Source organism: Pseudomonas sp. LH1G9 (genome assembly GCF_002949975.1).
Taxonomy (GTDB): domain Bacteria; phylum Pseudomonadota; class Gammaproteobacteria; order Pseudomonadales; family Pseudomonadaceae; genus Aquipseudomonas; species Aquipseudomonas veronii.
This window is the reverse complement of sequence record NZ_CP026880.1, coordinates 3,930,186-3,984,126: the sequence shown is the minus strand read 5'-3', so window position 1 is coordinate 3,984,126 and position 53,941 is coordinate 3,930,186. Positions and strand designations below refer to the sequence as shown.

General features: G+C 60.1%; 62 protein-coding genes and 1 pseudogene (2 of these 63 only partly in view). 37 read left to right on the top strand and 26 right to left on the bottom strand.

From position 1 onward, the window contains the following. Nucleotides 1-893, bottom strand: the 5' portion of a protein-coding gene (gene glpK / locus C5F70_RS18535) for a glycerol kinase GlpK (RefSeq protein WP_017844614.1). It extends 613 nt beyond the left edge of the window; 893 of the gene's 1,506 nt are visible here — the first part of the coding sequence; the start codon lies at nt 891-893; the stop codon falls past the left edge of the window. 79 nt (nt 894-972) lie between these two features. Beyond that, on the bottom strand, nt 973-1,827 hold the full coding sequence (locus C5F70_RS18530; protein WP_026139753.1) for an MIP/aquaporin family protein: 855 nt from the start codon (nt 1,825-1,827) through the stop codon (nt 973-975). Nucleotides 1,828-2,154: 327 nt separating this feature from the next. Here C5F70_RS18530 and ybaK point away from each other — a divergent pair, with 327 nt between their 5' ends. Next, on the top strand, nt 2,155-2,625 hold the full coding sequence (gene ybaK / locus C5F70_RS18525) for a Cys-tRNA(Pro) deacylase (RefSeq protein WP_017844616.1): 471 nt from the start codon (nt 2,155-2,157) through the stop codon (nt 2,623-2,625). Nucleotides 2,626-2,649: 24 nt separating this feature from the next. Here ybaK and C5F70_RS18520 read toward each other — a convergent pair whose 3' ends face one another. Together C5F70_RS18520 and argF are read right to left on the bottom strand one after the other, a co-directional pair. Further along, entirely contained in the window at nt 2,650-3,759 is a 1,110-nt protein-coding gene (locus C5F70_RS18520; protein WP_017844617.1) for an ABC transporter ATP-binding protein, read from the bottom strand. Continuing rightward, on the bottom strand, nt 3,756-4,676 hold the full coding sequence (gene argF / locus C5F70_RS18515; protein WP_104903838.1) for an ornithine carbamoyltransferase: 921 nt from the start codon (nt 4,674-4,676) through the stop codon (nt 3,756-3,758). The genes C5F70_RS18520 and argF overlap by 4 nt, the downstream gene beginning before the upstream one ends. Before the next feature lie 433 nt (nt 4,677-5,109). On the opposite strand from argF, the gene C5F70_RS18510 reads away from it, so the two are divergent. Both C5F70_RS18510 and grxD read left to right on the top strand, forming a co-directional pair. After that, the gene (locus C5F70_RS18510; RefSeq protein WP_102617512.1) at nt 5,110-7,218 is read left to right on the top strand and encodes a molybdopterin oxidoreductase family protein; all 2,109 of its coding nucleotides are present in this window, start codon (nt 5,110-5,112) and stop codon (nt 7,216-7,218) included. Nucleotides 7,219-7,304: 86 nt separating this feature from the next. After that, nucleotides 7,305-7,643: a Grx4 family monothiol glutaredoxin gene (grxD, locus tag C5F70_RS18505; RefSeq protein WP_046384543.1), complete on the top strand. Its 339-nt coding sequence runs from the start codon at nt 7,305-7,307 to the stop codon at nt 7,641-7,643. Nucleotides 7,644-7,814: 171 nt separating this feature from the next. Here the strand turns inward: grxD and bfr are convergent, their stop codons facing one another. Both bfr and C5F70_RS18495 read right to left on the bottom strand, forming a co-directional pair. Continuing rightward, nucleotides 7,815-8,285, bottom strand: coding sequence for a bacterioferritin (gene bfr, locus C5F70_RS18500; RefSeq protein WP_017844621.1), 471 nt, complete (start codon nt 8,283-8,285; stop codon nt 7,815-7,817). A 201-nt stretch (nt 8,286-8,486) separates the two neighbouring features. Beyond that, nucleotides 8,487-8,705, bottom strand: coding sequence for a bacterioferritin-associated ferredoxin (locus tag C5F70_RS18495; RefSeq protein WP_026139755.1), 219 nt, complete (start codon nt 8,703-8,705; stop codon nt 8,487-8,489). Nucleotides 8,706-8,950: 245 nt separating this feature from the next. On the opposite strand from C5F70_RS18495, the gene C5F70_RS18490 reads away from it, so the two are divergent. Both C5F70_RS18490 and C5F70_RS18485 read left to right on the top strand, forming a co-directional pair. Then, nucleotides 8,951-9,553 (top strand): peroxiredoxin, encoded by a 603-nt coding sequence (locus C5F70_RS18490; RefSeq protein ID WP_017844622.1) that lies wholly within the window; start codon nt 8,951-8,953, stop codon nt 9,551-9,553. Nucleotides 9,554-9,669: 116 nt separating this feature from the next. Then, complete coding sequence (locus C5F70_RS18485; RefSeq protein WP_104903837.1) at nt 9,670-10,695, top strand: IS110 family transposase; 1,026 nt, start codon at nt 9,670-9,672, stop codon at nt 10,693-10,695. Between the two features lie 278 nt (nt 10,696-10,973). On the opposite strand, the gene rnt is transcribed toward C5F70_RS18485, so the two are convergent. Both rnt and pyrC read right to left on the bottom strand, forming a co-directional pair. Beyond that, nucleotides 10,974-11,645 (bottom strand): ribonuclease T, encoded by a 672-nt coding sequence (rnt, locus tag C5F70_RS18480; protein WP_017844623.1) that lies wholly within the window; start codon nt 11,643-11,645, stop codon nt 10,974-10,976. Continuing rightward, on the bottom strand, nt 11,642-12,688 hold the full coding sequence (pyrC, locus tag C5F70_RS18475) for a dihydroorotase (protein ID WP_104903836.1): 1,047 nt from the start codon (nt 12,686-12,688) through the stop codon (nt 11,642-11,644). The genes rnt and pyrC overlap by 4 nt, the downstream gene beginning before the upstream one ends. Before the next feature lie 156 nt (nt 12,689-12,844). Here pyrC and C5F70_RS18470 point away from each other — a divergent pair, with 156 nt between their 5' ends. The 3 genes from C5F70_RS18470 to C5F70_RS18460 all read left to right on the top strand — a co-directional run bounded on the left by C5F70_RS18470 (nt 12,845) and on the right by C5F70_RS18460 (nt 16,345). Further along, the gene (locus C5F70_RS18470; protein WP_017844625.1) at nt 12,845-13,753 is read left to right on the top strand and encodes an OmpA family protein; all 909 of its coding nucleotides are present in this window, start codon (nt 12,845-12,847) and stop codon (nt 13,751-13,753) included. A gap of 129 nt (nt 13,754-13,882) precedes the next feature. Then, nucleotides 13,883-15,100 carry an argininosuccinate synthase gene (locus C5F70_RS18465; RefSeq protein WP_017844626.1) on the top strand — a complete coding sequence of 406 codons (1,218 nt, stop codon included), beginning with the start codon at nt 13,883-13,885 and terminating at the stop codon, nt 15,098-15,100. A 612-nt stretch (nt 15,101-15,712) separates the two neighbouring features. After that, nucleotides 15,713-16,345: a response regulator transcription factor gene (locus tag C5F70_RS18460; RefSeq protein ID WP_017844627.1), complete on the top strand. Its 633-nt coding sequence runs from the start codon at nt 15,713-15,715 to the stop codon at nt 16,343-16,345. A gap of 87 nt (nt 16,346-16,432) precedes the next feature. Here the strand turns inward: C5F70_RS18460 and C5F70_RS18455 are convergent, their stop codons facing one another. The 8 genes and pseudogenes from C5F70_RS18455 to metG form a co-directional block, all read right to left on the bottom strand. Beyond that, on the bottom strand, nt 16,433-16,612 hold the full coding sequence (locus C5F70_RS18455) for a PA3496 family putative envelope integrity protein (RefSeq protein ID WP_017844628.1): 180 nt from the start codon (nt 16,610-16,612) through the stop codon (nt 16,433-16,435). A 107-nt stretch (nt 16,613-16,719) separates the two neighbouring features. Beyond that, nucleotides 16,720-17,358, bottom strand: a complete 639-nt coding sequence (gene nth, locus C5F70_RS18450) for an endonuclease III (protein WP_017844629.1) — start codon at nt 17,356-17,358, stop codon at nt 16,720-16,722. Nucleotides 17,359-17,383: 25 nt separating this feature from the next. Continuing rightward, nucleotides 17,384-17,878: an Rnf-Nqr domain containing protein gene (locus C5F70_RS18445; RefSeq protein ID WP_046384540.1), complete on the bottom strand. Its 495-nt coding sequence runs from the start codon at nt 17,876-17,878 to the stop codon at nt 17,384-17,386. Further along, nucleotides 17,871-18,455, bottom strand: coding sequence for an RnfABCDGE type electron transport complex subunit G (locus tag C5F70_RS18440; protein ID WP_104903835.1), 585 nt, complete (start codon nt 18,453-18,455; stop codon nt 17,871-17,873). The genes C5F70_RS18445 and C5F70_RS18440 overlap by 8 nt, the downstream gene beginning before the upstream one ends. Further along, a complete protein-coding gene (locus C5F70_RS18435) occupies nt 18,452-19,411 on the bottom strand; it encodes an RnfABCDGE type electron transport complex subunit D (RefSeq protein ID WP_017844632.1) in 960 nt (319 codons plus the stop codon). Before C5F70_RS18435 ends, C5F70_RS18440 begins: the two co-directional genes overlap by 4 nt. 556 nt (nt 19,412-19,967) lie before the next feature. Next, nucleotides 19,968-20,339, bottom strand: a pseudogene (rsxB, locus tag C5F70_RS31585) (electron transport complex subunit RsxB); the annotation flags it as partial. A gap of 17 nt (nt 20,340-20,356) precedes the next feature. After that, nucleotides 20,357-20,929: an Rnf-Nqr domain containing protein gene (locus C5F70_RS18425; RefSeq protein ID WP_017844634.1), complete on the bottom strand. Its 573-nt coding sequence runs from the start codon at nt 20,927-20,929 to the stop codon at nt 20,357-20,359. A 103-nt stretch (nt 20,930-21,032) separates the two neighbouring features. Further along, nucleotides 21,033-23,084 carry a methionine--tRNA ligase gene (gene metG, locus C5F70_RS18420; protein ID WP_104903832.1) on the bottom strand — a complete coding sequence of 684 codons (2,052 nt, stop codon included), beginning with the start codon at nt 23,082-23,084 and terminating at the stop codon, nt 21,033-21,035. A gap of 171 nt (nt 23,085-23,255) precedes the next feature. Between metG and apbC the strand changes: the two genes are divergently transcribed. After that, nucleotides 23,256-24,350: an iron-sulfur cluster carrier protein ApbC gene (apbC, locus tag C5F70_RS18415; protein WP_046384535.1), complete on the top strand. Its 1,095-nt coding sequence runs from the start codon at nt 23,256-23,258 to the stop codon at nt 24,348-24,350. Between the two features lie 498 nt (nt 24,351-24,848). Here apbC and fdxA read toward each other — a convergent pair whose 3' ends face one another. Beyond that, on the bottom strand, nt 24,849-25,172 hold the full coding sequence (gene fdxA / locus C5F70_RS18410) for a ferredoxin FdxA (RefSeq protein WP_003222178.1): 324 nt from the start codon (nt 25,170-25,172) through the stop codon (nt 24,849-24,851). A gap of 142 nt (nt 25,173-25,314) precedes the next feature. Next, entirely contained in the window at nt 25,315-27,906 is a 2,592-nt protein-coding gene (mutS, locus tag C5F70_RS18405; protein ID WP_026139756.1) for a DNA mismatch repair protein MutS, read from the bottom strand. Nucleotides 27,907-28,103: 197 nt separating this feature from the next. Here mutS and C5F70_RS18400 point away from each other — a divergent pair, with 197 nt between their 5' ends. The 23 genes from C5F70_RS18400 to recX all read left to right on the top strand — a co-directional run bounded on the left by C5F70_RS18400 (nt 28,104) and on the right by recX (nt 43,367). After that, a complete protein-coding gene (locus C5F70_RS18400) occupies nt 28,104-28,838 on the top strand; it encodes an XRE family transcriptional regulator (protein WP_026139757.1) in 735 nt (244 codons plus the stop codon). A 709-nt stretch (nt 28,839-29,547) separates the two neighbouring features. Next, a complete protein-coding gene (locus C5F70_RS18395) occupies nt 29,548-29,892 on the top strand; it encodes a phage holin family protein (protein ID WP_017844641.1) in 345 nt (114 codons plus the stop codon). Between the two features lie 20 nt (nt 29,893-29,912). After that, entirely contained in the window at nt 29,913-30,428 is a 516-nt protein-coding gene (locus tag C5F70_RS18390) for a hypothetical protein (RefSeq protein ID WP_104903831.1), read from the top strand. A gap of 3 nt (nt 30,429-30,431) precedes the next feature. Then, the gene (locus C5F70_RS18385; protein ID WP_102617348.1) at nt 30,432-31,043 is read left to right on the top strand and encodes a phage baseplate assembly protein V; all 612 of its coding nucleotides are present in this window, start codon (nt 30,432-30,434) and stop codon (nt 31,041-31,043) included. A 9-nt stretch (nt 31,044-31,052) separates the two neighbouring features. Beyond that, nucleotides 31,053-31,385, top strand: coding sequence for a phage baseplate protein (locus C5F70_RS18380; RefSeq protein ID WP_017844644.1), 333 nt, complete (start codon nt 31,053-31,055; stop codon nt 31,383-31,385). Continuing rightward, nucleotides 31,382-32,377: a baseplate J/gp47 family protein gene (locus C5F70_RS18375; protein ID WP_017844645.1), complete on the top strand. Its 996-nt coding sequence runs from the start codon at nt 31,382-31,384 to the stop codon at nt 32,375-32,377. The genes C5F70_RS18380 and C5F70_RS18375 overlap by 4 nt, the downstream gene beginning before the upstream one ends. After that, the gene (locus tag C5F70_RS18370; RefSeq protein WP_104903830.1) at nt 32,374-33,012 is read left to right on the top strand and encodes a phage tail protein I; all 639 of its coding nucleotides are present in this window, start codon (nt 32,374-32,376) and stop codon (nt 33,010-33,012) included. The genes C5F70_RS18375 and C5F70_RS18370 overlap by 4 nt, the downstream gene beginning before the upstream one ends. Further along, nucleotides 33,009-33,542, top strand: a complete 534-nt coding sequence (locus C5F70_RS18365; protein WP_104903829.1) for a hypothetical protein — start codon at nt 33,009-33,011, stop codon at nt 33,540-33,542. The genes C5F70_RS18370 and C5F70_RS18365 overlap by 4 nt, the downstream gene beginning before the upstream one ends. 88 nt (nt 33,543-33,630) lie before the next feature. Beyond that, nucleotides 33,631-34,377, top strand: coding sequence for a hypothetical protein (locus C5F70_RS18360; protein ID WP_256588431.1), 747 nt, complete (start codon nt 33,631-33,633; stop codon nt 34,375-34,377). 9 nt (nt 34,378-34,386) lie between these two features. Beyond that, nucleotides 34,387-34,623 (top strand): tail fiber assembly protein, encoded by a 237-nt coding sequence (locus tag C5F70_RS18355; RefSeq protein ID WP_104903827.1) that lies wholly within the window; start codon nt 34,387-34,389, stop codon nt 34,621-34,623. Nucleotides 34,624-34,709: 86 nt separating this feature from the next. After that, on the top strand, nt 34,710-34,883 hold the full coding sequence (locus tag C5F70_RS30850) for a hypothetical protein (protein WP_177410562.1): 174 nt from the start codon (nt 34,710-34,712) through the stop codon (nt 34,881-34,883). A 2-nt stretch (nt 34,884-34,885) separates the two neighbouring features. After that, nucleotides 34,886-36,052, top strand: a complete 1,167-nt coding sequence (locus C5F70_RS18350; RefSeq protein ID WP_017844650.1) for a tail protein — start codon at nt 34,886-34,888, stop codon at nt 36,050-36,052. Beyond that, nucleotides 36,052-36,558, top strand: coding sequence for a phage major tail tube protein (locus C5F70_RS18345; RefSeq protein ID WP_104903826.1), 507 nt, complete (start codon nt 36,052-36,054; stop codon nt 36,556-36,558). Before C5F70_RS18350 ends, C5F70_RS18345 begins: the two co-directional genes overlap by 1 nt. A gap of 50 nt (nt 36,559-36,608) precedes the next feature. Beyond that, nucleotides 36,609-37,181 carry a phage tail assembly protein gene (locus C5F70_RS18340; protein ID WP_104903825.1) on the top strand — a complete coding sequence of 191 codons (573 nt, stop codon included), beginning with the start codon at nt 36,609-36,611 and terminating at the stop codon, nt 37,179-37,181. A 128-nt stretch (nt 37,182-37,309) separates the two neighbouring features. Then, nucleotides 37,310-38,488, top strand: a complete 1,179-nt coding sequence (locus C5F70_RS18335) for a hypothetical protein (RefSeq protein ID WP_104903824.1) — start codon at nt 37,310-37,312, stop codon at nt 38,486-38,488. Then, complete coding sequence (locus tag C5F70_RS18330; protein ID WP_046484905.1) at nt 38,488-38,871, top strand: phage tail protein; 384 nt, start codon at nt 38,488-38,490, stop codon at nt 38,869-38,871. The genes C5F70_RS18335 and C5F70_RS18330 overlap by 1 nt, the downstream gene beginning before the upstream one ends. Continuing rightward, a complete protein-coding gene (locus C5F70_RS18325; RefSeq protein WP_017844656.1) occupies nt 38,864-39,076 on the top strand; it encodes a tail protein X in 213 nt (70 codons plus the stop codon). Before C5F70_RS18330 ends, C5F70_RS18325 begins: the two co-directional genes overlap by 8 nt. A 12-nt stretch (nt 39,077-39,088) precedes the next feature. After that, on the top strand, nt 39,089-40,099 hold the full coding sequence (locus C5F70_RS18320; protein WP_079442964.1) for a contractile injection system protein, VgrG/Pvc8 family: 1,011 nt from the start codon (nt 39,089-39,091) through the stop codon (nt 40,097-40,099). Between the two features lie 22 nt (nt 40,100-40,121). Then, a complete protein-coding gene (locus C5F70_RS18315; protein ID WP_017844658.1) occupies nt 40,122-40,679 on the top strand; it encodes a glycoside hydrolase family 19 protein in 558 nt (185 codons plus the stop codon). Continuing rightward, complete coding sequence (locus tag C5F70_RS18310; RefSeq protein ID WP_017844659.1) at nt 40,667-41,167, top strand: lysis system i-spanin subunit Rz; 501 nt, start codon at nt 40,667-40,669, stop codon at nt 41,165-41,167. The genes C5F70_RS18315 and C5F70_RS18310 overlap by 13 nt, the downstream gene beginning before the upstream one ends. A gap of 81 nt (nt 41,168-41,248) precedes the next feature. Then, nucleotides 41,249-41,749 (top strand): CinA family protein, encoded by a 501-nt coding sequence (locus C5F70_RS18305; RefSeq protein WP_017844660.1) that lies wholly within the window; start codon nt 41,249-41,251, stop codon nt 41,747-41,749. 83 nt (nt 41,750-41,832) lie between these two features. Next, nucleotides 41,833-42,891 (top strand): recombinase RecA, encoded by a 1,059-nt coding sequence (gene recA, locus C5F70_RS18300; RefSeq protein WP_017844661.1) that lies wholly within the window; start codon nt 41,833-41,835, stop codon nt 42,889-42,891. 8 nt (nt 42,892-42,899) lie between these two features. After that, nucleotides 42,900-43,367: a recombination regulator RecX gene (gene recX, locus C5F70_RS18295; RefSeq protein WP_017844662.1), complete on the top strand. Its 468-nt coding sequence runs from the start codon at nt 42,900-42,902 to the stop codon at nt 43,365-43,367. 59 nt (nt 43,368-43,426) lie between these two features. Here the strand turns inward: recX and C5F70_RS18290 are convergent, their stop codons facing one another. Then, nucleotides 43,427-44,539: a TIGR00730 family Rossman fold protein gene (locus C5F70_RS18290; RefSeq protein WP_104903823.1), complete on the bottom strand. Its 1,113-nt coding sequence runs from the start codon at nt 44,537-44,539 to the stop codon at nt 43,427-43,429. Nucleotides 44,540-44,918: 379 nt separating this feature from the next. Then, a complete protein-coding gene (locus C5F70_RS18285) occupies nt 44,919-45,359 on the bottom strand; it encodes a PA3611 family quorum-sensing-regulated virulence factor (protein ID WP_017844664.1) in 441 nt (146 codons plus the stop codon). 198 nt (nt 45,360-45,557) lie between these two features. Between C5F70_RS18285 and C5F70_RS18280 the strand changes: the two genes are divergently transcribed. The 3 genes from C5F70_RS18280 to C5F70_RS18270 all read left to right on the top strand — a co-directional run bounded on the left by C5F70_RS18280 (nt 45,558) and on the right by C5F70_RS18270 (nt 47,618). Next, entirely contained in the window at nt 45,558-46,277 is a 720-nt protein-coding gene (locus C5F70_RS18280) for a tRNA-uridine aminocarboxypropyltransferase (protein WP_026139758.1), read from the top strand. Between the two features lie 252 nt (nt 46,278-46,529). Beyond that, nucleotides 46,530-47,180 carry a response regulator transcription factor ErdR gene (erdR, locus tag C5F70_RS18275; RefSeq protein WP_017844666.1) on the top strand — a complete coding sequence of 217 codons (651 nt, stop codon included), beginning with the start codon at nt 46,530-46,532 and terminating at the stop codon, nt 47,178-47,180. 75 nt (nt 47,181-47,255) lie between these two features. Beyond that, entirely contained in the window at nt 47,256-47,618 is a 363-nt protein-coding gene (locus tag C5F70_RS18270) for a diacylglycerol kinase (RefSeq protein ID WP_017844667.1), read from the top strand. A 3-nt stretch (nt 47,619-47,621) separates the two neighbouring features. Here the strand turns inward: C5F70_RS18270 and C5F70_RS18265 are convergent, their stop codons facing one another. Further along, entirely contained in the window at nt 47,622-48,548 is a 927-nt protein-coding gene (locus tag C5F70_RS18265) for a LysR family transcriptional regulator (RefSeq protein ID WP_017844668.1), read from the bottom strand. Nucleotides 48,549-48,673: 125 nt separating this feature from the next. Between C5F70_RS18265 and fpr the strand changes: the two genes are divergently transcribed. Then, on the top strand, nt 48,674-49,453 hold the full coding sequence (fpr, locus tag C5F70_RS18260) for a ferredoxin-NADP reductase (RefSeq protein WP_017844669.1): 780 nt from the start codon (nt 48,674-48,676) through the stop codon (nt 49,451-49,453). Nucleotides 49,454-49,570: 117 nt separating this feature from the next. Here the strand turns inward: fpr and tsaA are convergent, their stop codons facing one another. The 5 genes from tsaA to rimO all read right to left on the bottom strand — a co-directional run bounded on the left by tsaA (nt 49,571) and on the right by rimO (nt 53,511). Continuing rightward, nucleotides 49,571-50,266: a tRNA (N6-threonylcarbamoyladenosine(37)-N6)-methyltransferase TrmO gene (gene tsaA / locus C5F70_RS18255; RefSeq protein WP_046384504.1), complete on the bottom strand. Its 696-nt coding sequence runs from the start codon at nt 50,264-50,266 to the stop codon at nt 49,571-49,573. A 3-nt stretch (nt 50,267-50,269) separates the two neighbouring features. Next, the gene (locus C5F70_RS18250; protein WP_017844671.1) at nt 50,270-50,731 is read right to left on the bottom strand and encodes a DUF1456 family protein; all 462 of its coding nucleotides are present in this window, start codon (nt 50,729-50,731) and stop codon (nt 50,270-50,272) included. A gap of 68 nt (nt 50,732-50,799) precedes the next feature. Next, a complete protein-coding gene (locus tag C5F70_RS18245) occupies nt 50,800-51,510 on the bottom strand; it encodes an rRNA pseudouridine synthase (protein WP_017844672.1) in 711 nt (236 codons plus the stop codon). Nucleotides 51,511-51,581: 71 nt separating this feature from the next. After that, a complete protein-coding gene (locus C5F70_RS18240; protein WP_046384503.1) occupies nt 51,582-52,055 on the bottom strand; it encodes a GNAT family N-acetyltransferase in 474 nt (157 codons plus the stop codon). Between the two features lie 115 nt (nt 52,056-52,170). After that, on the bottom strand, nt 52,171-53,511 hold the full coding sequence (rimO, locus tag C5F70_RS18235) for a 30S ribosomal protein S12 methylthiotransferase RimO (RefSeq protein WP_104903822.1): 1,341 nt from the start codon (nt 53,509-53,511) through the stop codon (nt 52,171-52,173). A 313-nt stretch (nt 53,512-53,824) separates the two neighbouring features. Between rimO and C5F70_RS18230 the strand changes: the two genes are divergently transcribed. After that, a protein-coding gene (locus C5F70_RS18230; RefSeq protein WP_017844675.1) for a potassium transporter Kup crosses the window boundary here: on the top strand, nt 53,825-53,941 show its start. It continues 1,785 nt past the right edge of the window; 117 of the gene's 1,902 nt are visible here — the first part of the coding sequence; it begins with the start codon at nt 53,825-53,827; its stop codon lies off the right edge, out of view.

Genomic DNA, 53,941 nt, shown 5'->3' with positions numbered 1-53,941 from the left:
TAGGCCACTTCGCCACGCGGGCCGCAGGCGATGGTGGTGAGCATGCCGTGCTTGGATTTCACCGCTTTGTCGCCGGTGTTCATCAGCAGGAAGCAACCGGTGCCGTAGGTGTTCTTGGCCTGGCCCGGTTCCACGCACATCTGGCCGAACAACGCGGCCTGCTGGTCACCGGCGATGCCGCCGATGGCAATGCCACTCTTGGTGCGGCCGTAGATTTCCGACGAAGATTTCACTTCCGGCAGCATTTCCCGTGGCACATCGAGGATGTCCAGCATCTTCGCGTCCCACTCCAGGGTGTGGATGTTGAAGAGCATGGTGCGAGAGGCGTTGGTGTAGTCGGTGACGTGGGTCTTGCCGCCGGTGAATTTCCAGATCAGCCAGCTGTCGATGGTGCCGAACAGCAGCTCGCCGTTGCGCGCACGTTCGCGGCTGCCTTCGACGTTATCGAGAATCCACTTGAGCTTGGTGCCGGAGAAGTACGGGTCGGTGACCAGGCCGGTGGTGTCGCTGATGTATTGCTCGTGGCCATCACGCTTGAGCTGCTGGCAGATCTCGGTGCTGCGGCGGCACTGCCAAACGATGGCGTTGTAGATCGGGCGGCCGGTGACTTTGTCCCAGACCACGGTGGTTTCGCGCTGGTTGGTGATACCGATGGCGGCGACCTGGTCATGGTGCAGGCCGGCCTGGGCCAGGGCTTCGACCATCACCGCGCTCTGGGTCGCGAAGATTTCCATCGGGTCATGTTCGACCCAGCCCGCTTGCGGGTAATGCTGGGCGAACTCACGTTGGGCGGTGCAGACCACGTTGGCGTCACGATCGAAGATGATCGCCCGGGAACTGGTGGTGCCCTGATCGAGGGCAATGATGTAGTTCTTATTCTGAATGTCGGTCATGTCGATTGCCTTGGACGAGAAATAAGGAAGTGGGTAAACCGCCTGGGCCACGAAGGGGCAGGGTGGACCAGGCTGGCTATCAGGAAATGCGGGTGTTGCCGTTGACGGCGCTGTCTTCGGTTTCGGCGACAGCGGGTGCGGCGCTTGGCAGGTGACGGGCAATCAGCCCGCGATACGCTGCAGCCCCCAGGCATGCACCGACAATCGGTGCGAAAATCGGCACCAGGAAGTAGGGAATATCACGCCCGCCAGTAAAGGCCATTTCACCCCAACCGGCGAAAAAGGTCATCAGCTTGGGCCCGAAATCCCGTGCCGGGTTCATCGCAAAGCCGGTCAGCGGGCCCATCGCGCTGCCAATCACCGCGATCAGCAAGCCGATCAGCAGCGGTGCCAACGGGCCGCGTGGCAGGCCGTTGTTATCGTCGGTCAGGGCCATGATCACGCCCATCAGGATCGCGGTGATGACCATTTCCACCAGGAAGGCCTGGGCCGTGCTCAGCAGTGCATGGGGATAAGTCGAGAATACCGAGGCCAGTTCCAGGCTGGCCTGGGTGCCGCGCACCAGATGGTGGGTTTGTTCGTAATCGAAAAACAGGTTGCTGTAGAGCGTGTACACCAGGGCCGCGGAGCAGAAGGCGCCGGCGACTTGGGCGAGGATATAGAAGGGCAGTTTGCGCTTGTCGAAATCGGCAAAGAGACACAGGGCGATGCTGACCGCCGGGTTCAGATGTGCCCCGGAGATGCCCGCGCTCAGGTAGATCGCCATGCTCACGCCGATCCCCCAGATGATACTGATTTCCCATAAGCCAAAGCTGGCACCCGCGACCTTGAGCGCAGCGACACAACCGGTACCGAAGAAGATCAGAAGCGCAGTCCCCAGGAATTCGGCCATGCATTGGCTCGAAAGTGAAGGCTGTTGAAGTGCAGTTGTCATGGAAAACCTCAATTTGTTGTTCTTGTCTGGCGTCTGGCCTCAACGGGCCTTGCGCGATTTTCACCGTGTCGAGGATCCCCATCCCGGGCACGGCTTACTGCTGGAATGCTGCGGATGTATTCCTACAGTATTCGGAAACGAAAAAATATAGACAAGAATGACTGCTGTCAAAGGTCGAAAGTGAACTATCAGTCATTTTCGAACTATAGGTTTGATGAATGATCACGCTCGCCACAGTAAGTATTGCCATGAGTGAGGGGCGTACTAGAGCGTTTTGTGTGGGCTTGGCCTAGAATTGGCCATCCGTTTGCCACGCCTGGAGCGTCCATGACCCCTGCATTGGATTTGTTGAAAAAAGTTCGCGCCGAACATCGCATTCACAGTTATGAACACGATCCCAAAGCTGCCTCGTATGGCCTGGAGGCCGCGGAAAAGTTGGGTCTGGACCCGGCGCAGGTGTTCAAGACCTTGCTGGCGAGCAGCGAGAAGGGCGAATTATTGGTGGCGGTGGTGCCGGTCGTCGGAAGTCTGGACTTGAAAGCCCTGGCGCACGCCGCCGGGGTGAAAAAAGTCGAGATGGCCGACCCGGCGGCGGCGCAGCGTTCCACTGGCTATCTGCTGGGTGGGATCAGCCCGTTGGGACAGAAAAAGCGTTTGCGCACCTTTATTGATATTACTGCGCAGCCGTTCCCGACGATTTTTGTCAGCGCCGGGAGACGGGGGTTGGAAGTGGAGTTGTCCGCAGCGGTTCTGGCCGAGCATACCCAGGCCACGTTCGCGCCGATCGGCCGGGCCTGAGTTCGAAGGCTGGAGCGGGTTTCTTCAGTTGGCCGGGCTGTAGCGCCGCACACCCGAATCGGTGTGCGGAATCTGCGCCGCCGTGCTGCCGGAAGCCCGGAACAGCACCAGGTGTTCGACGGCGACGCGGATCCCCACGTCTGCACCGACCTGATGGTCGGCGTGGCTGGGGAAGATCGACTCCAGCTGGGCACCCGTCGGCAGTTGCAGGCGGTACAAGGTCGAGGCGCCGAGGAACGTCTTGCCGACGATCCGCGCTTTCAACGCGCTGTCCGGTGCGTAGACGATGTCGTCCGGGCGCAGCAATACATCCACGGCGCCACCTGACGGCCAGCTATACGCGCGGTTGCCGCGCAGGTCGCCGAGCTCGGTGCTGACCGATTCCGGCGTACACAATTGGCCACGGATGAAATAGCCCTGGCCGACAAAGCTTGCGACGTAGGGTGTGAGCGGTTCGTGATAGAGGTTGTAGGGCGTATCCCACTGCTCCAGGCGACCTTCCTTGAACACGCCGACGTGGTCACTCACGGCAAATGCTTCTTCCTGGTCATGGGTCACCAGGATCGCACTGGTGCCACGTGCCTTGAGAATCTCGCGCACCTCATGGCTGAGCTTGCGTCGCAGCTCGCCATCGAGGTTGGAGAAGGGTTCGTCGAGCAGCAACAATTGCGGCTCCGGCGCCAAGGCACGGGCGAGGGCCACGCGTTGTTGCTGACCACCGGACAGCTCGTGGGGAAAACGCTTGCCCAGGTTCTTCAGGTTGACCAGCTCCAGCAATTCGGCGACCACGCGGTCTTTCTGCGGGTGCTTGCGAATGCCAAAGGCGATGTTGTCGGCCACGCTCAGGTGGGGAAATAGCGCGTAGTCCTGGAACACCATGCCGATGCGACGTTTCTCCGGCGCTAGGGTGAACCCTGCACTGGAGATGACTTCGCCGGCCAGGCTGATTTCGCCTTCGTGTACCGGTTCGAACCCTGCGATCGCACGCAGGGTGGTGGTCTTGCCGCACCCCGAGGAGCCGAGCAGGCAACCGATGTCGCCGGCGTTGAGGTGCAGGTTGAGGTTCTGTACCACCCGCTGATCTTGATAGCCGCATGCCAGATTGCGCAGGTTCAGCAGTAATGGCTTGCTCATGCGTGGTGGTACGCCGGTTCGACCAGAAATTCGAGCAGGGCCTTTTGTGCATGCAGACGGTTTTCAGCCTGGTCCCAGGCGACCGAACGCGGGTCGTCGAGCAGATCGAGGCTGATTTCTTCGCCACGGTGGGCAGGCAGGCAGTGCATGAACAGCACGTCCGGCGCGGCCTGGTCGAGCAGGGCGCGGGTGACCTGGAACGGTGCAAACAGCTTCAGGCGCTTGGCGGTTTCGTCTTCCTGGCCCATGGAGGTCCAGACATCGGTGCTTACCAGGTGCGCGCCGACCACCGCGTCTTTTGGATCACGCAGGATCTGCACGCGACCATCGGCTTTGGCCAGGAATTCGGCGGACGGCTCGAAGCCTTCCGGGCAGGCGATGCGCAGGTGGAAGTCGAACTGGATCGCCGCTTCTATATAACTGTTGCACATGTTGTTGCCGTCGCCGATCCAGGCCACGGTCTTGCCCTGGATCGAGCCACGGTGCTCGAGGAAGGTTTGCATGTCGGCCAGCAACTGGCACGGGTGCAGGTCATCGGACAGGCCGTTGATCACCGGTACCCGAGAGTTCGCGGAAAATTCGGTCAGGGTGCTGTGGGCAAAGGTCCGGATCATCACCGCATCGAGCATGCGCGACATGACAATCGCGCAATCGCTGATTGGCTCGCCACGGCCCAACTGGGTGTCACGCGGCGACAGGAAGATGGCCTGGCCACCCAACTGGATCATGCCGGCCTCGAAGGACAAGCGGGTGCGGGTCGACGATTTCTCGAAAATCATCCCGAGCACGCGGTTTTTCAAAGGCTCAAACAGTACGCCGCGGTTACGCAGGTCTTTAAGCTCAATGCCTCGACGGATCACGCTGACCAGCTCTTCGGGCGTGCAATCCATCAGGGAGAGAAAGTGCCTTGCGCTCATCATTAACTACCTTTTTGCAACAGACCGCAGATACTCAAAGCCTTGTTTATTGTGAAAACGGGCGAGACCTGCGGCGAAAGCCGCACGGGGCGACGAAATAGGGGAAGGCGCGATCTTATAATTAAATGTCGCGTCTTACCAATAGGGCTACGGTGTTTAGGGGTGTTCAGACAGGCGCGAGAGCGCTTTTGAAGACGATTTCCTGACAGCAGCAGGTCATTTGTACACTGGCCCTGCGACCTTTTGCAATCCGCGAGGGCGGGGCCAGGCCAGGCTGCGTCGGTTTCAGGGGCACTTCCGCAGGTTTTGAAACATTTTCTCACGCTTGCCCATGGCCTGGCCTGATGCCCTTCGATTCACGCGACGAACGTTGCTGGTGCCCGCCGCAGTCGCGGCCCATAGTCAGGCCAAAGCCCTAATAAAGAGACTGGCCATGACCAAGACTCTCCACCACCGTGCCTGCCATCTGTGCGAAGCCATCTGTGGCCTGACCCTGGAAACCACCCAAGCCGAAGACGGCAGCCTGGCGATCACGTCGATCAAGGGCGACCCACTGGACACCTTCAGTCGCGGGCATATCTGCCCCAAGGCAGTGGCGCTGCAGGATATCCAGAATGACCCGGACCGCCTGCACCAACCCATGTTGCGGGTGGGTAGCGAATGGCAACCGATTGCGTGGGAAGACGCCTTCGCTCTGGTGGCCGAAAAACTGGCGGGCATCCAGGCTCGCTACGGACAGAATTCAGTGGCGGTGTACCAGGGCAATCCCAGCGTGCATAACTACGGGCTGATGACCCACAGCAATTACTTCCTTGGCCTGCTCAAGACACGCAACCGGTTTTCCGCGACGTCGGTCGATCAGTTGCCTCATCACCTCAGCAGCCACCTGATGTACGGCCATGGCCTGTTGTTGCCGATTCCGGATATTGACCACACCGACTTCATGCTGATCCTCGGCGGCAACCCGCTGGCGTCCAACGGCAGCATCATGACCGTGCCCGACGTGGAGAAGCGCCTCAAGGCCATCCAGGCCCGGGGCGGCAAAGTGGTGGTGGTCGACCCGCGGCGCAGCGAGACGGCGGCGATTGCCGATCAGCACCTGTTTGTACGGCCCGGTGGCGACGCCGCGTTGCTGTTCGGACTGCTCAACACGTTGTTTGCCGAAAACCTGACCCGTGCCAGTCACTTGCCAGTCGACGGCCTGGACGACGTGCGCCGCGCAATCGCCGGGTTTACCGCTGAGGCCATGAGCCGCCAGTGCGCGCTGCCTGCCGAGCAGATCCGCCAGTTGGCGCGGGATTTTGCCGCGGCGGACAGGGCCGTGTGTTACGGGCGCATGGGCGTTTCGACCCAGGCATTCGGCACGCTGTGCCATTGGCTGGTGCAATTGATCAATCTGGTCACCGGTAACCTGGATCGTCCAGGCGGCGCCTTGTGTACCACGCCAGCGGTGGACCTGGTGGCCTCCACCTCCGGCGGGCATTTCAATCGTTGGCAGAGCCGTGTGTCGGGGCGTCCGGAGTACGGTGGCGAGTTGCCGGTGTCGGCGTTGGCGGAAGAAATGCTCACCGAAGGTGAAGGACAGATCCGCGCCCTGGTCACCGTGGCCGGCAATCCGGTGCTATCGACGCCGAATGGTCGCCAGTTGGAGCAGGCCCTGGATGGGCTGGAATTCATGGTCAGCGTCGATCTCTACATCAACGAGACGACGCGTTATGCCGACCTGATCCTGCCGTCCACCTCAGCGCTGGAAAACGATCACTACGACACCACCTTCAATATGTTCGCGGTGCGCAATGTCAGCCGTTTCAATCGTGCGATCCTGCCCAAGCCTGACGGCGCGCTGCACGACTGGGAGATCTTCGTCGGCCTGGCCAAGGCGTTTGCCGCGCACACCGGGGTTGCGCTCAAGCCGACCCTGCCACCGGCGCAGATGATCGACTTCGGCCTGCGCGCCGGCGTGTATGGCGATGCTTCCAGCCACCAATTGTCGGTGGCAATGCTCGCCGAACACCCCCACGGCGTGGACCTGGGCCCCCTGACGCCCAACCTCGCCGCGCGCCTGAAAACTGCGAATGGCCGGGTACAGGCCGCGCCGGCCGTGATTCTGGCGGACCTCGCGCGCTTCGCGGCGCAACCGCTGCCACCGGCCGACGAATTGCTGTTGATCGGCCGCCGCCATGTGCGCAGCAACAATTCCTGGATGCATAACTATCACCGCCTGGTGAAGGGCAAGCCCCGGCACCAACTGCTCATGCATCCGGAGGATCTGGCCCGCCGCCAATTGAGCGACGGGCAGCGGGTGAAGGTCAGTTCGCGCATCGGCATGATCGAGGTCGAGGTCGCGGCCAGCCTGGACATGATGCCAGGCGTGGTCAGCCTGCCGCATGGTTGGGGCCACGGGCGTCCGGGCGTGCAGATGACGATCGCCAGCCGTCAGCCGGGTGCCAGCGCGAACGACCTGACCGACGAGCGGCAGTTGGATGAGTTATCGGGCAATGCCGCGCTGAACGGCGTGCCGGTCCACGTAGCTGCGGCATAAGGTCTCCGAGCACCGCGCTGGGATTTTGCGTTACAATGCGCCACCGTGCCGACCTGTGAGTCGCAAAGTTCCAGCCGAGGTGTTCCATGGATATCATCGAAACGATCAAAGAGCAGATTGCCAACAACACCATTCTGCTTTACATGAAGGGCTCTCCCAATGCCCCGCAGTGCGGCTTCTCCGCGAAAGCGTCCCAAGCCATCATGAAATGTGGCGAGAAATTCGCTTATGTGGATATCCTGCAAAACCCGGAAATTCGCGCGAACCTGCCGAAGTACGCTAACTGGCCAACTTTCCCGCAACTGTGGGTAGCCGGTGAGCTGGTCGGCGGCAGCGACATCATCAGTGAAATGTTCGAGAACGGTGAGTTGCAGACGTTGGTCAAAGACGCAGCGGCAAAAGCGGCAGCCCAGACTGAAGCTTGATTGGCCTGCAACAAAAAGCCCCGCTTCTCATACGAGAGCGGGGCTTTTTTGTACTTCATCTGTAGGAGCGAGCTTGCTCGCGAAGAACGTCAACGATAACGCGGGCCCCCTGATGGAATGCGGGGCCCTTGAGTTTTTCGCGAGCAAACTCGCGCCTACCGTGAATAAGGGTTATTCACCCATCTGCGATTGCAGGTAGTTCTCCAGGCTGACCTTGTCGATCAGGCCCAGTTGGGTTTCCAGCCAGTCGATATGTTCTTCCTGGTCTTCCAGGATATCTTCCAGCAGTTCGCGGCTGCCGAAGTCCTTGGTCACTTCGCAGTGAGCGATGGCGGCCTTGAGCTCGCTGTGGCTCTTGCGTTCGAAGCCCAGGTCGCTGCTGATCATTTCGTGGGTGTGCTCGCCGATGTTCAGCTTGCCCAGGTCCTGTACGTTCGGCAGGCCTTCCAGGAACAGGATGCGCTTGATCAGGGCATCGGCGTCCTTCATGGCTTTGATCGATTCCTTGTACTCACGCTTGCCCAGCTTTTCCAGGCCCCAATCGTCATACATGCGCGCATGCAGAAAGTACTGATTGATCGCGACCAGTTCATTGCCAAGGATTTTGTTGAGTTGCTGGATGACTGAGATGTCGCCTTTCATGATTGGGGTCCTGCCCTTTATTCGCGGTATATAAGCAGGAGTCTGCGTGGCGAGCCCCTGAGTGTCAAACCTAAGTTGTTGAATAATAAATGAAAATTAATCTGAATAAGAATGTTTATGTTCCGCGTCTTGGCCCTAACTAATTGAATTGCGGGCATAAAAAAGCCGGACACTAAGTCCGGCTCTTTAAAATACGTTGATTCAGGCGTGTGTAAATTCTGCTGAATAGGGCAGCGCGACCTGAGCTGTTTGCAGCTGCGTCAGGGTTTCCCGTACCACTTGCTTGGCGAGGCAAGCACATTTGCCACATTGGCTGGCAACGCCGGTCGTTTCACGCACTTCCTTGTAGCTGCAGCAACCTTCGTAGATTGCTTCGCGGATTTGTCCGTCGGTGACGCCAGTGCAGAGGCAGACATACATAAGGGAGAACCATCGCGGGTTTAAGGCTTAAGTGCGATGGATCTTAATGTTAACGAGAATGATTGTCAAAGTAGTTTTGCCGTGCTGGGCCGCGACTTTGCCTGTGCGCTGACGAACGGTTTTTTCAGTGTATGATGGTCGGTCTTCACGAAGCGTGACTGCGTCACAGGCTTGTCGCTTATGCGCGGCAGACTCAAGGCCGGTCCTTTTACTTCAATCGTCACCCCTGCATCAGGAGATATCCAATGAGCGTACTCGTCGGCAAACAAGCCCCGGATTTCGACGTACCTGCCGTTCTCGGCACTGGCGAAATCGTTGACAGCTTCAAGCTGTCTGAAGCCATCAAAGGCAAATACGGCCTGGTGTTCTTCTACCCGCTGGACTTCACTTTCGTCTGCCCTTCGGAGCTGATCGCTCTGGACCACCGCATGGACGATTTCAAGGCGCGTAACGTTGAAGTGGTCGCGGTTTCCATCGACTCCCATTTCACCCACAACGCCTGGCGCAACACTGCCATCAACGATGGCGGCATCGGCAAAGTCAAATACACCATGGCTGCCGACATGAAGCACGACATCGCCAAGGCCTACGACGTTGAGTCCGAAGGCGGCGTGGCGTTCCGTGGCGCGTTCCTGATCGATGACAAGGGCGTTGTGCGCTCGCAGATCATCAACGACCTGCCGCTGGGCCGTAACATGGAAGAGCTGATCCGTCTGGTCGACGCGCTGCAATTCCACGAAGAGCACGGCGAAGTCTGCCCTGCCAACTGGAAAAAAGGCGACAAAGGCATGAACGCTTCGCCAGAAGGCGTTGCAGCCTACCTGACCGAGAACGCCGGCAAGCTGTAAGCCACGTTTGCGGTAAAAAAAACCGGCCTGAGAAGGCCGGTTAATGAGATGGTCACCCCCAACACCCTGTGAGGGCTACGCTTTCACGGGGTGTTTTGTTTTCGGAGGCCATCATCATGAGCGAGTCAGCACTGATCGGTATCGATCTCGGCAAATATACTTTCCACCTGCACGGCCAGGATAAGTCGGGCCGCGAGGTGTTTCGCAAAAAATGCTCACGAGCGCAGATGATGCAGTTTTTCGGCAATGTGCCGAGCTGTGTCGTGGTGATGGAGGCCTGTGCAGGGTCGCATTTTGTCGCTCGCCAACTGATGGCGATGGGACACACGGCCAAGCTGATTTCCCCGCAGTTCGTTAAGCCCTTCGTCAAGGGCAACAAAAATGACTTCGTCGACGCTGAGGCGATCTGTGAAGCCGCTTCCCGCCCATCCATGCGCTTCGTTACGCCTAAAACCGAATCCCAGCAAACCCTGTCTGTGCTGCATCGGATGCGCGAATCGTTGGTGCATGACCGCACCAAAACGGCTAATCAGATGCACGGTTTTCTGTTGGAGTTTGGAATCAGCCTGCCCAAGGGATTGGCCATCATGAAGCGTTTGGCGAGCGTTTTGGCCGAGCACGAATTACCCGTTCGTCTGACGGTCTTATTGCAGCGCCTGCACGATCACTTCGTCTATCTGGATGAGCAAATCAAAGCGCTGGATAAAGAACTGGCGGGCCAACTGGCCAACGATGATCTGGGCAGTCGTTTGCTGAGCATGCCGTGTGTCGGCCCGATCACCGCCAGCCTGCTGGCTGTGGAGATGGGCGATGGTAAACAGTACCGATGCGGTCGCGACTTTGCCGCCTCCGTTGGCTTAGTGCCCAGGCAGTACAGCACGGGCGGCAAGGCCAATCTGCTGGGGATCAGCAAGCGGGGTGACAAGCATCTGCGACAACTGTTGGTGCAGTGTTCCAGGGTCTATATGCAGAGGCTGGATCACCAGAAAGGCGCTCTGGCTGACTGGGTTAAAACCTTGCTCAGTCGACGACATTCAAATGTCGTGGCCTGTGCCCTGGCTAACAAACTGGCGCGTATCGCTTGGGCGATAGCCGCTCGCCATACGCAATATGAAGCAGGGCCAGACGCTTTGAACGCCTGACCCTGCAGTTGTTGCAGTACTACGATTCACCCTTCAGGTTTTGCGATAGCTGAACAACAGATGATGTGAACGGCACACCGGCCTGGCGAAGATCCTGACATAAAAATCGGCTTCAGAAGCCGACCGGTTTTTAAGGATTGTCAGGCGCGACTCTCATCGTGGCGCTGGGGCATACCCCAAACAGACGCCGGATAGATTTAAGCAAGCCAACCACACCACCCGTTGATCAGTATTGCAAAAATGGGGGTGACCATAGATTTTATGCGCGGGATTCCACTTCAGTCGTTGAAGTCTTCCCAGCCGCCCATCTGTTTCCAACGGTTGACGATGCCGCAGAACAGCTCGGCGGTCTTTTCGGTGTCATAGCGCGCCGAGTGGGCTTCGCGACCGTCAAAGTCGATACCGGCGGCCTGGCAGGCTTTGGCCAATACGGTCTGGCCATAAGCCAGGCCGGCGAGCGTAGCGGTGTCGAAGCTGGAGAACGGGTGGAACGGGTTGCGCTTCATGTCCAGCCGCGCCACGGCGGCATTCAGGAAGCCCAGGTCGAAGCTGCTGTTGTGCCCCACCAGGATCGCGCGTTTGCAGCCATTGGCCTTCAACGCCTTGCGCACGCCACGGAAGATATCGGTCAGTGCTGCTTCTTCACTCACCGCCATGCGCAGTGGGTGATCGAGTTTGATCCCGGTGAATTCCAGGGCCGCGGCTTCGATATTGGCGCCTTCGAACGGCTCGACGCGGAAGAAGTGGGTGTGTTCCGCGAACACAAAACCCTGTTCGTCCATGCCGATGGTGGTCGCGGCGATTTCCAGCAGCGCGTCGGTGGCGCAGTTGAAACCACCGGTTTCTACGTCGATGACGACCGGCAGATAGCCGCGAAACCGCTCGGCCATCGGGTGACGGGAACCGCCACCGCTGTGCTCGTGTTCGTCATCGTAATGGTCTTCACTCACTTGCTTTCCTCCAGCAGGCGCCAGCGCAGTGTTTCACCGGCGCGCAGCGGGATAACAGTCAGCTCGCCAAACGGCAGGCTGACGGGGGCAGTCCAGTCTTCACGGACCAGGGTGATGCGGTCGGTATTCGCCGGCAGCCCGTAGAAACGCGGGCCGTTGAGGCTGGCGAAGCCTTCGAGTTTGTCCAGGGCGTTGCGTTGGTCGAACGCTTCGGCGTACAGCTCGATCGCCGCATAGGCGGTGTAGCAACCGGCACAACCGCAGGCCGCTTCCTTGGCATGCTGGGCATGGGGCGCCGAGTCGGTGCCGAGGAAGAACTTCGGGTTGCCGCTGATCGCAGCGTCCAGCAGGGCCACCTGATGGGTGTTGCGCTTGAGAATCGGCAGGCAATAGAAGTGCGGCCGAATCCCGCCCACCAGCATGTGGTTGCGGTTGTAGAGCAGGTGATGGGCGGTGATGGTCGCGCCAACGTTGGCCGAGGCCTCGGTGACGAACTGCACCGCATCGGCCGTGGTGATGTGTTCGAACACCACCTTGAGGGTCGGAAACAGCTCGACCACTCGGCGCATATGCTCGTCGATGAAGATCTTCTCGCGATCGAACACGTCGACGTCGCCGCGGGTGACTTCACCGTGGATCAACAGCGGCATGCCGACTTCGGCCATCGCTTCGATCGCCGGCAGGATCTTGTCGATGCTGGTCACGCCGGAGTCGGAGTTGGTGGTCGCGCCCGCCGGATACAGCTTGGCGGCGTGTACGAAACCGCTGGCCTTGGCCTCGCGGATTTCATCGGGCTGGGTGCGGTCGGTCAGGTAGAGCACCATCAGCGGTTCGAAGCGGCTGCCGGCCGGCCGTACAGCGAGGATGCGCTGGCGATAGGCGTCGGCCTGCGCGGCATTACGCACCGGAGGTACCAGGTTAGGCATGATGATGGCGCGGCCAAACGTGCGCGCAACATCGGCCACGGTGTGGGGCAACGCAGCACCATCGCGAAGATGAATATGCCAGTCGTCGGGACGCAGCAGGGTCAGGCGGTCGGACATTGGGGATTCCAGGCGGGTCAATCTGGTGGGAATGCTACCGGAAAAGACTCTTGCAGGCACTCGCTATCAAGTTTTGCAGGATGCATCCGATAGCCTTTGGTATGCCTTAACGATGTATGACGCTTTGAAGTGTTGTAGAAACCAGTGGAGCCTCCCGTGCGCCAGCATTATCTAGCCCTGCTCAGTGTGTTCGCCAGCCTGCCTGCGATGGCCCTCACGTTCCAGACACGTCTGGAGAATATTGAGTGGAAGGTGGAGGGCGACAAATTCGAGTGCCGCTTGACCCAGCCGATCACCGATTTCGGCTCGGGTGAGTTCGTGCGCCGGGCCGGCGAGCAGGCGACATTCCGTCTGAAAGCCTTTAACGGCTTGCTCGGCGCAGGATCGGCGACCCTGCTGGCGGCGGCTGCGCCATGGCAACCGGGCCGCGGCGATATCAACCTCGGCGCCGTGCGTGCCGGCAGTGGCGAGGTCTTGTTCAACAGTTCCCAGGCCCAGGCCGGGCGCCTGTTCAATGGCCTGCTCGAGGGGCGCAGCCCGACCGTGCGGCATTACGGGCGTGAAGGCGGCTATTCGGAAATTCGTCTGTTGCCGGTGAAATTCAACAAAGCCTACAACGACTATCAACTGTGTACCGCCAAGCTGCTGCCGATGAATTACGATCAGGTCAAGCAGACCGAAGTCGGCTTCCCCGGTGGCGGTATCGAGCTGGACGCAGCGGCCAAGCGCAAGCTGGCGGTGATCGTCGAATTCATGAAGGCCGATCCGACGGTCAACCATATCGAATTGAACGGTCACTCCGACAACAGCGGCAATCGCCTGACCAATCGCGATGTCTCGCGCCGTCGCGCATTGGCGGTGATGGACTACTTCAAGGCCAACGGCGTGCCGGAATCGCAGATCACCATGCGTTTCCACGGCGAAAGCTACCCCTTGGCGCCCAATACCAATGCCGCCAACCGCGCGCGCAATCGGCGCGTCAATATCCAGCTCGAACGCGTGGCCGCCCCCGAGAAACCGGCGGCGCAAGCCAAGGGCCCGAGCAACCCCGCCGCTACGTCATAAGGTGCGACCATTGGTCGCCCGCTCGACATAATCTGTCGCTTTATCTTCATTTGCTGTCGCGCCCCTGTAATTTCGCGGTTTTGATCGGTAGAATCGTTGCCTTTCCGTAAAACCCCGTGGAGTGATGGCATGGCCGACGTAAACAAGGTCGTTCTCGCGTATTCCGGCGGCCTGGACACTTCGGTGATCCTCAAGTGGCTGCAGGATACTTATAACTGTGAAGTGGTGACCTTCACCGCTGACCTGGGTCAGGGCGAAGAGGTCGAACCTGCACGCGCCAAGGCGCAAGCCATGGGCGTCAAAGAGATCTACATTGACGACCTGCGCGAAGAGTTCGTCCGCGATTTCGTTTTCCCGATGTTTCGCGCCAACACCGTCTACGAAGGCGAGTACCTGCTGGGTACCTCCATCGCACGTCCGCTGATCGCCAAGCGCCTGATCGAAATCGCCAACGAAACCGGCGCTGACGCCATTTCCCATGGCGCCACCGGCAAAGGCAACGACCAGGTGCGTTTCGAACTGGGCGCCTATGCCCTCAAGCCGGGCGTGAAAGTGATTGCCCCTTGGCGTGAATGGGACTTGCTGTCCCGTGAAAAGCTGATGGATTACGCTGAAAAGCATGGCATCCCGATCGAGCGTCATGGCAAGAAGAAGTCCCCGTACTCGATGGACGCCAACCTGCTGCACATCTCCTATGAAGGCGGCGTGCTGGAAGACACCTGGACCGAGCACGAAGAAGACATGTGGCGTTGGACCGTCTCCCCGGAGAACGCTCCTGACAAGCCGCAGTACCTGGAACTGACCTACCGCAACGGCGACATCGTCGCGCTGGACGGCGTCGAGATGACCCCGGCCACCGTACTGGCGACCCTGAACCGTATCGGCGGCGAACACGGTATCGGCCGTCTCGACATCGTCGAGAACCGTTACGTGGGCATGAAGTCCCGTGGCTGCTACGAAACCCCAGGCGGCACCATCATGCTGCGCGCCCACCGCGCGATCGAGTCGATCACCCTGGACCGCGAAGTGGCTCACCTCAAAGACGAGTTGATGCCCAAGTACGCCAGCCTGATCTACACCGGCTACTGGTGGAGCCCTGAGCGTCTGATGCTGCAACAGATGATCGACGCTTCCCAGGCTCACGTGAACGGCGTTGTGCGCCTGAAGCTGTACAAGGGCAACGTGATCGTCACCGGTCGCAAGTCCGATGAGTCGCTGTTCGACGCCAACATCGCCACCTTCGAAGAAGATGGCGGCGCCTACAACCAGGCGGACGCAGCAGGCTTCATCAAGTTGAATGCACTGCGCATGCGTATTGCGGCCAACAAGGGTCGCAAGTTGTTCTGAGTGTTCCCGTCGAAATGAAAAGTGGCCCCTTGTTCAGGGGCCATTTTTTTTGCCTGTAAAAAAGGCGCGACGATCCTGATGTTTAAAGTTGTTTAGGTTTGTTTAAAGTCTATCGAGGTTCGTCGTTTCAGAAAGTTTGATGCCTGGCCCGCCGAGGAATGAATTATTTACACCTGAGTAGGAACTATGTCTTACAGAAAATTCACTCACAAAAGTGCGGCGTAGATGTAAGTCGCGGAAAGTTCTGTAGGAAATTTATGGTGTAAATAAATATGTTGAATGGAACTGAAATCATCAGGCTTTTTTTACCTGTCGGCCCATGCGGTCGCGACATGCAAGGGGCATTTCCTGAAACGGGTGTGCGCTGCGTTTACGGTTGCCCCCCTATTCACCGGATATTTCTCTCAAAATATGTGCGAGCCCGGAAAGGTCTGAAAGGCTCCATAAAACTCGAAACATCTGAGTTGGTGTTTTTTTGTAGGTTAATTCCTATCTCGTTGTGGGTTGGGTCTCTGCTTGCTGTTGCTTGGGGTGGAACGCTATGCCAACTAGGAAACGACTAGGCTATTGTGCTTGCTCTGAATAATTCGAACAGCGAAATTGGACTTTCTCATGAATAAAGTGCTGATCGTGGATGATCATCCCGTCATTCGTCTTGCTGTGCGCATGCTAATGGAGCGTCATGGTTATGAGGTCGTTGCCGAGACCGATAACGGTGTCGATGCGTTGCAACTTGCACGGGAACATATGCCGGACATTGTCATACTGGATATTGGAATTCCCAAACTCGATGGCCTGGAAGTTATCTGCCGGCTGTCGTCCACCAAACAGGCCACACCGTTCAAGGTGCTGGTCCTGACTTCCCAGGCGCCGGGCCATTTCTCCATGCGCTGCATGCAGGCGGGGGCGGCCGGGTACGTGTGCAAGCAGCAGGACCTGACGGAATTGCTGAGTGCCATCAAGGCGGTGCTGTCCGGCTACAGCTACTTTCCCAACCAGGCGCTGAATTCGGTGCGTTCCACCATGGGCAACGCCAGCGAGGCCGACATGGTGGAACGCCTTTCGGGACGCGAGATGATGGTGTTGCAGCAACTGGCGCGCGGCAAAACCAACAAGGAGATCGCTGACGGCATGTTCCTCAGCAACAAAACCGTCAGCACCTATAAGACACGCTTGCTGCTCAAGCTCAATGCCCGCTCACTGGTCGATCTGATCGAGTTGGCTCAACGCAATGGCCTGGTCTAGAGGAGGGCGCCACCCCATGGCTGGATAGCCAGGCGAATCGGCAGAAAAAAGCCTCCGTGAGGGAGGCTTCCGGCCGTTCTCGGCTGATCAGAGGTCGAAATCGTAATCGGCCAGCTGTTTTTGCAAGCGTCGCTCTTCCAGAAGGTTGTCGATGGTGCGGCGTTTGCTTAGATTGGTCTTGGCCACCTCTACAGGTGCTTCCTGCCCATCGTCATCCGACTCGACAAGGTCATCGTCCACTTCCAGTTGTTCTTTGCCAGTGCTCATAACGTTAACTCCGGGCTAAGACTGCCGTTGGCGCTCCTTATAACGATATTCCATGAGCGGGTAAAAAAGATTTTTTCAATCGATAGACCGAAAAAACCTATGATCCCTCAATCGTCCGACGTCTTGTCCTTGTATTCGCACAGGTCTTCGATGCGACAGCTGCCGCAGCGCGGCTTGCGGGCCTGGCAAACGTAGCGCCCGTGAAGGATCAGCCAGTGGTGCGAATCGAGCAGATACGGCTTGGGGACAAACTTCATCAGTTGTTTTTCCACTTCCACCACATTCTTGCCGCGGGCAATGCCGGTGCGGTTGCTCACCCGGAAAATGTGAGTGTCCACGGCCATGGTCAGTTGCCGGAACGCCGTATTGAGCACAACGTTTGCCGTTTTGCGGCCCACGCCTGGCAAAGCCTCCAGCGCTTCGCGGGTTTGCGGCACTTCGCCGCCATGCCGCTCCAGCAGCAGGCGGCAGGTCTCGATGACATTTTTCGCCTTGCTGTTGTACAAGCCGATGGTCTTGATGTATTCGGACAAACCTTCCACGCCCAAGGCATGGATCGCTGCCGGCGTGTTCGCCACGGGATACAGTTTGGCCGTGGCCTTGTTGACGCCGACGTCTGTGGATTGGGCCGAGAGAATCACCGCAATCAGCAACTCAAACGGCGTGGAGTAGGCCAGTTCGGTTTTGGGTTCCGGATTGTCTTCGTGGAGCCTGCGGAAAATTTCCAGGCGTTTTGCGGCGTTCATGGGGCAGGCGATTCCTTGCTGGCGGTCAGCGTGATTGTGAAAAATGGGCCCAGGCTTGCAACCCAGCGAGCAATAACCCGAGCAGGATAAACCCGGCCGGCATCAATGTGGTGGCGGCACTGGCGCGTAACAACCCCATGACGAGCATGAGCGCGGCGAACAGGCCGACCAACCGTAGCTGCGCCTTGCGCTGGCCCGCCTCAAAGAAACCATGGTGTTCCAGGACAACGCATTGCACGCTGATCAGCGCGAGGTAGATGCCCAACTGCTGATACAGCGGCAGCGCAAATGCCTGCAACAGTAGCTGCACACAACTGACCAGTGTCGCGGCGACCATCAAGCTGGCACCCAGCCGCAGGGACGCGCTCAGGCGCGAGCGCACCGCGCGCATGACCAGGCCGTAGAGCGTCACGGTCAGCGCCGACAACGCCAGGAAACTCAGGGCTTTGGGCAGGGTGTCAGTCACCCCGAGCAACGGTGCCAGCATCGCTGCATTGGCCAGGCCAACGGCTCTAGTCATGGGCGTCGGGCTCCAGCAGGGATGAGCGGTGCTCGTCGAAATAGCGCAAAGCGTCATGGGTGGCGCTGGTCACCGCTCGAGAGGTGAGGGTGGCACCGGCTATTTGATCGACGGTCGAGTCTTGCATGTCCGTGCGCGAACGCCCCTTGAATGAAGCCAGCCAAGGGTTGCCGGGCTGGCTGATAAGCCCGCCCAGGCTTGGGGTTTCCGATTGCGCCAGGGTCTTGATGCCCAGCAGCTTGCCGTCGCGGTCAATGGCGATCAGCAGTTCGATCGGGCCGGCATAGCCGCTGGTGCTCAACCGCAGCAGCACCGCGCTGGGTTGGCCCGACAGGCTCACCCGATAGCCACCCAGCAGTTGGCTCTCCTCCAGCGGCTGCGCAGCGATCGGCAGCGGTTGCTCCAGCGGCTGATTGTCATAACGGTCGGCGGGTAGCAGGTCGAGCAGCGCCTGGCGCTTCAGGGCCAGGGCCTGGCGCGCGGCGTGATCGGCAGTCAGGTGCTGAAGGGTCAGGATCAGCGTGCCGCCGCCGATAGCGATCAGCAACGCCAGCAGTACGCCTCTGCGCGACTTCATAGGCTGACCGCCGGCTGTTTCGCGGCCACCAGGCGTTCCAGCGCCGGCACGGCCAGGTTCATCAGCAGCACCGCAAAGGCTACACCGTCCGGGTAACCGCCCCACGTGCGAATCAGATACGTCAGCAGGCCAACGCCCGCCCCGAACAGCAGCCGGGCCCTGGGGCTTTTCGGGCCGGAGACCGGCTCGGTGACGATAAAAAATGCGCCGAGAAGCGTGGCGCCCGTCAGCAGATGAAACAGCGGCGAGCCGTGGGAGTCAGAGCCCGAGCCATTCCAGCACAGCAGGCTGATCACAAACAGGCTACCCAACATGCCCAAGGGCGCGTGCCAACTGAATACCCGCTGGCGCAACAGCCACAGCCCGCCGGCCAGAAACGCCAGGTTCACCCACTCGCTGCCCTTGCCGCCGACATGCCCGAATGCCGGGTTGCGCGCGAACAGTTCATCAATGGTCAGGCTTTTGTTCAGTCGCAGGGCGTCCAGTGCCGTGGCCTGGGCCCAGGCATCGGGCGCGTCGCGGTGCAGGCCGAATACCTGTTGTGCGCCGGCCAGCAGGTCCATGCCGTGGGTGGTCGGCCAGTGCGTCATGAGTTGCGGAAAGGCCACCAGCATCGACGCATACCCGACCATCGCCGGGTTGAAGGGGTTGCGCTGGCCGCCGTACAGGTGCTTGCCCAGCAGCAGCCCACTGGCCACGGCCGCCACGCACAGCCACCAGGGGCAATAGGGCGGCAGTGCCAGGGCGAGCAGGGTCGCGCTGACCAGGCTGCTCAGATCGCCGCCACGCGGCCCCCGCAGGCGTTGCACGCCCGCATCGACCAGCAGTGCGCAGCCCGTCGCCAGCAACAGATTGATCAACACGCCCCAACCGAACAGCCAGAACATCGCCAGCCCACCCGGCAGTGTCGCCAGCAACACCCGTTGCAGGGCCTGTTGAGGCTCAAGCGTGGCCATGGGCATCCACCTGGCGCTGTGCTGCGTCGAGATTGGCGTGTGCCTCGGCCAGTTGCTGTGGGTCGGCGTTCCGATCCTGGGCTTTCTTCAATTCGGCGCGCCGCATTGCCAGTTGGATTTTGGCGCGCTTGAGATCGGCGGTGTTGGCGGGGGCCGGCGTTGCAGGCGCGGGGTTCACCTCCAGAGCGGCCAATGCCTGCTCCGCGGCTTCGAACTGTTGTTGCAGCACGATCAGTTGCGACTGCTGTTCAAAGGTGGGCGGATGCCCGAATGCCTTCAAGGATTTATGCAACTGTGCACGGCTCATCGCCACGTTGATCTTGGCTTTCTTGATCGCGGCGTCCTGGGCTGCCTGCGCCGCATCGATCGGCACGGTGGCCAACGGCGCGGCCCGCTTGGCGCGGGCCAGGCGTTCGGCCTGCTTGTGTTCTTCTTCCCGTTGCAGGCGCGCGTTGCGTTGCTCAAAGCGTCGCCGTGCGCGGTCTCGCTTCAAGCCGCGCGCGCGGCGCTCGTGGTCGTTGGTCGCCAGGCCGCCGACAATCGGCAGCACCGCCACTAGCGGGCGCATCTCGATGCAATCGACCGGGCAGGGCGCGACGCACAGGTCGCAGCCGGTGCATTCGTCGATGATCACGGTGTGCATCCATTTGGCCGCGCCGACAATCGCATCCACCGGGCAGGCCTGGATGCATTTGGTACAGCCGATGCATTCGGCCTCACGGATGTAGGCAATCTGTGGTGGCGCTTCGCCGCGGCTGGTGTCCAGTGCCAGTACCGGCACGTTCAGCAACTGCGCGAGCGCGCCGATCGTTTCCTGCCCGCCGGGCGGGCATTTATTGATGGCTTCGCCTTGGGCGATCCCTTCGGCGTAGGGCTTGCAGCCCGGGTGCCCGCACTTGCCGCATTGGGTTTGCGGGAGCAGCGCGTCGATATGTTGAATCAGGCTCATGCTTTGATCATTGCGTTGAAACCCAGAAAAGCCACCGCCATCAGCCCGGCGCTGATCAGTTCGACCGGCAGGCCGCGGAAGGGCAGCGGGATGTCGTTGTCGGCGATGCGCTGGCGCAAGTCGCTGAACAGGCTCAGCACCAGCCAGAAGCCGAGCCCGGCGCCCACGCTCAGTGCCGCCATGTGCGCCAGCCCCTCATCGTCTTCAATGCCCAGCAACACCACGCCCAGTACCCCGGCGTTGCCCAGCAGCAGCGGCCATAACCCTTCCGTCGGCAGCGTCGGGCGCAGGCGCGTGAGCGCGCCGAGCACGGGGCGGATCAGCAGCGCGGTCAGCGGTAAAAACACCCACAGCCGCAGGGCAGTCAACCCCAACGGTTGCAGCGCGTAGTGATCCAGCAAATAGGCGAGCACGCCGCTCACTGCCATCAACACGGTGGTGGCAATCCCCAATGCATGCACCCGCGAGCGTGAATGCGCGGCCAATATCGGGTCGACGGCCAACGGCATCTGCAACACGAGGTTGTTGATCAGGGCGGCGCTGACAAGGGTGAGGAGCATATCGGTCATGGGCATGCCGGTTAAGCGAACAGGGCCTGATTATCCGGCAAGCGAGAAGGGGGTACTAGCTGAAAAGCCCTGTCGCCGCGACGACAGGGCTGTTTTGCAGGGCTTACTTGATGCGTTGACCCGGCTTGGCGCCGCTGTCAGGGCTCAGCAGGTAGATTTCTTCGCCGCCGGGGCCGGCCGCCATCACCATGCCTTCGGAAATACCGAACTTCATTTTCCGCGGCTTGAGGTTGGCGATCATCATGGTCAGGCGACCATTGAGCTTGGACGGGTCCGGATAAGCGCTCTTGATCCCGGAGAACACGTTGCGTTGCTCGTCGCCGATATCGAGGGTCAGGCGCAGCAGCTTGTCGGCACCTTCCACGGCTTCGGCCTTGAGAATCAGCGCAACCCGCAGGTCAACGGCGGCAAAGGCGTCGAACTCGATCTCCGGGGACAGCGGGTCCTTGACCAGTTCACCGTTGCCGGCCGGGTTCGATTCGCCGGTGTCGGTCGGGCTGGCGACCAGGTCTTCTTTCGACGCGTCGCTCATGGCCTGGACTTTTACCGGGTCGATACGGGTCATCAGCGGCTTGAACTCGTTCAATTGATGGTTGCTGAGCAAGCTGGCGTGGTCGTTCCAGGTCAGCGGCGCGACGTTGAGGAACGCCTCGGCATCCGCGGCCAGCAACGGCAGCACCGGCTTGAGGAAGATCACCAACTGGCGGAACAGGTTGACGCCGGTGGCGCAGATGGCCTGGACTTGCGCCTGCTTGCCTTCCTGCTTGTTCAGCGACCACGGTGCCTTGTCGGCGATCCACGCGTTGGCGCGGTCGGCCAGGCCCATGATCTCGCGCATGGCGCGGGCAAAGTCGCGGGCTTCATAGGCGTCGGCGATGCTTGGCGCGGCGGCCAGGAACGCGTCGGTCAGTTCCGGCGCGGCATTCTCGGCCACCAGCACACCGGCGTTGCCCTTGTGGATGAAACCGGCGCAACGGCTGGCGATGTTGACGACTTTGCCGACGAGGTCCGAGTTGACCTTCTGTACGAAGTCTTCCAGGTTCAGGTCGAGGTCGTCGACGCCACGGCCCAGCTTGGACGCATAGTAGTAGCGCAGGTATTCCGGCGACAGGTGATCCAGGTAGGTGCGCGCCTTGATGAAGGTGCCACGGGACTTGGACATCTTCTGGCCGTTGACGGTCAGGTAGCCGTGTACGTTGATGCCGGTCGGCTTGCGGTAGCCCGCACCTTCGAGCATCGCCGGCCAGAACAGGGCGTGGAAGTTGACGATGTCCTTGCCGATGAAATGGTACAGCTCGGCGGTGGAGTCCTTGCCCCAGAACGCATCGAAGTCCAGCTCCGGCGTGCGCTTGCACAGGTTCTTGAAGCTGGCCATGTAGCCGATCGGGGCGTCCAGCCACACGTAGAAATACTTGCCCGGCTCGCCTGGGATCTCAAAGCCGAAGTACGGCGCATCGCGGGAAATGTCCCACTGTTGCAGCCCGGCATCCAGCCATTCGGCGATCTTGTTGGCGACGGCGTCCTGCAGGGTGCCGCTGCGCGTCCAGGTTTGCAGCATCTGCTGGAAATCCGGGAGCTTGAAGAAGAAGTGCTGGGAATCCTTGAGCACCGGGGTGGCGCCGGAGATCGCCGACTTGGGGTTCTTCAGGTCGGTGGGGGCGTAGGTGGCACCGCATTTTTCGCAGTTGTCGCCGTACTGGTCCTCGGTGCCGCATTTCGGGCAGGTGCCCTTGATGAAGCGGTCGGCCAGGAACATTTTCTTTTCCGGGTCGAAATACTGCGTGATCGAGCGCGTGGCAATGTGCCCGGCGTCCTTCAACCGCAGGTAGATCTGGCTCGACAGCTCGCGGTTTTCGTCGGCGTGGGTCGAATGGAAGTTGTCGAAGTCGACCAGGAACTCGGCAAAGTCGGCGCTGTGTTCAGCCTGCACATTGGCGATCAGTTGTTCCGGGGTGATGCCTTCCTTTTCGGCGCGCAACATGATGGCCGAACCGTGGGCGTCGTCCGCGCAGACATAGATGCATTGATTGCCGCGATGCTTCTGGAAGCGCACCCACATGTCGGTCTGGATGTACTCAAGCATATGGCCAAGATGGATTGAACCATTGGCATAGGGCAGGGCGCTGGTGACGAGGATCTTGCGTGGCTCGGACATGGGGCTCGGCTACTCGATGAAACGGAGGTCGGCCACTATAAAGCGCCGGCAAATATATTTCACCCCGTGGCGCTGTTTCAGCATCTTCCCAACCTGCGAAAGCATGCCGTTAAGCCGCTGGAACGGTTAGGATAGCCGCCTGTTTCAGTCAGTCTTTTTCGGGAGTAGCCCATGAGCGCCGTTAATCGCGCAGCGGTGGAAGCCGTTCTTCGCCAGTACACCGACCCCTATTTGAACCAGGATCCGGTCAGTGCCGGTTGTGTCCGCGCCATCGAGATCCAGGGCGACCAGGTGTCGGTCCGGATGGAACTGGGCTATGCCGCCGGTCTGTTCAAGAGCGGCTGGGCGCAGATGCTGCAAATGGCCATCGAAGGCCTCGACGGCGTGCGTTCCGCCAAGGTCGACATTCAGTGCGTGATCGCGCCGCACAAGGCCCAGGCGCAGATCCCCGGCCTGGCCAACGTGAAGAATGTGGTGGCCGTGGCCTCCGGCAAGGGCGGCGTGGGTAAATCCACCACGGCGGCCAACCTGGCGCTGGCGCTGGCGCGCGAAGGCGCCCGCGTGGGGATTCTCGACGCGGATATCTACGGTCCGAGCCAGGGCGTGATGTTCGGCATTGCCGAGGGCACCCGCCCGAAAATCAAGGACCAGAAGTGGTTCGTGCCCATCGAGTCGCTGGGTGTGGAAGTGATGTCCATGGCGTTCCTGACCGACGACAACACGCCGATGGTGTGGCGCGGGCCGATGGTTTCCGGCGCCTTGCTGCAACTGGTGACCCAGACCGCCTGGGGCGATTTGGACTACCTGGTGATCGACATGCCGCCAGGCACCGGCGACATCCAGCTGACCCTGGCGCAAAAAGTCCCGGTGGCCGGTGCGGTGATCGTGACCACGCCGCAGGACCTGGCGTTGCTGGACGCGAAGAAAGGCGTGGAAATGTTCCGCAAGGTCAACATCCCGGTGCTGGGCGTCGTGGAAAACATGGCGGTTCACATCTGCTCCAACTGTGGCCATGCCGAGCACCTGTTCGGTGAGGGGGGCGGCGAGAAGTTGGCGACCCAGTACGGCGTCGAACTGCTGGCCTCGCTGCCGCTGGCGATGGTGATTCGCGAACAGGCCGATGGTGGCAAACCGACAGTGGCGGCCGAGCCTGATGGCCAGATCGCCATGGTTTATCAGGAACTGGCGCGTCACGTGGGCGCGCGGATTGTCCTGCAAGAAGCGGCTTCACCGGCCATGCCGACGATTACAGTCAGCGACGACTGAGTCATTCGTAGGAAACAAGCCCCGCTATTGTCGGGGCTTTTTCTTGTCCGCCGAACGGCCAGGTATCGCTTGCCAGGCTCTTACGCAGTTGCTCGTGTAAGCATTTGCTTACTCTCGCGTAAGTGTTTGGTTTTTTTTGCGCTTCCGGACGTCTCAAATTGTCTGGCCATATTTCTAATCAATTGAAATATAACAATTATTTATTGGCTCGCGAGAGCGAAAGCTCGGCAGGCGACGGGTTGGGTTGCGTTGTACTTCCCTGGGAACTGGTTACTATCAGTCCTGTGTCCACGGATTGACACAGCCATCAAGGAACGATGGTTTGAAGGAACGTCGCAGGATGCGATTCATCAGGATGATGAAAAAGGAATACAGGGACTAGGGAAAAAATGTGGGCGGGTCATACCGCCCCTTTTTTCGCCTGCAGAAAAGTGAAATGCCTGCCCCTGAACGCAAAAAAGGCCCGCAAGGGGCCTTTTTTGTTGGGCTGCGGCGCTGTCAGCGCTCGAGATCCTTGATCTTGCCTTTTACGCCATCCCACTCTTCCGCATCCGGCAGCGACTCTTTCTTCTCCGTGATGTTCGGCCAGATTTCCGCCAGTTCGACGTTCAACTGGATAAATTCCTGCATATCTTCCGGGACCTCGTCCTCGGAGAAAATAGCGACGGCCGGGCATTCAGGTTCACACAGGGCGCAGTCAATGCACTCATCCGGGTGGATCACCAGGAAATTCGGGCCTTCGTAGAAGCAGTCCACCGGACAGACTTCTACGCAGTCGGTGTATTTGCACTTGATGCAGTTGTCGGTGACGACGAAGGTCATTTCTAATTTTCTCCTCAGGCGGCGGCAGCGAAACCCCTTATGGTGGGGCCCGCGAGGTTTGAGAGCGATAATCTGCGAGCCAGGCTAAAAGCCCGCAGCATCCCAAACCGCGCGAGATAATATCAGCTTGCAAGCGTCTGCGTTAGATCTGTGTCTTCAGTGTATAGAGCATTTCCAGCGCTTTTCGCGGTGTCAAGTCGTCCAGGTCAAGTTTTGCCAATTCATCCAGCACCGGATGGGGCAGGCTGGCGAACATATCGCTCTGGTGTGGCGCGTTGGATTTGCTGTTGCTCTTCTTCGGGCTGGCGACCACGGTGTCGTGGGGCAGGGCGGTGGCTTCCAGGCGGCTGAGGTGCTCGCGGGCGCGGGTGATCACGTCGTTCGGCACACCGGCCAACTGCGCCACGGCCAGGCCGTAACTCTGGCTGGCCGGCCCTGGCAGCACATGGTGCAGGAACACAATACGCTCGTTGTGCTCGGTGGCGTTGAGATGCACGTTGGCCACCAGCGGCTCGCTTTCCGGCAGCACGGTCAGTTCGAAGTAGTGGGTGGCGAACAGCGTATAGGCGCGCAGGTGCGCCAGGCGCTCGGCCGCCGCCCAGGCCAGGGATAGGCCGTCGAACGTGCTGGTGCCGCGACCGACTTCGTCCATCAGTACCAGGCTGCGCTCGGTGGCGTTGTGCAGGATGTTCGCGGTTTCGCTCATCTCCACCATAAAGGTCGAGCGGCCGCCGGCGAGGTCATCGCTGGAACCGATCCGCGTGAAGATGCGGTCCACCAGGGACAGCTCGCAACTGGCCGCTGGCACAAAGCTGCCGATATGCGCGAGCAACACGATCAATGCGGTCTGGCGCATGTAGGTGGATTTACCGCCCATATTCGGACCGGTGATCACCAGCATGCGGGTTTCGTCATCCAGCGACAGATCGTTAGCGACAAACGGCGTGGTCAATACCTGCTCCACCACCGGGTGGCGCCCCTGCACGATACGCATGCAGGGTTCGCTGACAAACCGCGGGCAGTTCAAGTCAAGGTTCAGCGCACGCTCGGCCAGGTTGCTCAGCACATCCAGCTCGGCCAGGGCGGCGGCGGTGTCTTGCAGTGGCGCGAGGCGGCTGATCAAGTCTTCGAGCAGTGCTTCATACAGCATCTTTTCCCGCGCCAAGGCACGGCTCTTGGCCGACAGCGCTTTATCTTCGAACGCTTTCAGCTCAGGGGTGATGAAGCGTTCGGCACCTTTAAGGGTTTGACGACGTTGATAGTCGATGGGCGCCTGCTCGGCCTGCTTGCTCGGCAACTCGATGAAGTAGCCATGCACACGGTTGTAGCCTACCTTCAGGTTGGCCAGGCCGGTGCGGGCTTTTTCGCGGGCTTCCAGGTCGATCAGGAACTGCCCGGCGTTTTCGCTCAGGGACTGCAGTTCATCCAGTTCGCTGTCGTAACCGGTCTTGAGCACGCCGCCGTCGCGGATGATCGCCGGCGGGTTGTCGATAATGGCTTTTTCCAGCAGGGCCGCGAGGTCCGGGTAGGTGCCGGTGGTGACGGCCAGCTGTTGCAGGTGCGGCGTGTCCAGTTCGGTCATCGCCGCTTGCAACTGCGGCAGGGCGCCGAGGGCATCGCGCAGGCGCGCCAGGTCGCGCGGGCGTGCGTTGCGCAGGCCGATCCGCGCGAGGATGCGCTCGATATCGCCGATTTCTTTCAACTGCGGCTGCAGCTTTTCGAAGCGATAACCGTCGAGCAGGCAGGTAATCGACGTCTGCCGCGCTTGCAGCACCGTCAGGTCGCGCAGCGGACGGTTCAGCCAGCGCGTCAGCAAGCGGCTGCCCATGGCGGTCTGGCAACGGTCGACCACCGATTGCAGCGTGTTGTCGCGCCCGCCCGCCAGGTTGGTGTCCAGCTCCAGGTTGCGACGGCTGGCGCCGTCGAGCACCACGGTATCGTCCAGGCGCTCATGGCGCAGGCTGCGCAAGTGCGGCAGGGCGGTGCGCTGGGTTTCCTTGGCGTAGCTGAGCAGGCAACCGGCGGCGCCGATGGCCAGGGTCAGGGTTTCGCAACCGAAGCCCTTGAGGTCCTGCACGGCGAACTGCTGGCACAGACTTTTCAGCGCCGAATCACGCTCGAAATCCCACGGCGCGCGACGCTTGGTCCCACGACGACGTTCCGCCGGCAGGTCCTTTGGCCAATCATCCGGGATCATCAGCTCCACCGGATTGATACGCTCCAGCTCCGCCAGCAGGTTCTCCCAGCCTTTGGTCTCCATCACGCTGAAGTTGCCGCTGGTGATATCCAGCACCGCCAGGCCGAACAAGCGCTCGTCGCCGAGCACCGCAGCGATCAGGTTATCGCGACGCTCATCGAGCAGCGCCTCATCACTCACCGTCCCCGGCGTAATAATACGCACCACCTGACGCTCAACCGGCCCTTTGCTGGTGGCCGGGTCGCCGATCTGCTCGCAGATCACCACCGACTCGCCCAGCTTCACCAGCTTGACGAGGTAGCCTTCCAACGAATGGTAAGGAATCCCACACATCGGAATCGACTGCCCCGCCGACTGCCCACGCGCGGTCAGGGTGATGTCCAGCAACTTGGCGGCTTTCTTCGCGTCTTCGTAGAAGATCTCGTAGAAATCGCCCATGCGATAGAACATCAACTGATCAGGGTGCTGGTTTTTCAGGCGCCAGTACTGCTGCATCATTGGGGTGTGGGAGGACAGATCGGAAGTGGTTTTACTCATCAGATAATTAGCGAATTCGTTAAAAGGAGTGGCAAAGGGGGCACTTGGCCCGGCTGATTTTGCGATGGCGGCAAGGTTAACACGCGAGGTCGACCCTTCGCAGGCCTGCTCAAAAGACACGGTGAGTGCATAAAAAATGCATGGTCAATGCAAATTAGCATTTGCCAAGCTTCAAATCTGTCGTCACTATCCGCTTTATGCAAAAACGCAACGTTTCTATCGTCTTAAGAGAACTGCTGGACCGCGACCGGATCTCCCCCACGGAGCTTCACCGGCGTACCGGCGTGCCTCAATCCACGCTGTCCCGGATCCTCAGCGGCAAGATCGTTGACCCTTCGGACAAGCATATTTCGCGCATTGCCGAGTACTTCCGCGTCAGCACCGACCAACTGCGCGGGCGCGCGGCGGTGGGCGTTTCGCGGGATGAAGGGCGCGACCCGATGCATTCGGAACTCAAGGACATAAGCCTGTGGGATGACGACACCCCCGTGAATGACGACGAGGTGTCGATCCCCTTTCTGCGTGAGGTTGAATTGGCTGCTGGATCAGGAAGATTCGTCATCGAGGAAAGCGAGAAGGCCAGCCTGCGGTTCGGCAAGCGCAGCCTGCGGCATAACGGTGTGCAGTTCGACCAGGCCAAGTGTGTGACGGTGCGCGGCAACAGCATGTTACCGGTGCTGCGTGATGGCGCGACGGTGGGGGTGAATGCGGGCAAGAGTGCGATTGGCGACATCGTCGATGGCGACTTGTACGCCATCAATCACAATGGTCAGTTGCGGGTCAAACAGCTCTATCGCCTGCCTTCCGGGATTCGCCTGCGCAGTTTCAACCGTGATGAGCACCCGGACGAAGACTACAGCTTCCAGGACATCCAGGATGAACAGATCAGCATCCTCGGTCATGTCTTCTGGTGGGGCATGTACGCCCGTTAACCTTTTTGCGTAAGACGAAGCCCGCCAATCAGCGGGCTTTTTTTCGTCTGTAGAAAGGCATCAAACCCTTTGTCAGCAAGGCTTCCAATGTATTAGTGCATTTGTTCGGCAAAAATAAATGCATTTGTGCATTGACTGTATATGCATACATGCATATTCTTTGTCTCAAGCCGGCCAACAAGGCTCGGTGGAGGTGGCAAGGATGCTGCCAGGAACGACAAGGAAGGCACGCAACATCGGCACGGACGCCATCGAAGCGATGGCAGGGATGCCAGGTAACACCGGCAAGGATGCCGACGCTCTTTAGTTTCACCGTTTTACAAGAACAGGCAGCGATGAACCGGCCTTGACGGTTCAGAGGGTTGGCAACTGACCCGGGTGTGCAGCGTAAAGCACCAGAAGCAGTTATCCGGCAGACAGGGATCGTGGTCGGAAAAACATTGAGGAAAGATCCGTACCGCGCCAGTAGCGCCGAAAGATCGAGTACCCAGCCTCACCCATACTGACCCTTTTGAAGGCGTCTTTTGTCGCCATGCGGCGTTGCCGCTCAACAACAGCCACTCCTCACAAGAGGATCGTATGGGTGAGGCTGGGCACAGGACCGCATTCCAAAAAGCCCGGGCAACCGGGCTTTTTGGAATGCCTACCTATAAATGGATTTACCCAAACGCCGGCATTTTTCCGGCATTGCTCAGCCAGGAGGCGTGACATGACAAACGAGCAGCAAGCGTTAGCGGAAATGCCTATCTGGCTGGTGATCGTACTGGCGCTGATCGGCGGAGTTTCTGGCGAAATGTGGCGAGCCGACAAGGAGGGCGCCCGTGGTTGGTCGCTGATCCGGCGCCTGGCACTGCGGTCTGGGGCGTGCATGGTCTGCGGGGTCTCGGCGTTGATGCTGTTGTACGCCGCCGGCATGTCGATCTGGACCGCCGGCGCCCTCGGCTGCCTGACAGCCATGGCCGGTGCAGACGTCGCCATTGGCCTTTATGAACGTTGGGCGGCCAAGCGCATTGGCGTCGACGAGGCCCCGCCCTCCCGCCCGGATCAGCAGTAACCGCTGCAAGGACGCGACTGATGACATCTATCGAAAAACCTTCCCAACTGCCCATCGCAATTGGCGAAGCGCTCAAGGGCGCCTTCCCACAATTGCGTGTGGGCAACCACCAGGACTTCCAGGGCACCGGGGATAAAACCGGCGTGCTGATTACCGTGGAACGCAACGGCCCCGGCGTTCGATCCCTTGAAGGGCGTAAGGCCCATGCACTGTCGGTGTCACTCGTGGCCAGGGTTGTCAGTGGTTCGGCGCCTTACGACGCCTGCGACCTGGCCAGTCAATTGATGGATTTGGCCCTCGATAATCGCTGGGGTCTGCCGTCGGACCAGTGTGACCTGCCAAGCGCCATCGTCGCGGCGCCGACCCTACAGGGCAGTGCCGAAACCGACTACGACAGTTGGACAGTGTCCTTTACCCAAAACATCTACCTCGGCCCGCCGATACTCGAAGATCCCACCGGAAAACCGCTGTTTGCCTGCACGTGGGAAGTCTCGAATATCGACGATCCTGACCAATACCGACCTTTGCAGGAGTAGTCCATGTTCGATGCTTTGTTACGCATGCAACTGGGACCGATCGTCGAGCGCCTGGCGGAAATGGAGGCCCAGCTCGAAGACCTGTACCGACGCGCTGAAAGCTTTTGTCGGATCGGCATATGCCAGCAGGTCGACGCCGCCAGCAATACCTGCATCGTCAGCCACGGCGATTTGCTTACCCCGGCAATTGGTTTTTTCAACCCCAGCGCGGGGGCGCAGACCGAAACGCGCATCCCGTCAGTGGGCGAGCAATGTTTGTTGCTCAACTATGGCGGTGGGGAAGGCGCTGCGCAGTCGGTAGCGCTTTTCGGCCTCAACAGTAGCCTGTTTCCGCCGGTCTCCAGCGTTGCATCGTTGACCCGGCGCCGCCACCAGGACGGGACGCAAAGTGACTATGACGACGCCAGCCACACATTCAACTGGACCAACGGGCCCACCGTGTTCAGCGGTTCCCGCGAACAGGTCGAGGCGAAGGTCGGCGCTGCCACGCTGCAGATGAGCGCCAAGCACATCACCTTGCAACTCGGCGCCGTCGGTGTGCTGCTGGATGCCGGCGGCGTGCATTTGAGCGGCCCGCTGGTGGATCACCAAGGCCGCGTGATCAGCACCGCATAAGGATTTGCCATGATCGGAATCGATAGGAATACCGGGGCAGCGGTCGATGACTGGCTGCAATTCGTACAGCGTGCCACCCGAGCGCTGACCACCCCCGTGGGCACTCGCCAGAAGCGCCCGTTGTACGGCTCGCTGATCCCCCAACTGCTCGGGCAGAACCTCGGCGACGACCTCTTGATCCTCGCCCAAAGCCACGCCGCCAAAGCGTTCTACAACGTCGAGAACGGCATCGCCGACTTTCAACCCCAGGTCATCGTCGCCAGTCGTCAGGGCGCCGGTCTGTTGCTGCGGTTTGCCGGCACGTGGAAAAACCGCCAACAATCCTTCGAGGTTATGACATGAGCATGCTGATCCCTGGCCAGAACCAACTGGCGGAGCCGGCTATCATTGCCGTCGACGCGTTCGAGCCGTTGCTGGCGCAATTCAAGGCGTTCGTCATCGACTACGTCGCCGCCCGCGCGCCACAAAGTGCCGCCAAACTCAAGGTCAGCCTCGATAACGAAAGCGAACTGCTGAGCCTGGCCCTGGAAGCGTTTTGCGTGCGTCTGCAAACCCACGAACGCCAGTACAACGCACGCATCAAGCAGATGCTGGCGTGGTGGGCCACCGGCAGTAACCTCGACGCACGCCTGGCCGATATGGGCCTGGAGCGCCAGGTGCTGGACCCCGGCGACCCGGCGGCCTTCCCGCCGGTGCCGCCGACATTGGAAAGCGACGACGACGCACGCTTGCGCTATTACTTGGCGCCCCACGCGCCGGCGGCGGGTTCTCGCATGCAGTATCGCCGCGAGGTGTTCACCCTCGGCGAACGACCTGCGGTTAACGTAGAAAGCGCGACACCGGGTGTGGTCACGGTCACCTATACCTTCGACCCGGATGGCTACGCAGCTCAGGTCAAGGATGGCAGCGGCCGACGCACCGCCCCCGGTGAGGTGATGGTGACGGTGCTGTCCAGGGACGGCGATGGAACCGCTTCCGCCGATTTGCTTGACGGCGTGCGCAGACATTTCGCACGCCCCGATGTACGGCCGGAAACTGATCTCGTCACTGTCCAAAGTGCGCAGATCCAACGCTACAAGATTCGCGTGGTGGCCAAGATCAACGCCGGCCCGGACTCGGGCCTGACCCAAGTGGCCGCGCAACGCTTGCTGCAAACCTACGCCGAATCCTGTCACCGCCTGGAAGGGCGCGTCGACCCGAGCTGGATCGACTACGCCATCCACAGCGCCGGAGCGGCGCAGCTGCAAATCCTCGAACCGCTGGCACCGATTGTCTGCTCGGCGTTCCAGGCGCCGTATTGCACGGGTGTCGAGGTGGAGGTACGCACGCTATGAGTGAGCCCAAACCGAGTCTGTTGCCCGCCAATAGCTCACCGCTGGAGAAAGCGTTGGACCTGGGGTTTGGCAGGTTGCTCGAGCGGATTATGCCGCCGTTTCCGGCCTTGATGAACCCGCTGCAAACACCCTCCGAATTCCTTCCTTACCTGGCCGCCGACCGAGGCGTCAGCGAATGGGACGCGGATGCCAGCGAAACGGAAAAGCGCCTCACCGTGGGCTTGTCCTGGCAGATCCAGCGCCAGGCCGGCACGCCCAAGGCTTTGAGTTATGCGGTGGAGTCGCTGGGTTTCAGCCCCAACATCAGCGCCTGGTATCAACAGCGGCCGCAGGGCTTGCCTTACACCTTCGATGTGCAGGCGATCATCGGGCGCAGTTGGTCCAGCGGTGACCATAACCGATTGATCCGCCGTATCGACGCCGCGAAGAGCGAGCGCGACCAGGCGACGATTACCGTGGTTCACCAGACACAAGCACGCCTTGGCCTGACCGCGATTGTCCACGCCCCGTTTAACGACAGCGAGTTAAGCCTGCAAGGCGCGTTACCCGAACTTGCCTTGGGCGCTCGACTTAACAGTGCTGGCGTTGCCCGGCACTACACCATTAACGACTACGACCTCAGGGCGCAGCCATGACAGATGACATTACGCGCCTGGTGCGCTTCACCTCCAAGGGTTTGGATGAAGTGCTGCAGGCAAAGAACCAGGGCTTGAAAGGCGAAATCACCCACATCGGCGCCGGCACCGGCCGCTACAACCCAGACGGCACGGAAGTGGCCTTGCGTGACGAGCGCCAGCGGGTGGCGATTGTGGATTACGAGGACTTGGGCGAGCGCCAACTCAGGATGGCCGCGCTGTTCGATGGCGATGGCGAGTATGAGATTGGTGAGTTCGGTTTTTACCTCGCCAGTGGGACGTTGTTGGCGGTGTATTCGGTAGCTGGGAAGTTGCTGACGTATAAAGCGGCGGCGGCTCGGGTGCTGCAGAAGTTCACGTTGGATGTTTCGCCGTTGCCGGCGGAGAGCGTGACGATTGTGGTGGGGAGTGAAAACCTGAATGTGTTGCTGGCTGAGGAGTTGGCGGCACTATCGGCAGCGAGTATCGATAATATGGCGCGAGGTGTCGGTTTGTTGTTTCGTGTAATTGAAGGTGAGCGAAAAGTATAGGGTTCCATTAGTCTTGGGACTTATCCGAATTAATGGCTGAGTTTTTTGGTGCTCTGGATACAAAACTTAAGGAGTTATAATTTTGAGTATGGAACAACAGCTTGCTGCCGTCGTCAGTGCGGCTAATAATCTGGCCAGTGTGGTTACTGGGAAAATTGACGAGATAGATGAGGCAATCGCTAATGCTCGATTGGCATACGATTCGCAGCTTTTAGATCTCAAGCGTAAATTGCCACGGTTGGCAGTTACGAAGAATTTTAACTTGTACCCTAATGCTGATGCTACCTTGATTGATGGTTGGGGGATTCATGGCGAGGTTGCCTGCACTAAGCTGCGCTCAATTACGACTGAATCGCAAGCTACCGGGCGTCCGCAAGCGGATGTAGATTTTATGCTAAAAGTCCAAGCAGATATTCGCGAACAGTTTCCAACGTTTGATATTAGGGCGAGTGAATACTGGCGGACCGTTGTGAATGTCTGGCAAATGAAGTGGGCAGCCTCTGGGGTTAGCCCGTGGTTAGCATTTCCTTATACTGTTGACACCGCGCTTTCCAATGGTACGCGTGCGGTTCCTCTAAATTCTTATATAACGCTCGGTGCTTTCGTTCGGGTGTTGGAAGGCAGTGTTACCGGCGCTTGGAGTGTCGGTGCTGAAAAAGGTAAGTGGCGCTGGTGTTCGACGGTCGTTGCCCCGACAGAACTATTTGGTGCTTATTATCATCTTCATCCTATGCGAACTTCATCTTCCGGTGTCATTGAGGTGATGTTGGCGGGAGCATGCACGGGTGTGGTAACCAATCCAGGTGATTGGGGAACTATGTTGGCTTTGAGCTAAGGATATTTTATGAAACCTGTTTTTGTACCTTCAGAACTTCATCCACTTATTAAGTGGCAGGTCATTCGTAGTGCTCGTGATCAGGATTTGTCTGCCAGTGACTATGCGGCTATGCCCGATTATCCAATGCAGGATAAAAATAAATCGGCCTTCCTGGCGTACCGGCAGGGCTTGAGAGATATTCCTGATCAGGGAGGCGATCCTGACGCCGTTGTATGGCCCCCCAAGCCTGAGTTTCTCAAATAAACCAACCGCGAAAGCGGTTTTTTTTCGCCCCCCCAAAGCCCCTCCCGCAGGGGCTTTGGCGTTCTACACCCGGAGATTTTCCCACCATGCCTAACCGCCAAACCTACACCGTCCTAATCCCATTCCCCACCGGCGCCGGCCATTGGTCCACCGCCGGCCAGGAACTGGAACTGCTGGACGTCGAAGCATCCGCCCTGCGCACCGCTGGCCGCTTGGAACTGACCAGCGTCCTCAATACCACCCCCAAGAAGGCTGAATAATCATGGCTGAGGTTTTGAACTTCGAGCACAACGGCATCACTGTGAACGCAACTGAGTCCCCCGAGGCCATGGGCGGCCTTGGCGACAACGTCATCGGCCTGGTCGGCACCGCGCCGAATGCCCACGCGTCGATCCCGAAAAACGCCCCGTTCCGCATCAACAGCTTCACCACCCAGGCGCTGCTGGACCCTACCGGCAGTGAGGCGGGCACGCTGTTTCAGGCGGTGTACCAGATCCTCAAAGTGGTCAAGGTACCGGTCTACGTGGTGATCGTGGAGGAGGGCGCAACCCCGGCTGACACGATCAACCATGTGATCGGCGGTAACGAACCGGTCACCGGGCGCAAACTTGGCCTGGCGGCCCTGAGCAGTGTGCCGGAAGACCTGACCATCATCGGCGCCCCAGGCTTCACCGGCACCAAGGCTGTGGCGAGCGAGTTCGCCGCCTTCGGCAAGCGCATCAAGGCCCGTGTGGTGCTGGATGGCAAGGACGCCTCTGTTGCCGATCAGGTGACCTACAGCGGCGAACTGGGCGGTGCCGATCTCGGTTTCGACCGCTGCCTGCTGGTACACAACATGCCGTCGGTGTACTCCAAGGCCGCGAAGAAGAACGTGTTTCTTTCGCCGTCGTCCCTGGCCATCGCTGCACTGGCCAAGGTCAAGCAGTGGGAAAGCCCGGGTAATCAGGTGACCTTCGCCGAGGACGTTTCCCGCGTGGTCGAGTACAACATTCTCGACACGTCCACCGAAGGCGACCTGCTCAACCGCTACGGCGTGAGCTACTACGCCCGCACCATCCTCGGCGGTTTTTCGCTGCTGGGTAACCGCTCCATCACCGGCAAGTTCATCAGCTACGTCGGCCTGGAAGACGCCATCAGCCGCAAGCTGGTCAAGGCCGGCCAGAAGGCCATGGCTAAGAACCTCACCAAGTCCTTCATGGACCAGGAGGTCAAGCGCATCAACGATTGGCTGCAAACCCTGGTCGCCGACGAAACCATCCCCGGCGGCAGTGTGTACCTGCACCCGGAGTTGAACAGTGTCGAGAAGTACAAGAACGGCACCTGGTTCATCGTTATCGACTACGGTCGCTATGCGCCCAATGAACACATGATTTATCAACTCAACGCCCGCGATGAAATCATCGAGCAGTTCCTGGAGGACGTTCTCTAATGTTTACCAACCGAGTCAGACAGGCCATTGCGGCCACCCTCCAAGGCCTGCCGCTGTCCGCGACCGTGGAAGAGTTCACCCCGCCGAAGATCGAGTTCGACATGGAGTCCATGTCCGGCGGGCGCTTCATTGCCGAGGAAATGGCCAAGAGCGGCAAAGTGCTCAACGCCAAGCTGATCCTGCAAGGCGCCGGCTCGGAAATCATGCTGGCCCTGGGCGTGCGGATGGGGGACGACATTCTGCTGAACGTGCGTGAAGCCGGCCAGGACCAGGACGGCAAGACCTACTTCACCTACCACACCGTGGGCGGCAAGCTCAAATCCCTGGAGGAGGCAAAGCTGAAGATGGGCGAGAAGGCCACCACCACGCTGGAGCTGTCCTGCCGCACCTATAACCGCCTGGAAAACGGCATTTCGGTGATCGACATCGACGTGCGTACCCAGAAGTTCGTCCTCAACGGCGTCGACATTCTGGGCGACGCCCGCCGCGCGGTGTTGATGCCTTAACCCCCGGGGGCGGGCTCACTCGCCCCCATACTTTACCAAGGAATTGCCCCATGGCCTGGATGCCACCGCTGCACCTCCTGCTGGCCCCGATCACCGCCGACACCGGCGCGACGATCGAGCAGGTGCAACTCAAATCGCTGTACTACGCCGCGCAAAAAGACGCGCTGGCCCGGGCCGGTGATGACGAGGACGACCAATTCTTCGAACTGGCGAAACTCGCCACCGGCCTGTCGGAAAAAGAGCTCGACCAACTCAAGCGCCCGGACTACGTGAGCATCGCCCAATACGTACATGAGATGTCGACGCGCCCGGCGTCATTCTTCCTGCAAGCGCCCGAAGCTGCGACCCACGACCAGCCCGTCCACTTGCTGTTGCCCCTCGACGCGGCCGGCCGCACCTGGACCGAACTGCCCCTGGAAATGCCCGCCCTGCGCGCGACCAAAGTGATGAAAAAACTCGCCACCAACAAAGAGCGCGCCGAGTTCATCACCGCCCACTGCACTGGCCTGATGATCCCCGACCTGGCTGGCCTGACCGTGCCTGACTGGACGGAATTGCAGGAGCGCATCGATGATTTTTTAAACAAACCGGCGGACTTCTTTCGGAGCGCGACATCGAAGTAATCCTCGACGTGGTGCCGCTGATTTACTCGGTCAATGAAGCGGAAATCCTCGACTGGGACGCCGGAAAAGCACTGCGCCGCTACGACATCGCGATCACTCGCCTTGGCGTCAAACAGGAGTAGAGCGGGATGCAAGAGACTCAATACGAGATCAGGCTCGCCGAAGAAGACAAGCGCTGGATGACCTTTGCGGCCCTGTCCAACGAGGCGACACTCAACAGTGTGCTGACCCCCCTTCCTGATAGTTTTGTCGGGCCTTCCAGCCTGGATGCCGAACCGCAGCCATCGTCGGAACTCGGCCTGGCGCTGGTCACGGTGAGCCTGGATATCAACGCCTTGACCCTTGAGCAAGTGCGGTTGCGCGAGACGTTGGAAACGCTCAACAGCACATTATTCATTACCAGTGATTCACTGGCGCTCAGGACGGTCGATAGCGCCTCGCAGGCGCAGAACAGTCAACCCAGGGAGCCGCCGCCGGCCGCCGACTCCTGGGTCGACAAAAGCCTGCAGTTCGGGGCCGATGCCGCGAAGACCATTGCCAAGGATGTGGGCTCGAGTTTGTGGGATACGGCCAAGAGCAGGGTCTCGGGCAAGGCCATCGATGCACTGGCGCAAAAGTTTCCCAAAGCCGGCAAGTGGCTCAAAGACGACAAAGACAAGGGCACCGACAAGGACAACGACAAGGACTGCTGCTGCAGCGGCGAGTCTCTTCGTGGCGCCGTTACCCCGAGCATCATCTTGCCGCCTGGCTATGAGCGTTCTGGCGGGAAAAAGACTTCCGCGAAAAAAACCGCCAAGTCGACGCGGTGGCGGGAGTTGCCCGTCCCCCGTGGCCTCGGCCCGTTGAAGTATGCCGACACCGCCATCAATGTGATCCAGGGTATACGCGATGGCGACGCAAAAGCAGTCACCACCGGCCTGTCTACGGCCGGCGGTGCCTGGGCCGGCGCCTCTGCCGGCGCGGCCATCGGCACCCTGGTTTTGCCTGGCATCGGCACGGCTGTAGGCGGCGCAATCGGCGGCTTGCTCGGCAGTGAAGCGGGCGCTTGGCTTGGGGACAAACTGTTCAGCCCCGCTGACCGCCTGCCCGCACCCAATGCCGTCAGCAAGGAACTCAACAGCGCACGCACGGACAACGTGCAAGTCACCCTGGCCCCCAGCATCCAGATCACCGGCGTCAACCCCGCCGATGCCCAGCAGGTGGTCAATCAGGTGATCCAGGCTCTGCAATTCCAATGCCTGCCGATGCTCTCCGACACCCTCGGGGTTCGGCGCAATGCGGCACTGGCCGATCCAGGAGGTGATTGATGCGACAACAGATGGTGCTGGGCGATTTTATTTTTGGGCTGTCCCGTGGGTTTGCCTATTCCTCGCTGACCCGTAACAGTGACGGCGGCTGGGCTGACCTGGCGATTATCGCGAGCAAACCGCAGTCGCGGCAGAACGGCCAGAAGCTGGAAAAACTCACCTTCAGCGGCACGGCGATGTACGGCGTGGGCATGCAACGCCTGGACGAGTTGCGCGCCCTGCAAAATCAACGCGTGCCGCTGCCTCTGGTGGATGGCATTGGCCGCAACTGGGGCCTGTGGCGGATCAATTCGGTGATGGAAACCCAAAGCAACGTGATCGATGACGGTACCGCCATGCTCATGACCTGGAGCCTTGAATTGGAGGAATTCATCAATGCGTAGAGTGCGAAGTATTGCCGGTGATTCGGTCAACCTGCTGCTCTACCGCGAGCTGGGGCGTTGCGATGATGCCGCGGAAGAAACCCTCTGGCGCTTGAACCCCACGCTTGCCGAATACGGCCCGGTGCTACCGGCTGGCGTGTGGGTGATCGTGCCCGAAATGGCTTCGCGGCCGGCGGCGCTGCGCCTCGTTTCGGCGTGGGATTAAGAAGGAGGCTACATGGCTCAGGGATTTACGCCCATTGTGGAGTTCTATGGCGCCAACGCGGCGCTGCTCAATCAACGTCTGATGCACTGGAGCCATACCGACGCGGCGGGCCTTGAGTCCGACCGCCTTGAACTGACGCTCAACATCGAGGGCCTGGAGGGCCTGCCCAGCCTGAGTGGCAAGATCGGTTTGCGTGTCGGTTATCAAGAGTCCGGCTTGGTGGAAAAAGGCGAATTTGTCATTACCCAGCGCACGCCGGTGCTGTTTCCCATGCGCTTGCTGATCGTCGCCACCGCGGCGCCATTCAGCGCGGGCGATGCCAGTGGTTACCGCCAGCGTCGATCCGCCAGTTATGGACCGATCACCCTGGGCGCGCTGTTTCGCCAACTGGTCAGCCGCCACGGCTATTCGCCGCGGGTGGCACCGGCGCTGGAGGGCATTGCGATTGCCCACATCGACCAATCCAATGAAAGCGACATGGCGTTCATCACCCGCCTTGCCAAACGTTATGGCGCCGTCACCAAACCGATCAACGAACTGTACGTGCTCGCCGAGGCCGGGCAGGTCAAGTCACTTTCCGGCCAGCAACTGCCGGACGTGACACTGTCGGTCACCGAGGACAATCGCCCCGGCGATCAAGCATTCATCACCGCCAAGCTCGACGAAACCTCGCGCGCCAAATACCAGGGCAGCCGCGTCACCTGGTGGGATGCCGCCGCGGGCAAGCAGCGGGTGGTTCAGGTCGGGGTTGCGCCCTTCAAGACCTTGCGCCAGCGCTGCCAGAACGAAGCCGAGGCGCGGGCGGTGGCTGAGGGTGAATTGCGCCGCGTGGGTCGTGAAGACCTCAAGCTGCAGATCGATTGTCCGGGGAACCCGCTGTTATCGGCCGAAGGGCTGTTGCTGTTGGATGACACCTGGCCTTCCTACATGCAGGGGCGCTGGTCGATCACCAAGGTGACGCATGTCGGCGACCCGGTGACGGGCTATCGCAGTTCGGTCACGGCCGGCGGGTTGTCGGCGTAGTACCTTTTACGGAGTAGGCACCATGCTGATAACACTGCCCCAGCTTCTTTACATCATGCCGGGCGCTCGCCTCAGCGCGGGCATTTTTCTATCCCCGTTAAATGCGGCATTCGCTCGCTACGCGATCGACAATCCGAAACGCCTCGCCGCCTGCCTCGCCCAGATCGGCCATGAATCCGGCGAATTGCGCTACGTCCGCGAACTCGGCAGCGATCAATACCTGAGCAAATACGACACCGGCCCCCTGGCCGTTCGCCTGGGCAACACCGCCGACGCGGATGGCGACGGCCAGAAGTACCGGGGCAGGGGGCTGATTCAGGTCACCGGGCGTCGCAACTATTTAATCTGCAGCCAAGCGCTGTTTGGCGATGAGCGCCTGCTGCTGCAACCGGAACTGTTGGAACAGCCGCAATGGGCCGCCGAATCCGCCGCCTGGTTCTGGCACAGCAACGGCCTGAACGAACTGGCGGACAACGACCAGTTCACCACCATCACCCGACGCATCAACGGCGGTCTCAACGGCCTGGAGGAGCGTTTGCGCTTGTGGACGCGTGCGAAGGCGGTGCTATGCGTTTCCTAGCGGCCTGGCGCCTGATCGGCGTGTGCCTGTTGAGCGCGCTCGTGTGGCAGGTGCAAGCCTGGCGTTATGGCGCGCAGCTTGAGGCGCAATCGGCGGCCCAGGCGCAGGCGCTCAGCCAGCAAAGCCAGGTAGCTTTGCGCCAGCAACAGGCGCAGCAGGACAAACGGCTGGCGCTTGAGCAACAACTCAGCGCCATCGACCAACAACATGCTCGGGAGTTGAGCGATGCACAACGTCATCAGGCCGCTCTGCGCGATCGCCTGGCCACTGCTGATGTGCGGTTGTCAGTCCTTCTCGACGCCAGCGACAGCGCCAGTGGTTGCGCAATGCCTGCCGCCACCGCCGCCGGCGGCGTGGTTCATGCAGCCCCGCGAGCCCGACTTGACCCGGCGCATGCTCAGCGAATTATCGCCATCACCGACGACGCGGATAACGCCGTGATCGCCTTGCGCGCCTGTCAGGCGTATGTGCGGGCCATCGTGCGTTAGTGTCTTGATGCACACTGCAACTTGCATGGCCGATGGGCTCATGTAGGGTAGGCCAATGCCCGCTCATTCCAGGAGACCTCCGTGAAAGAAATCACCCAACTGGCCGCTGAACTGGGTCGACGCCTACAGGTGCTCAATGCCCACGTCACCACCGCCGAGTCCTGTACCGGCGGCGGCATCGCCGAAGCCATCACGCGCATACCGGGGAGTTCGGCGTGGTTCGAGGCGGGATATGTCACCTATTCCAACCGGCAGAAAACTCGGCAGTTGGATGTGCCGGAGGCACTGTTCGGCAAAGTGGGGGCGGTCAGCCGCGAGGTGGTGGAGGCCATGGTCAGGGGCGCCCAGGAAAAAAGCCTGGCGCGCTTTGCCGTGGCGGTCAGCGGCGTGGCCGGGCCCGATGGCGGCTCGCCGGAAAAACCGGTGGGCACGGTATGGCTGGCGTTCGGCGTGGGTGACGAGGTCACGGCCGAGCGCCAGCACTTCCCCGGCAACCGCGATGAGGTCCGCCGACAAACGGTAAAGGCCGCGCTAGAGGGCTTGTTGCGACGAGCTGCAGCAGAAATAGAAAATCAGGGGTAGGCGATCTCCGATCTTTGTGGAACAATACTGTCTACTTATACAGGTGTTGGCCGTCAGGCCTTATTGATTACGTGAGGACTTTAATGGACGAGAACAAGAAGAAAGCCTTGGCTGCGGCCCTGGGTCAGATCGAACGTCAATTCGGCAAGGGTGCCGTAATGCGTATGGGCGATCACGACCGTCAGGCGATCCCGGCTATTTCCACTGGCTCTCTGGGTCTGGACATCGCGCTCGGCATTGGCGGCCTGCCAAAAGGCCGTATCGTTGAAATCTACGGTCCTGAATCTTCCGGTAAAACCACCCTGACGCTGTCGGTGATTGCCCAGGCGCAAAAGATGGGCGCGACCTGCGCGTTCGTCGACGCCGAGCACGCCCTGGACCCTGAATACGCCGGCAAGCTGGGCGTGAATGTTGACGACCTGCTGGTTTCCCAGCCGGACACCGGTGAGCAAGCCCTGGAAATCACCGACATGCTGGTGCGCTCCAACGCCATCGACGTGATCGTGGTCGACTCCGTGGCGGCCCTGGTGCCAAAAGCTGAAATCGAAGGCGAAATGGGCGACATGCACGTCGGCCTGCAGGCCCGTCTGATGTCCCAGGCGCTGCGTAAAATCACCGGTAACATCAAGAACGCCAACTGCCTGGTGATCTTCATCAACCAGATCCGGATGAAGATCGGCGTCATGTTCGGCAGCCCGGAAACCACCACCGGTGGTAACGCGCTGAAGTTCTACGCGTCGGTCCGTCTGGACATCCGCCGTACCGGCGCGGTGAAGGAAGGTGACGAGGTTGTCGGTAGCGAAACCCGCGTCAAAGTCGTTAAGAACAAAGTGGCCCCGCCATTCCGTCAGGCTGAGTTCCAGATTCTCTACGGCAAGGGTATCTACCTGAACGGCGAGATGATCGACCTGGGCGTGTTGCACGGTTTTGTCGAGAAATCCGGTGCCTGGTATGCCTACAACGGCAGCAAGATCGGTCAGGGCAAGGCCAACTCGGCCAAGTTCCTGGCGGACAACCCGGATGTCGCCGCCGCGCTTGAGAAGCAGATCCGCGACAAGCTGCTGACCCCCGCGCCGGACGTGAAAGCTGCAGCCAACCGTGCGCCGGTTGACGAAATGGAAGAAGTCGACACTGACGTCTGAACCAAACGATGACCGTTGTGCTGGATACACTCGTCGCCGTTCGGCGCACTGCGATGGACCTGCTCGCGCGTCGCGAGCATGGTCGAGTCGAACTGACGCGTAAACTGCGTCAGCGCGGTGCGTCCGCTGAGATGATCGACACTGCCCTCGACCGGTTGACGGAAGAAGGGCTGTTGTCGGAAGCCCGTTACCTCGAAAGTTTTGTGTCCTACCGAGCGCGCTCCGGCTACGGCCCCGCGCGAATTCGTGAAGAGCTGAGCCAGCGCGGCCTGCAACGCGCCGACATCGACCTCGCCCTGCGCGAGTGCGGTATCAGCTGGCAGTCACAGCTGGAAGATACCTGGCGTCGCAAGTTTTCTGGGCATCTTCCGATTGATGCCCGGGAACGCGCGAAACAAGGGCGCTTCCTGAGTTATCGCGGGTTTTCGATGGAAATGATCAACCGGTTGTTCAGCGGTCGGGACATGGACGACTGAACAACGCAAAAAATAAAAGGCCCGCTATGAAAATAGCGGGCCTTTTTTTTGCTCAAAAATCACGCCGGCTCCGGCGCCACCCGTTGTTGTGTCTTGCCCTGAGCCTGCGCCCAGTTCTCCGGCAAGTTGATGTAATCCACCAACTCCCGCAACCGGCCCTGATCACGCCCGTTGAAGTTGAACACCAGTCGCGTCAGATGACTGAACTGCGGCTCGTCGTGCTCTTCTCCGGTGTAGGCGAGCTGCTGGAAGTCTCCACTCAGTCGCAGGCTAGCGAACTCTTTTTGCACCTGAGCCAGCGCCCGCTCACTGAGCGGATGATTCATGCGTATCACAAACTCACGCTTCAGCCAGCGGGTAGAGTGGAAGTTGGCATAGAACTGGTTGATCTCGTCCACCGCGTCTTCAGCGCTGTACACCAGGCGCATCAGCTTCAGGTCGGTGGGCAGGACATAGCGATTGGCTTCCAGCTGGCTGCGGATAAAGTCCAGGGCGCCTTGCCAGAAACCGCCACCTGGTGCATCGAGTAACACCACCGGCACCAGTGGGCTCTTGCCGGTCTGGATCAGCGTCAACACTTCAAGCGCTTCATCCAGGGTGCCGAAACCGCCGGGGCACAACACCAGCGCATCGGCCTCCTTGACGAAGAACAGCTTGCGCGTAAAGAAGAAGTGGAACGACAGCAGGTTCTCGGTACCGTCGATGGTCGGGTTGGCATGCTGTTCGAACGGCAGGGTAATGTTGAAGCCCAGGCTGTGCTCCAGGCCGGCACCTTCGTGGGCGGCGGCCATGATCCCGCCGCCGCCGCCGGTGATCACCATCAGATCGGAGCGCGCCAGTGCCGCGCCCACTTCCCGGGCCAGGGCATAGATCGGGCTTTCCACCGGCGTGCGCGCCGAGCCGAATACCGTGACTTTGCGCCGCCCCTTGAACTGTTCCAGCACGCGGAAGGCGTGGTCCAGTTCGCGGATGGCTTGCAAGGTGATTTTGGCGTTCCAGCGGCTGCGGTCGTCCTGTGCCATGCGTAGCGCGGTGAGGATCATGTCGCGGTAAAGGGGGATATTCGGGCTGTTGGGTGCGATCAACTGGAGTTGAGCTTCGACCTGCTGCGTGAGGTCGACCCCGTTTGCTTCAAAATGCTGGAGCAGGCGGTCATTCGGTTCGTAAGGCATTCAACTTCTCCTTCTTCACAGAGCCTGGGCGGGCGGCGAAATATTCGTCCGTGGCCACGACACTGCATGTGTCGCTGCATGCCCATGGCATTGCACGGTGTTCGCCAAGCGGCAAAGCGCGACTCTGTATGTTCCTTGTGATTTAAAAACCTTTGCACTGCACATGGCAGGAGGACAACTCTGTTTTGCCCTGAAAATGTTACAGAACAGCATGGGAACTGGGCTGAGCGGGTTGTGGGAATGAGACGATCATGGGCCGAAAAACCCTTGGCTGGCAACCGCTTATTGGTCTCACGTCACAGCGTGCAGCGTTCGGCGGCAAACACAAACGAGGGAATTGCGCGCCACTGGACAGCAGCGCGCGGGGGGCATGCGCGAGTTACTTTTTCTTCTTCGCCGCAGTCGGTGCCGGGCAGTCTGCTTCGACGAATTTCACCGAAGCCACCGGGCGGTTGGTCTTGTTTTCGGTGATCTCGTAGCGCATCACCGCGCCCTTGGCCATCAGCTCGCGGTAGCCGTGGTTCAGGCACACGCTTTGTCCGAGCTGGAAATACACCGCCTTGGGGTTGGCACGCATCTGTTCGGCACGATCAGGCTGCACGCTGAGGTGATCGATCAACTGCATGCCTTCAACGGTGTAGGCCACTTCCAGGGTTTTTTCATCGATTTCCCGGGGCAGGTCTTTGTTGCTTTCAGCCGCGACGCTTTGCAGCTTCTTGTTCATTTGGGCCTCCAGCAGCGAGGCCGCCTGGGCGCCAACAGGCAAGACCAGCGCGAGGGCGACGGATGGGGCGACAAGACGCAGCATGGAACGCAGCATGAAACTCTCCTGATTCGGTTACTGGTGCATAGACCAGCCACTGGGCTGTGCGTTCAGTGGCGCGCAATTATAGGTGAGCCCTGGCCGGTACAGCCAGGCGTATTGCTGGGAAGTGCGTGTGGCTCTGGTAAACTGCGGCCACTTAAGCCTTCCTCGAGTTCCCCCAGTGTCGATTTTCCTTTCCGTGCGGCGCATCCGATGAGCCACGCCGTCTCTCGTCTGCGTACCCAGCGCCTGGCGCGCGCCATCAGGCCTTTCGTCAATCGGGGTTCGCGTGCCGAGCGCTGCCCCGGCTGCCGGGTGATCCCCGCGTATTGCTTGTGTGCCTGGCGGCCCAAGGTCCAGGCCCGGTCTGCGATGTGCCTGTTGATGCACGACGTCGAACCGATGAAGCCCAGCAACACCGGCTGGCTGATCGCCGATGTGATTGACGACACCAGCGCGTTCGCCTGGTCACGCACCGAGGTCGACCCCGGGCTGCTCACTTTACTGGCTGACCCGCAGTGGCAGCCCTACATCGTGTTCCCCGGCGAATTTGTCGCGCCGGAACGGGTTGTCAGTGAGGTCAAGGTGGGGGAGGGCAAGCGCCCGCTGTTTATCCTGCTGGACGGCACGTGGAGCGAAGCGCGCAAGATGTTCCGCAAAAGTCCCTATTTGGAGCATTTGCCGGTCCTCAGCCTGGCCCCCGAGCAGTTGTCGCGCTACAAACTGCGTCGTTCCAAGCGGGATGATCATTTCTGCACCGCTGAAGTCGCCGCGCTGTGCCTGGAGCTGGCCGACGACGGCGCGGCCAGCGAAGTGCTGGACGCTTACCTTGATGTGTTCAGCACCCATTATCTGGCCGCCAAGTTCCAGTTACCGCTGGACTCGACGGATATCGTCCATACTCGTCTAGCGCCCTACATCCCGGCGGTATAACCAGACGACGTTTGCATGATGGCACCGTAAATCCGACAACCGCTAAACTGCCCATTGGCGTAGTGCTTGACCACCCAGGCTGCGCTGGGCATGCTGGGCGCCGATCAGGGCGCAACCGTGAATTTCCAACGTCGTTTCAGGTGCTTTTGACGTTGAGCATGCCCTGTGGTGATGGCTGCCTGGCCGTTACCTTGTGTATTGGCGAACCCTGAACCCATCAGGGCTGCCATAAAAAACAGGATCATTTAATCAATGGCCACATACGAAATCCTGATAGCTGATGACCACCCGCTGTTTCGCAGTGCGCTGCATCAGGCAGTAACGCTGGGCTTGGGCCCCGATGTCCGTCTGGTTGAAGTGGCCAGCATTGCCGAGCTGGAAACCCGCCTCACCGAAAAATCCGACTGGGACCTGGTGCTGCTCGACCTGAACATGCCTGGCGCCTATGGGTTTTCGGGGCTGGTGCTGTTGCGCGGGCAATACCCGCAGATTCCCGTGGTGATGGTCTCGGCCCAGGAAGAAGCCGATGTAGTGGTGCGCTCCAAGGAGTTTGGCGCCAGCGGTTTCATTCCCAAGTCGAGCTCTATGGAAGAGATCCAGAAAGCCGTGCGCGCGGTGCTGGAGGGCGATGTGTCCTGGCCGCCGCAAGCGTTTGAAGAGATCAACGTGTCCGACGAAGCCAAGGCTGCCCGCGATGGCCTGGCCAGCTTGACGCCCCAGCAGTTCCGGGTGCTCACCATGGTCTGCGAAGGCTTGTTGAACAAGCAGATCGCCTACGAGTTGAGCGTGTCGGAAGCGACCATCAAGGCCCACGTCACCGCGATCTTTCGCAAGCTGGGGGTGCGAACGCGAACCCAGGCGGCGTTGCTCTTGCAACAACTTGAGTCAATTTCGCAGCATTAAGCTATTGTCGATTCACGCTTTTTTGACTTTGCGTGATCTAGTTTTCCCACTTCTTTGGTTCAGTTGCCTACATCTATGTCGCCTTTCAAGGGTCAAACCGGTATCAAACGTATCTTTAACGCAGGGGGCTATTCCCTGGATGGCCTGCGCGCAGCCTTCACCGGTGAGGCGGCGTTCCGTCAGTTGGTGTTGCTGAACGTCATCCTGATCCCGCTGAGTTTTTTCCTGCATGTCAGCCGCGTCGAACGGGCGCTGTTGATCGCGGTGTGCCTGCTTGCGTTGATCGTCGAGTTGCTCAACTCGGCCGTGGAAGCGGCCATCGACCGCATTTCCCTGGACCGTCACCCACTGTCGAAAAACGCCAAGGACATGGGCAGCGCCGCGCAATTCGTGGCACTGACCATGATCACCGTGGTGTGGGCCGTGATCCTGATCTAAGCCTCAGGCAATGTTCGGCAGTACGATTTCGTCGCTGCGCTGAACCCCGGCGGTGAAGGCGCGGCACAGCTCGAGAAACTCGCGCATCGCCGAGGTCTGGTACTTCTGCTTGTGCCAGATGAAGTAGAACTGCCGGGCCAGGTCCAGGTCCGGGGTTTCTACCGGCACCAGGCTGCCGCGGCGGAAGGCATCGCGCAGCGCCAGCCGGGAAATGCAGCCAATCCCCAGCCCCGACTCCACTGCACGCTTGATCGCCTCGGTGTGTTCCAGCTCGAGGCGAATGTTCAGCACGCTGCGATGATGGCGCATGGCCTGATCAAAGGTCAGGCGCGTGCCCGAGCCCTGTTCGCGCAGGATCCACGCTTCATGGGTCAATTCCTCCATGGTAGCTACGCCGCGCTGGGCCAGGTGATGCTGAGGCGCGCAAAATACCACCAGCTCATCTTCCACCCAGGTCTGCACTTCGATATCCGGGTGGCTGCAGTCGCCTTCGATTAGACCCAAGTCAATTTCATAATGCGCAACCTGGTGCACGATATGTGCAGTGTTCTGCACGTGCAGCTTCACCTGGCTCTCGGGGTGCTGCTGCATGAAGCTGCCGATCAGCAGCGTGGCCAGGTAATTGCCGATGGTCAGCGTGGCGCCGACGGCCAGTGAACCGAAGCCAGACTTGCCGTTGAGCAGGTCTTCGATCTCCTTGGCCTGGTCCAGCAGGGCTACCGCCTGGGGCAACAGTTGACGGCCGAGGGCGTTGAGGCTCAGGCGTTTACCCGCCCGGTCGAATAACTGGCAGCTGGATTGACGCTCCAGCTCGGTGATTGAGGTGCTGGCGGCGGATTGAGATAAGGCCAGAAGGCCAGCAGCGCGTGAGACGCTTTCCTGCTGGGCGACGGCGACGAAGACTTGCAGTTGACGGAGAGTAAATCGCATATCGATATAACCGATAACCCTTATCTTAATAATCCAGTTAACAGATATTGTCGCCGCCATTAGAATGCTGTGCAATTGCGCACTTATCATTTTGGCGCAGACCCATCTCCAGGAGTCCCCCGTACATGAGCAACATGAACCACGAGCGTGTCCTCAGTGTTCATCACTGGAACGACACTCTGTTCAGCTTCAAGTGCACCCGCGATCCGGGCTTGCGCTTCGAGAACGGTCAGTTCGTGATGATCGGCCTGCAACAACCCAACGGCCGCCCGCTCATGCGCGCTTATTCGATTGCCAGCCCGAACTGGGAAGAGCATCTGGAGTTTTTCAGCATCAAGGTGCCTGATGGCCCGCTGACTTCCCAGTTGCAGCATCTGAAGGAAGGCGACGAGATCATCATCAGCAAAAAACCGACAGGCACCCTGGTGCTTGACGATTTGAAGCCGGGTAAACACCTGTACCTGCTCAGCACCGGTACCGGCCTTGCGCCATTTATGAGCGTGATCCAGGACCCGGAAACCTATGAGCGTTTCGAAAAAGTGATCCTGTGCCACGGCGTGCGTTACGTCAACGAAGTCGCCTACCGCGAATTCATCACCAAGCACCTGCCGCAGAATGAATTCTTCGGCGAAGCCCTGCGTGAAAAGTTGATCTACTACCCCACCGTGACCCGCGAGCCGTTCGAAAACCAAGGCCGTCTGACCGACCTGATGCGCAGTGGCAAGCTGTTCCGCGATATCGGCCTGCCACCGATCAACCCCCAGGACGACCGCGCCATGCTGTGCGGCAGCCCAAGCATGTTGGACGAGACCAGCGAAGTGTTGAACAGCTTCGGCCTGAAAGTTTCGCCACGCATGCGTGAGCCGGGTGACTACCTGATCGAACGCGCCTTCGTCGAGAAGTAAACGCGGTCAAAAAAATGTGGGAGGGAGCTTGCTCCCGATTGCTGAGTGTCAGTCAATGTATCCGGTGACTGACCCGCCGCTATCGGGAGCAAGCTCCCTCCCACATTGGTTTTCGGTTTATTTAGCTGCAATCACTTCAAGCACGCAGATGACGCCCGCCTCGGGATAGTGCCAGCGCACATCCACGTCCCAGAACTGCGCACCATATTCACGCTCGGGCCCGGGCGTCTGATAGGCCGGCCGTGGGTCTTGTGCCAAACACTGTTCGATCAACGCCACCAGCGGTTCAGCAAGGCGCTGAGCGTGGCCTTGCGCCTGGTGCAGAGCCGTCTTCAGCCATTGCACGGGAATCAGTGGCGGCGTGCCATTGGCGATGCCGTTGGTGGCGTTGTCGACAATGTCGGCATACGGCACATACGGCTTGATATCCAGCACCGGCGTGCCATCGAGCAGATCGATCCCGGAGATCCACAACCGGCCCGGTTCGACCTTGTCCAGCTTCACCACCGACTGGCCAATCCCGTTGGGCCGATGGGTCGCACGGGTGGCAAACACGCCCATGGACTTATTGCCGCCCAGACGGGGCGGGCGCACTTTCAGGCGGGGTTTGTCTTCCAGGGCCTGGTGGAACAGAAACAGCAGCCACACATGGCTGACCTGCTCCAGGCCCTGCACCGCCTCGCCGTGGTCGAACGGCGCGACCAGCTCCAGCACGCCGCGGGCGGCAGGCGCCAGTTGCGGTTGGCGCGGGATGGCGAACTTCTCCTTGAAGCAGGAGCGCACGAAGCCGACGGGCGAGACCTGGTAACTCATGGCTTACGCGCGAACCCGCAGGGTCAGGCCCTTGAGGAAGTTGCGCAGCAACTGATCGCCGCAGGTGCGGTAATTGGTGTGGCCGAACTTGCGGAACAGCGCGCTCAGCTCAGGCTTGGACACCGGGAACTCGGCAGCCTTGAGGATGGCGTGCATGTCGTCTTCCTTCAGTTCGAAGGCCACGCGCAGCTTCTTGAGGATGATGTTGTTGGTCACCGGGGTTTCGATCGGTTGCGGCGGACGGCTGTCGTCCTTGCCGCGCTTGAAAATCACCAGGCCGTCAAGGAAGTGCGCCATGACCTCGTCCGGGCAGAACACAAAGCCTTCTTCCTCGTCTTTCTTGAGGTAAGTCAGCAGGTCTTCCTTGGTCACGTCCATGCCGCCGAGTTTGATCAGCTCGACCATCTTGTTGTCGCTGATGTCGAGCATGTAGCGCACGCTGCGCAGTACGTCGTTGTGAATCATGGTGGGCAATCCTGGTTTTCAACGGTGGACACCGCCCACGCAGGCGGTGTCGAAAAAGGGGGAGTGGCTCAGAACTTCTCTTTGCCGGACAGGTAACGCCATTGGCCGACCGGCACCTTGCCGATGGACACGCCGCCGATGCGGATACGGCGGATGGCGATGACTTTCAAGCCGACAGCTTCGCAGAACAAGGCGATCACCCCCGGTTGCGGGTTTTTCATCGCAAAGCGCAGGCGGTTTTCGTTCTGCCAGCTGGCTTTCACCGGCGGCAGCTCTTTGCCTTTGTAGGTCAGGCCATGGTTGAGGCGGTTCAGGCCGTGAGCAACCATGTCACCTTCGACCTCCACCACGTATTCCTGCTCGATCTTGGCGGCATCGGCGGTCAGTTTGCGCAGAATCTTCCAATCCTGGGTGAACACCAGCAGGCCGCTGGCCTTGGCTTGCAGGTCAGCGCTGGCGGTCAGGCGCAGGAAGTGGCCCTTGAGCGGGCGCTTGCTGAAGCGGTGTTCTTCCGACAGCGTTTCGGCGCTGATCGACGCCATTGCCGTCTCGGCATCCACGCCCACCGGCGCGTGCAGCAGGATGGTCACAGGCTCTGGCGCGGTGGCCTTGGCCTCGGGGTCCAGTTCGACCTTCTGGGTGGTGACCTTGAACTGTGGCTCGTCGATCACTTCACCGTCCACCGAGACCCAGCCGCCTTCGATAAACAGCTCAGCCTCCCGACGGGAGCAACCGACCAGTTCGATAAGGCGTTTGGAGAGGCGTATGGGGTCAGTCATGACAAGGGCCGTAGCAAAAGGGGGCCGCTATTGTACCTGTGTGGGCGCGGTTAATCCCGGCCCCATTTCATTTAGCCCCGACGCGCCTCTTGCTGCACCTGGCGCAAACGCATGTGCAGCAGCGGATAAGGCTGCCCCAGGCCATCATGCTCCGTGCGGCCGATGACTTCGAAACCTTGCTTGAAGTAAAAGCCCAGCGCCTGCGGGTTCTGTTCGTTGACGTCCAGCTCATCGGCGTTCATGCGCTCGATCGCGTAACGCAGCAATTGCCGGCCGAGGCCCTGGCCACGGTGCTGCGGGTCGATGAACAGCATCTCGACCTTGCCCGCGGCCACCCCGGCGAACCCGGTGATGCGCTGGCGCGTGTCCTTGGTGCAGATCAGCATCACCGCATCGAGGTAGCGGGTCAGCACCAGGTTTTTCAGCAGCGTGATGTAGCTGTCCGGCAGAAAGTCATGGGTGGCGCGCACCGACGCCTCCCAGATCCGCGCCAACTCGGCGTAGTCGCTGGTTTTAGGGGTGTGGATAACCGAATGCTGACGCATGCCCGCTGCCCTTTGTGGATGTTCGGTGTCGATGGGCAAAACGATAGACCCAAAAAAGCCCCGCATCTTGTCCAGAAGCAGGGCTTTTTCACTTTTTTATCCGCGCCTGATGCGATCAGTCGCGCTTTTCGGCCCACAGGTCGTATTCGTCGGCATCGGTCACCGTACACCAGACCTTGTCGCCGGGTTTCAAACCGCTGGCGTCGTCGATAAATACGTTACCGTCGATTTCCGGGGCGTCGAAGAAGCAGCGGCCTACGGCGCCTTGCTCGTCGACTTCGTCGATCAGCACTTCGATTTCCTTGCCGATGCGCATTTGCAGGCGCGCCGAGCTGATCGCCTGCTGGTGCGCCATGAAGCGCTCCCAACGGTCCTGCTTGACGTCATCCGGTACTACGGCCAGGTCCAGCAGGTTGGCCGGGGCGCCTTCGACCGGCGAGTACTGGAAGCAGCCGACGCGGTCCAGTTGGGCTTCGGTCAGCCAGTCGAGCAGGTACTGGAAGTCTTCTTCGGTTTCGCCCGGGAAGCCGACGATGAAGGTCGAACGGATGATCAGTTCCGGGCAGATCTCGCGCCAGTTCTTGATGCGCGCCAGGGTCTTGTCTTCGAAGGCCGGGCGTTTCATGGCCTTGAGCACTTTCGGGCTGGCGTGCTGGAACGGGATGTCCAGGTACGGCAGGATCTTGCCGGCGGCCATCAACGGGATCAGCTCGTCCACGTGCGGGTACGGGTACACGTAGTGCAGGCGCACCCACACGCCCAGGCTGCTCAAGGCTTCGCACAGCTCGGTCATGCGGGTTTTCACCGGCGCACCGTTCCAGAAACCGGTGCGGTATTTCACGTCGACGCCGTAGGCGCTGGTGTCCTGGGAGATCACCAGCAGTTCTTTCACGCCGGATTTGACCAGGCGCTGGGCTTCGTCCAGCACATCGCCCACCGGGCGGCTGACCAGCTTGCCGCGCATCGACGGGATGATGCAGAAGCTGCAACTGTGGTTGCAGCCTTCGGAAATCTTCAGGTACGCGTAGTGGCGCGGGGTCAGCTTGATGCCTTGCGGCGGCACCAGATCGATCAGCGGGTTGTGGTCCTGGCGCGGCGGCACCACTTGATGCACGGCGTTGACCACCTGCTCGTACTGCTGCGGGCCGGTCACGGCCAGCACGCTCGGGTGTACGTTGCGGATATTGCCTTCTTCCACACCCATGCAGCCGGTGACGATGACCTTGCCGTTTTCCTTGATGGCCTCGCCGATCACTTCCAGGGATTCCGCCTTGGCCGAGTCGATGAAGCCACAGGTGTTGACCACCACCACGTCCGCGTCCTGGTAAGTGGACACGACGTCATAACCTTCCATGCGCAGTTGCGTCAGGATGCGTTCGGAGTCGACCAGAGCCTTCGGGCAGCCCAGGGAAACAAAGCCGACCTTGGGGTTGGCTTTTGCGATGGTGGTGGACATGTCTAACCTCGGTATTGAATGACGCCGCCAGTCGGGCACGACAAGGCGGTAGACGGGCACTTGGCGCGCTCGTAAAAGAGCATGCTTTTGTGCCTCTGATCAAAAAGTGCGCAATTCTAGCGACGGGCAACGCACTTGACCAGCTTTATGCAGGGAAATACGACGAGTGCTGCGCTATGCTTCGCGCCGTTGCGAACGGGTGAAATCCTTGGGTCAACAAAACGTCTGTTACGAGAAGTAAAACAGCGCATGCTAAGGTCCGCTTAGATGCGTTGTTTATAAGAGACCTCAGGTCATAGGGCAGGAGTGGTTGATGGGTCAGGCAAGTAGTCAGGCAGCGGGTGCCGAGCATTCCAATGCCAAGCCGATTGGCATGCTGGTGGCAGCGGTCGGGGTGGTTTATGGCGATATCGGGACCAGCCCGCTCTAT

What these genes read in the sequence shown, in the direction of transcription:
- C5F70_RS18530 (WP_026139753.1), bottom strand. Translation starts at nt 1,827, where the DNA reads ATGACAACTGCACTTCAACAGCCTTCACTTTCGAGCCAATGCATGGCC.
- ybaK (WP_017844616.1), top strand. Translation starts at nt 2,155, where the DNA reads ATGACCCCTGCATTGGATTTGTTGAAAAAAGTTCGCGCCGAACATCGC.
- C5F70_RS18520 (WP_017844617.1), bottom strand. Translation starts at nt 3,759, where the DNA reads ATGAGCAAGCCATTACTGCTGAACCTGCGCAATCTGGCATGCGGCTAT.
- argF (WP_104903838.1), bottom strand. Translation starts at nt 4,676, where the DNA reads ATGAGCGCAAGGCACTTTCTCTCCCTGATGGATTGCACGCCCGAAGAG.
- C5F70_RS18510 (WP_102617512.1), top strand. Translation starts at nt 5,110, where the DNA reads ATGACCAAGACTCTCCACCACCGTGCCTGCCATCTGTGCGAAGCCATC.
- grxD (WP_046384543.1), top strand. Translation starts at nt 7,305, where the DNA reads ATGGATATCATCGAAACGATCAAAGAGCAGATTGCCAACAACACCATT.
- bfr (WP_017844621.1), bottom strand. Translation starts at nt 8,285, where the DNA reads ATGAAAGGCGACATCTCAGTCATCCAGCAACTCAACAAAATCCTTGGC.
- C5F70_RS18495 (WP_026139755.1), bottom strand. Translation starts at nt 8,705, where the DNA reads ATGTATGTCTGCCTCTGCACTGGCGTCACCGACGGACAAATCCGCGAA.
- C5F70_RS18490 (WP_017844622.1), top strand. Translation starts at nt 8,951, where the DNA reads ATGAGCGTACTCGTCGGCAAACAAGCCCCGGATTTCGACGTACCTGCC.
- C5F70_RS18485 (WP_104903837.1), top strand. Translation starts at nt 9,670, where the DNA reads ATGAGCGAGTCAGCACTGATCGGTATCGATCTCGGCAAATATACTTTC.
- pyrC (WP_104903836.1), bottom strand. Translation starts at nt 12,688, where the DNA reads ATGTCCGACCGCCTGACCCTGCTGCGTCCCGACGACTGGCATATTCAT.
- C5F70_RS18465 (WP_017844626.1), top strand. Translation starts at nt 13,883, where the DNA reads ATGGCCGACGTAAACAAGGTCGTTCTCGCGTATTCCGGCGGCCTGGAC.
- C5F70_RS18460 (WP_017844627.1), top strand. Translation starts at nt 15,713, where the DNA reads ATGAATAAAGTGCTGATCGTGGATGATCATCCCGTCATTCGTCTTGCT.
- C5F70_RS18455 (WP_017844628.1), bottom strand. Translation starts at nt 16,612, where the DNA reads ATGAGCACTGGCAAAGAACAACTGGAAGTGGACGATGACCTTGTCGAG.
- nth (WP_017844629.1), bottom strand. Translation starts at nt 17,358, where the DNA reads ATGAACGCCGCAAAACGCCTGGAAATTTTCCGCAGGCTCCACGAAGAC.
- C5F70_RS18445 (WP_046384540.1), bottom strand. Translation starts at nt 17,878, where the DNA reads ATGACTAGAGCCGTTGGCCTGGCCAATGCAGCGATGCTGGCACCGTTG.
- C5F70_RS18440 (WP_104903835.1), bottom strand. Translation starts at nt 18,455, where the DNA reads ATGAAGTCGCGCAGAGGCGTACTGCTGGCGTTGCTGATCGCTATCGGC.
- C5F70_RS18435 (WP_017844632.1), bottom strand. Translation starts at nt 19,411, where the DNA reads ATGGCCACGCTTGAGCCTCAACAGGCCCTGCAACGGGTGTTGCTGGCG.
- C5F70_RS18425 (WP_017844634.1), bottom strand. Translation starts at nt 20,929, where the DNA reads ATGACCGATATGCTCCTCACCCTTGTCAGCGCCGCCCTGATCAACAAC.
- metG (WP_104903832.1), bottom strand. Translation starts at nt 23,084, where the DNA reads ATGTCCGAGCCACGCAAGATCCTCGTCACCAGCGCCCTGCCCTATGCC.
- apbC (WP_046384535.1), top strand. Translation starts at nt 23,256, where the DNA reads ATGAGCGCCGTTAATCGCGCAGCGGTGGAAGCCGTTCTTCGCCAGTAC.
- fdxA (WP_003222178.1), bottom strand. Translation starts at nt 25,172, where the DNA reads ATGACCTTCGTCGTCACCGACAACTGCATCAAGTGCAAATACACCGAC.
- mutS (WP_026139756.1), bottom strand. Translation starts at nt 27,906, where the DNA reads ATGAGTAAAACCACTTCCGATCTGTCCTCCCACACCCCAATGATGCAG.
- C5F70_RS18400 (WP_026139757.1), top strand. Translation starts at nt 28,104, where the DNA reads ATGCAAAAACGCAACGTTTCTATCGTCTTAAGAGAACTGCTGGACCGC.
- C5F70_RS18395 (WP_017844641.1), top strand. Translation starts at nt 29,548, where the DNA reads ATGACAAACGAGCAGCAAGCGTTAGCGGAAATGCCTATCTGGCTGGTG.
- C5F70_RS18390 (WP_104903831.1), top strand. Translation starts at nt 29,913, where the DNA reads ATGACATCTATCGAAAAACCTTCCCAACTGCCCATCGCAATTGGCGAA.
- C5F70_RS18385 (WP_102617348.1), top strand. Translation starts at nt 30,432, where the DNA reads ATGTTCGATGCTTTGTTACGCATGCAACTGGGACCGATCGTCGAGCGC.
- C5F70_RS18380 (WP_017844644.1), top strand. Translation starts at nt 31,053, where the DNA reads ATGATCGGAATCGATAGGAATACCGGGGCAGCGGTCGATGACTGGCTG.
- C5F70_RS18375 (WP_017844645.1), top strand. Translation starts at nt 31,382, where the DNA reads ATGAGCATGCTGATCCCTGGCCAGAACCAACTGGCGGAGCCGGCTATC.
- C5F70_RS18370 (WP_104903830.1), top strand. Translation starts at nt 32,374, where the DNA reads ATGAGTGAGCCCAAACCGAGTCTGTTGCCCGCCAATAGCTCACCGCTG.
- C5F70_RS18365 (WP_104903829.1), top strand. Translation starts at nt 33,009, where the DNA reads ATGACAGATGACATTACGCGCCTGGTGCGCTTCACCTCCAAGGGTTTG.
- C5F70_RS18360 (WP_256588431.1), top strand. Translation starts at nt 33,631, where the DNA reads ATGGAACAACAGCTTGCTGCCGTCGTCAGTGCGGCTAATAATCTGGCC.
- C5F70_RS18355 (WP_104903827.1), top strand. Translation starts at nt 34,387, where the DNA reads ATGAAACCTGTTTTTGTACCTTCAGAACTTCATCCACTTATTAAGTGG.
- C5F70_RS30850 (WP_177410562.1), top strand. Translation starts at nt 34,710, where the DNA reads ATGCCTAACCGCCAAACCTACACCGTCCTAATCCCATTCCCCACCGGC.
- C5F70_RS18350 (WP_017844650.1), top strand. Translation starts at nt 34,886, where the DNA reads ATGGCTGAGGTTTTGAACTTCGAGCACAACGGCATCACTGTGAACGCA.
- C5F70_RS18345 (WP_104903826.1), top strand. Translation starts at nt 36,052, where the DNA reads ATGTTTACCAACCGAGTCAGACAGGCCATTGCGGCCACCCTCCAAGGC.
- C5F70_RS18340 (WP_104903825.1), top strand. Translation starts at nt 36,609, where the DNA reads ATGGCCTGGATGCCACCGCTGCACCTCCTGCTGGCCCCGATCACCGCC.
- C5F70_RS18335 (WP_104903824.1), top strand. Translation starts at nt 37,310, where the DNA reads ATGCAAGAGACTCAATACGAGATCAGGCTCGCCGAAGAAGACAAGCGC.
- C5F70_RS18330 (WP_046484905.1), top strand. Translation starts at nt 38,488, where the DNA reads ATGCGACAACAGATGGTGCTGGGCGATTTTATTTTTGGGCTGTCCCGT.
- C5F70_RS18325 (WP_017844656.1), top strand. Translation starts at nt 38,864, where the DNA reads ATGCGTAGAGTGCGAAGTATTGCCGGTGATTCGGTCAACCTGCTGCTC.
- C5F70_RS18320 (WP_079442964.1), top strand. Translation starts at nt 39,089, where the DNA reads ATGGCTCAGGGATTTACGCCCATTGTGGAGTTCTATGGCGCCAACGCG.
- C5F70_RS18315 (WP_017844658.1), top strand. Translation starts at nt 40,122, where the DNA reads ATGCTGATAACACTGCCCCAGCTTCTTTACATCATGCCGGGCGCTCGC.
- C5F70_RS18310 (WP_017844659.1), top strand. Translation starts at nt 40,667, where the DNA reads ATGCGTTTCCTAGCGGCCTGGCGCCTGATCGGCGTGTGCCTGTTGAGC.
- recA (WP_017844661.1), top strand. Translation starts at nt 41,833, where the DNA reads ATGGACGAGAACAAGAAGAAAGCCTTGGCTGCGGCCCTGGGTCAGATC.
- recX (WP_017844662.1), top strand. Translation starts at nt 42,900, where the DNA reads ATGACCGTTGTGCTGGATACACTCGTCGCCGTTCGGCGCACTGCGATG.
- C5F70_RS18290 (WP_104903823.1), bottom strand. Translation starts at nt 44,539, where the DNA reads ATGCCTTACGAACCGAATGACCGCCTGCTCCAGCATTTTGAAGCAAAC.
- C5F70_RS18285 (WP_017844664.1), bottom strand. Translation starts at nt 45,359, where the DNA reads ATGCTGCGTTCCATGCTGCGTCTTGTCGCCCCATCCGTCGCCCTCGCG.
- C5F70_RS18280 (WP_026139758.1), top strand. Translation starts at nt 45,558, where the DNA reads ATGAGCCACGCCGTCTCTCGTCTGCGTACCCAGCGCCTGGCGCGCGCC.
- erdR (WP_017844666.1), top strand. Translation starts at nt 46,530, where the DNA reads ATGGCCACATACGAAATCCTGATAGCTGATGACCACCCGCTGTTTCGC.
- C5F70_RS18270 (WP_017844667.1), top strand. Translation starts at nt 47,256, where the DNA reads ATGTCGCCTTTCAAGGGTCAAACCGGTATCAAACGTATCTTTAACGCA.
- C5F70_RS18265 (WP_017844668.1), bottom strand. Translation starts at nt 48,548, where the DNA reads ATGCGATTTACTCTCCGTCAACTGCAAGTCTTCGTCGCCGTCGCCCAG.
- fpr (WP_017844669.1), top strand. Translation starts at nt 48,674, where the DNA reads ATGAGCAACATGAACCACGAGCGTGTCCTCAGTGTTCATCACTGGAAC.
- tsaA (WP_046384504.1), bottom strand. Translation starts at nt 50,266, where the DNA reads ATGAGTTACCAGGTCTCGCCCGTCGGCTTCGTGCGCTCCTGCTTCAAG.
- C5F70_RS18250 (WP_017844671.1), bottom strand. Translation starts at nt 50,731, where the DNA reads ATGATTCACAACGACGTACTGCGCAGCGTGCGCTACATGCTCGACATC.
- C5F70_RS18245 (WP_017844672.1), bottom strand. Translation starts at nt 51,510, where the DNA reads ATGACTGACCCCATACGCCTCTCCAAACGCCTTATCGAACTGGTCGGT.
- C5F70_RS18240 (WP_046384503.1), bottom strand. Translation starts at nt 52,055, where the DNA reads ATGCGTCAGCATTCGGTTATCCACACCCCTAAAACCAGCGACTACGCC.
- rimO (WP_104903822.1), bottom strand. Translation starts at nt 53,511, where the DNA reads ATGTCCACCACCATCGCAAAAGCCAACCCCAAGGTCGGCTTTGTTTCC.